Source organism: Halobacillus massiliensis, from assembly GCF_900166625.1.
In the GTDB taxonomy this organism is placed as follows: Bacteria; Bacillota; Bacilli; order Bacillales; family Halobacillaceae; genus Halobacillus_A; species Halobacillus_A massiliensis.
The window spans coordinates 1,508,987-1,566,657 of the sequence record NZ_LT800499.1; the positions used below are offsets into that span (position 1 = coordinate 1,508,987).

Here is a 57,671-nt window from a genome sequence, read left to right on the forward strand (position 1 = left end):
AATGGAAATGGTACCATACGCCAGGCCACAGCCCCGGACATATATCGCTTTTCAGGGAAAAAGATCACACGTTGATTGCCGGGGATGCATTTGTAACTGTAAGGCAGGACGTTTTGTATAAAGTCCTTGTACAAAAAAAAGAGGTTCACGGGCCGCCGCGATACTTTACAACAGACTGGGATCTGGCTTTTACGTCAGTTAAAAAGCTGGAATCCTTAAAGCCGAAGACGGCAGTTACGGGTCATGGCAGCCCGATGGCAGGTGAGGAACTTCAAAACGGATTAAAAGAGCTCGTCAATAAGTTTGAGCAGGTGGCAGTTCCTGATCATGGGAAATTCGTTAAAGGTGATCAAAATCGCTGAAATTTAATAGTGGACGGCTTCACAAATTTAACGCATAATTGTAATATAAAAAGGCATCGCACATTTACGTTGCGGTGTCTTTTTTGCTAGTATAGAGTCATCTACAGAAATTTTTTACAGAAGGGTGAATGCGATGAATCTCAAGCCGCGTTACGTGGCTATCATAGTCATGCTCGCTTTACTTATAGGGGCTGCCGGGTCGTACGTGGGAATCCAGTACTTTGGAGCCGGCGGTAATAGTTCCAATTCTGCTGCTGAAAGCACTAAGAATTTCGGAAGCCTTTCACAGGAAGATCAAAAGCAATTAATTGAAGGGATGACAGGTGGAGAGCAAGCGGACATAGAAAAAGTTGAACAAGCCTACAGCATAATCCAGGAGAGTTCCTTAGTTGAAGCTGATAAAACCCAGCTTGTCGAAGGAGCTATTAAGGGAATGCTCGATACATTAGAAGACCCATACAGTGTTTATATGGATAAAGAAACTATGGAGCAGTTTGACCAGTCTATTGAATCTTCTTTCCAGGGGATCGGGGCTGAGGTCAGTATGGTCAATGAAAAGGTGACTGTAGTTGCGCCAATTAAAGGGTCACCAGCTGAAAAAGCTGGATTAAAGCCAAATGACCAAATTCTTGAAGTAGACGGTAAAAGCGTAGAGGGCCTTGATCTTTATGAAGCTGTTTTAAAGATACGTGGTGAAAAAGGAACAGAGGTTACATTGACGGTTGAACGTCCGGGGGCCAGCGATCCCCTTGAAGTGAAAATGACACGTGATGAAATTCCACTGGAAACCGTTTATGAAGACGTGCAGGAAGTGAATGGCAAAAAAGCCGGGGTCATTGAGATTACTTCATTTTCTGAAGAAACGTCTAAGGAATTCGAACAAGCCTTAAAGGAACTTGAAAGTAAGAATATTGAGGGATTAGTTATAGATGTACGGGGGAACCCGGGCGGCCTATTTACTGATGTGCAAGATATCTTAAAACTGTTTATTCCAAAAGATAAACCTTACGTTCAAGTCGAAGATCGCAACGGGGAAACGTCCAAATATTTCTCGGAAATCAAGCAGCTGAAGGAGTATCCGATCACTGTGCTTCAGGATGAAGGAAGTGCCTCAGCCTCAGAGATCCTTTCCGCGGCTATGAAGGAAGCTGGCAATTATGAGATTGTAGGGACTCAAAGCTTTGGTAAGGGTACAGTGCAGCAGACTGTTCCAATGGGAGATGGAAGTACGATTAAGCTTACACTGTTTAAGTGGCTGACTCCTGAAGGAAACTGGATTCATGAAAAAGGAGTGGAACCGACAGTAGAGGTTAAGCAGCCGGATTATTTTTACAGTAACCCTGTCGAGGTAAAAGAAAAATTAAAGTTTGATGATAATAGTGAACAGGTGAAAAGTATTCAGGAAATGCTTAAAGGTTTAGGGTATGATCCTGGCCGTACTGATGGATATTTCAGTAAAGAGACAGAACAAGCTGTAGAAGATTTCCAGCAGGATGAAAAATTAGAAACGAACGGAGAAGTTTCTAAAGAAACAGCTGGTAAAATACAGGAGCTAATCGTTAATAAAGTTCGTGATGATAAAAATGACAAGCAGCTTGATAAGGCGTTAGAAGTATTATTTAAATAAAGAAAAAAGTATGTATGATTTATATCCGTAGTCTTTGACTGCGGATATTTTTGAGAATGAGGAGGTTGAAAGAATTGGAAAGCTGGCTGAATGAATTAGGGACAGGTGCATTGAAGTTTTTTATATCCCCTATCTTATACTGGGCGATTCTCCTTTTATTTATCGTTTCAATAAGGCGGATGAAACTAGAACGAAACAGTTTCGGAACGAGAATCTACGATATATTTACAGAAGGACGAAGTACATGGAAGGTTTCCTTAGCAGGGGGAAGTGTGATTTCACTGGTATGTATTGGAGCAGGATTAGTAGTATCTCAGGAATTCTTATGGCTGCTGGCAGCCATTACCATTCTGCTCAGTTTTCCCTTTAATTTAAAGGGACTTTCCCCGGTATATACGCTTGGTATAAGCATATTCGTCATTTCACTGCTGCCACTTTTAACAGACAGGCAGACCTTTTTAGACGTTTCAACAGCACACCTTGCCATATTGCTCGGTCTTTTGTTGATAATTGAAGGTGTTCTTCTGGTCCAAACTTCTTCACGAAGAACTTTTCCTGAGAGGACCCTTGGAAAACGAGGAAAAACCATTGGCCGGCACAGAGTGAAAAAGATGACCGTTCTTCCCCTAATCACCCTGTTTCCGGCTGGAATTATCGAACCAATAGCCTCATGGTGGCCAACCTTCGATGCTGCCGGTCATTCATTTGGTCTTATAGCTTTTCCATTTTTAATGGGATATGAATTTGTTGTAAAGGGGCAGTCACCTAAGCTTGCCTCTATTACAATGGGAAGACAAACCATTCTATTGGCTGTGGTCACTTTATTGGTTGCAGCAGGAGGACTATTTCTTCCTGTTCTCTCATTGGCTGCTGTTGGAATCAGTATATTGGGCCGTCTCGCTATTTACAGCCTATACAGAAGCCGGGATGGCGAGAAGGCATACTTCTCAGAGGACCATCGTGGACTCAGAGTGTTAGGGACGATTCCAGACAGCCCAGCGGATGAAATGAATCTTCTGCCAGGAGAACTGATTGTGCAAGTTAATGGTCTTCCAGTAACTACTGTAAGAGATTTTTATGAAGCTCTTCAGCGAAATCGCGCTTTAACGAAAATGGAAGTAAGAGACTTCCGAGGGGAAAATCGATTCCTGCAAAGGGCCGGTTATGAAGGTGACCATCATGAACTTGGTGTTATTTTCGTGCAGGAAGTAAACTATAATTTAATGGCTCAATAAGCAAAAAATTCATTCGAAAATACTGTAAAAGTTTTGTGAAAAGTCGGAAGACTGAATGAAAATGATTCTCAAAGTCATTGACATTAAGTCTTTTACCTTCTAAACTAAAAGAAGAATATTCAGTTCGATCTCTAGATAATTATAGATGAATAACGGTAATTTAATAAATACAGACAACCGGGATCGTTGTACAAAGGAGAGAATGACAGATGGAGTCACTGATGGCGAAAAATCTGACACTAGGCTACGGAGATACAGTAATCATTGATTCATTGGATATCGAAATTCCTAAAGGGGAAGTAACTGTCCTTATCGGCGGTAATGGCTGTGGAAAATCAACACTACTGCGTTCATTAGCCCGACTTCTTAGACCGAAGCAGGGAGAAGTAGTGCTGGACAGTGAAGATATCTCTAAAATGCGTACAAAAGATGTAGCCAAAAAGATGGCCATCCTGCCTCAAAGTCCGACAACTCCGGAAGGCTTGACTGTTTATCAGCTCGTAAAACAGGGGAGGTATCCTTATCAAAGCTGGGCAAAACGCTGGTCTAAAGAAGATGAAGAAGCGGTAAATCGTGCTTTAGCAGATACAAACCTGATTGAACTTAAAGATCGTACGGTTGACTCATTATCGGGTGGCCAAAGGCAGCGCGCCTGGATTGCTATGACACTGGCTCAGGATACGGAGCTTATTTTACTAGACGAACCAACAACATACTTAGATATGACCCACCAAATCGAAATTTTGGATTTGCTTTTTGATTTAAACCAGGACAATGGACGGACCGTCGTCATGGTTTTACACGATATCAACCTTGCCTGTCGTTATGCCGATCATATTATAGCTGTGAAAGATAAAGAAGTATATGCTCAGGGGAAACCGGAAGAAGTGGTTACTTGTGATTTAATGCGCCATGTCTTTGAAATGACATGTGATGTCCGCAAAGATCCTTTGTTCGGCACACCGATGTGTATCCCGCATGGGAAAGGGCGCTGCCTTATTAAGCAGGCACAAGCGGAAGCACAGACTCCGACAAAAGTTCCAACACAGACCGTGAGCTGAAAAAACAGCAGAGAATTTCTCTGCTGTTTTTTTTTATTGAGGAAGATCTGTTAAATTTTTTAAGATATGATCAGGTTTAATTCCGAGATTCGGCCAATCGGAAGATGAGCGATTGACCCATGCGGTTTGAAAGCCATAGCTCGCGGCACCGGCTATATCCCACGGATTACTGGAAAAGAATAGGATCTCTTCTTTTTTCTTATGAACTTGTTTTTTTGCATATTCATAGGCTTTTGGGTGCGGCTTGTAGACCTTTGGTTCATCTGCACTGATAAGAGAAAAGCTAGAGGTCAGCGCATTATGTTCCAGTAACGGCTCAAGCATAGAATGGGTACCATTTGAGAAAATCGTCAGTTCTTTGTCCTTATTTCTTTCCTTCATTTGTGAAACTTCTTCATATGGAGCTAACTTTTTATATTGCTGCATCAATTGTTCGATAACAGCGGGAGAGTCATCCACTTCGTTCTCCGATAATGCATCCTTTAATGACCAAAGAGTAATTTGATCAAAAGGAACATAATCATCGATCAGCTGGCGAATCATAAAATAATGGATTTGTTTCTGCCGCCAGTCCTGGCTGATGGATTCTGCTTTGCTGGAGTACTGTTCCTGCAGCAGCTCTTTTACAGAGTGGACATCGAATAACGTCCCATATGCGTCAAAAAGATAAGCTTGGTATTTCATTCCTAGTATCCCCTTTCTTCTTAACGATTTCCCCTATGCGGACTTTTGTAAACGAAGAGAGAGAAGCGCTTCCATTGACACGTTCACAAAAAATTCACCACCGTTCGCGTGTTTTTTAGCTTAAGAAACAGAAGTTTCGTGATATGATTTGATAGTAAGATTATTTATTTAATTGAGTTCTGATATAGAAAGGGTAAGACGATGAAGAAATTTTCAATCGTAACAACTGTCGTCACATTCGTTGCACTCATCCTTGGAAACCTCGTAGTAGCTACAAACTCAGGGGATGCATGTGGAACAACGTGGCCGGTTTGTAATGGAAAAATCATACCTGACATTACAGACTATCATGTAATTATTGAATATTCGCACCGGCTGATGGTGCCGCTGCTTGGATTACTAACTTTTATAAATGCTGTTGGTGCTATTAGAAAGCAGAGGAAAAATAAAGCGGTACTTATTCTGGCCATTGCCAGTTTGGGCATGCTCATTTTTCAATCAGGCATCGGAGGTCTTAATGTGCTCCTTGGCACACCTCCTGGGTTTACCACACTGGACGTTACCTTCAGTCAGGTTCTCCTGCTGATCTTAGTCCTGCTCAGCTACAGCCTCCATGAAACGAAAATAGAACTCGATCGAGTCAGCTGGTCAACGGTGAGCATGAGTTACCGGGCTTTTGTACTTGGATTTGCTGTTTATGTATTCCAGGTTATCCTCGGCGCATTCTTTAAGCATAGCCGGGCAAGTAACGTGTTGCTTGATATACCAGCTGCTGAGTATTTAATTCGCAGCGAAGGTTTGGCTAATGTTATTTACTCTCTGCACTGGGTAGCTACAGTCGTAATCTTTGTGGCCGCTCTCTGGTATGTTATCTATGCTACAAGATTTCAATATCATCGCTTTTTAGCATGGGCCTATTTAGTAACGATCCTGTTGAATGCAGCGGTCGGTTTTGTAATCGTCATAACAGGAAATGTTGTGCTTGCTTCTTCCATTCATATGATCATTTCTACGGTAACGATGGCCGTAGGCGGCATGATCCTTGGCGGTTACTGGTTTAAACTGCAAAAAAAATCAATAGCATAGAAAAAGCAGATCTTTTTAAAAGATCTGCTTTTTTGCATTAGAGAAAAGTTTCTTTTCCTTTATAAGAGTTTCTACTATCTACTGAAAAAGCTCGCGGATTTCATTTTCACTTAAGGATGTCAGCATTGATTCACCTGGCTGAATGATCTGGTCAACAAGGTCTCTTTTCTTCTGCTGCAGCTGGAAAATTCTCTCCTCAATCGTTCCTTCAGAAATTAACCGAATCACCTGCACAACTTTTTCCTGTCCGATTCTATGAGCTCGGCCTGCTGCCTGTTCTTCAATAGCAGGATTCCACCATAGGTCGTAAAGAATAACTGTGTCAGCACCTGTTAAGTTTAGACCAGTTCCTCCTGCTTTCAATGAGATAAGGAACGCTTCTTTTTCACCTTCATTAAAGCGTTCCACCATTTCAAGCCGCTTATCGCTTTTGGTGCCGCCATCCAGATAGAATAGATCTGTTCCTTCGTTTGTCAGCTCTCCTTCTAAAATTCGGAGCATGCTGGCAAATTGAGAGAAAATGAGCACACGGTGACCGCCTTGCTTTAATTCACTCATCAGTTCTTTCAACTGCTCAAGCTTTCCTGAATTACCTTCATAATTTTCCAAAAAGAGGCCGGGGTGGCAGCAGATTTGACGCAGACGAGTCAGGCCGGCGAGAATTTCAAGCTTTCCTCGCTGAAGACCTTTCGTTGCAATTGTCTCCTGGACGTCAGATTGAATTTTTTCTAAATACCCTAGATAGACTTCCTTCTGTGGACGAGTGAGCTCCGAATATTGGACGGTTTCAATTTTATCTGGCAGTTCTTCAAGCACTTCTGTTTTCATTCTTCTTAAAATAAACGGACGCGTCATGCGCGCGATTTTTTCCGGCTTCATCTGCAGAAATTTCTTTTTACTTGAATAAAAGCCGGGCATAATCGTGCGGAATAGCGACCATAATTCTTGGAGTGAGTTTTCAATAGGAGTTCCGCTTAGCGCAAAGCGGTGCACAGCTTTAATGCCTCTCACAGCCTGAGATGTCTTCGTTGATTCATTTTTAATCGCCTGTGCTTCATCTAGAATCATGGCATGAAACGTACGGGTTGAATAAAATTCCGTATCCTGTCGCAGCAGAGGATAAGATGTAATTAGAATCTCTGCCTGATTCGAATTAATCAGTTCTCTTCTTGTTGACGGGTCTCCAGTTATCACCTGGGCCGTTAACGACGGAGCAAATTTCTCAATCTCTTTTTTCCAGTTATACACAAGAGATGCAGGTGTCACAATAAGGACCGGCTCGTTTAACAGCTTTGCTTCCTTTTCATATAAAATAAAAGCAATGCTCTGCAACGTTTTTCCAAGTCCCATATCATCTGCAAGCACACCGCCAAGACCATAAGTTGAAAGAGTCTTTAACCAGCGGAAACCGGTCAGCTGGTAAGATCTCATATCTGCCTGCAAATCTTTAGGTGGGTTAATGTTAAATGTTTCTGGAGACTTCAGTCTTTTAACAAGCTGTTTAAACCGATCATTTCGTTCACTGTCCCCAAGCTTAAGCGTATCATCTACTTGAAGGCTTCTAACTTTAGCTACTTGGAGCTCAGAGTCTTGAATGTCTCTTGAAGACAATTCAAGCTCATCAGCAAGAGAACGGAAGCGGCTGAAAGAATCTGAAGTTAAAGACATTAAAGCCCCGTTGGACAGCCGGAAATAACGCTTTTTCTCAATAGCCGCTCTTAAAGCGTTCGTAATATCGTCGTTAGATATACCCTCAATTTCAAATCGAATATCGAGCCAGCTGCCTTCTGTATCCACTTGAACGGAAGGAATCAATTCATGATCCTGATCGTTAACCAGTGAGCGGACTGATGCAGACGTAAACACTTCGGCCTGTTCATTTAATCGTGGGAGATACATTGTTAAAAATTGATCCAGCGCCTCATCATCTTCGATATAGACAATTTCTCCATCAAATTTAAATTCAGCCTGTTCTAAAATGTGAATAATCGACTGTTCCGCCTGTCTATCGCGCTTGATAATTTGAGATTGACCAGGCGGATAATGAAACGGTCTGATCATATGATCTCCGTAATGGAATTGGACATCGATCGTAAGAGTCCACTGGTTGAAATCCAGATATATTTTTGTCTTTAAGTCTTCCTGTACTATTTTCTGCTGGGCTTTCTCATCGAGAGTTACATCAGCAATCGACTCCAATTCAGGAAGAACGTAAGAGACAATGCCTTCCATATCTGTATGTCCTACAGTGTGGCTGCCATTAGAATTATATGGAAGCAGCGTGTGAAGTGAACGGACGATTTCCTCTTTTTCGGGATCCAGCTGATAAAAAGTTCCTTCTTTATAAAGGAAATGATAATCCTTCATATAATCGAGTTCTTTCAGCTGATTCATACGTATATGATACATTCCTCTTTCTTCAGAGATATAAAAATCAAATTTCGGCATTTCTTCAAAGAACTGCAGCCCCCCAACTGACTTTCCTTTCTCGAAGACTTCGCAGAATCCTTTAGAAAGCTCATTCAGAAGTTTGGGAGCCATAGAAGGAGATATGGTCAGCTGCCGGTGTTCGCCTGTATGCCAGTGGCGGTCATAAAACAGTTCCTGCTCATAGCTGCTGTAGAGTCTGTTTAAAATCATAGCATCCCGTTCATCCAGAACGTGAACAGACGGGTCATAAGTGAATTTTTTAGATATTTGGTATGGTTTCTGCTGGTGATAATGAGTTAAAAGCTCGCGGATATCTTTAATCACATACGGATAATCCTCGCCCAGCTTAATTTCCATGTTTAAGCTCTTCGTTCCTAATATATTTTGAACATGCAAAAAATACTGGATCATCAAAGGCTTTTTCTGTTCATTGCTGTATCTTCTTTCCTGCCGGTCGCGAAATGTTTCGAAAAGCCTCGTGGCAAATACCCGATCTACCTGACGGCTGGCCGGTTCTTTTTCTATTTCTGTTTTTGAAGTAAGCTGAGGTGCCGCTTCTACAATTGCCTGTTCACGTATCGCACAAAGTACAGCCGCTATATGCTTACACTTGTAGTAAGTGTCATAGGCGGGGCATTCGCATCTGGCTTCCAGATCCTCATTTTCAAAAAAGAAAACACGCACCTCATAATCATGAGTGCCTGTTACAACAGCGCGCCAGGAGCGGATGGTACTATTATAAGTAAGACCGTATACCTTTCCTTGCCTGAAATATCTTTCCCCTCGTTTGTAAAAGGTTGATCCTGTTATTTTAATAATGTCTTTAGGTTGTAATAGGTATGACTGCATAGAATTGCATCCTAACTAGATTATTTTCTTTAATTATAACAGGTTAAAAGGCAAATAACTTTCCTTTCAACTCGTTAAAGAAGAACTGTCAAAACATTTTATGGTGATTACAGGTGAGGTATAACCTCAGTGGGATTTTATCGTTCCCGGGTATCAAGTTGATATTTGAACTTCCCACTTATTGATTTTAGCTAACGGTTATGCTAAGTTTCAAGATAGAGATTTTCAAAACTTTTGAAGCCGCTTCTGAAATCAGCGGCTTTTAATAATGGAGTGGAGTTGCCAATGTAAAACGTATATCCTGCCCAATCAGTATTTAAATTAAATTTTTTAGTGGAGGATATGACGATGAGTATACAAGATGAAATGAAAAAACGGCGAACATTTGCTATTATTTCCCACCCGGATGCCGGTAAAACCACAATGACAGAGAAAATGCTGTTGTTCGGTAATTTAATCCGTTCGGCCGGAACAGTTAAAGGGAAAAAATCAGGAAAGTTTGCTACATCTGACTGGATGGAAATTGAGAAACAGCGTGGAATATCTGTTACATCAAGTGTTATGAACTTTTCCTATGAAGGCTACCAGGTGAACATTTTAGATACGCCTGGACACGAAGACTTCAGTGAAGATACGTATCGTACATTAACTGCCGTGGACAGTGTAGTGATGATTATTGATGGAACAAAAGGAATAGAAGCCCAGACGCTAAAACTGTTCAAGGTCTGTAAGATGCGCGGAATTCCGATTTTTACTTTTATTAATAAGATGGACCGGGAAGGCCGTGAACCGCTGGATCTGCTCGAAGAAATTGAGTCTACGCTTGATATAGAAACATACCCAATGACATGGCCTGCTGGAATGGGAAAAAGATTTCTGGGTGTATTTGATCGTCACAATGATCAATTCGTTAAGTTTACCGGTAATGAAAGGGAGGAATATATTCCTTATTCTGAATTAGGCCAGCATCAGGAGCTTACGGAAGACATAACTTATCAGGAAGCGAAGGATGAAATGGAACTTGTTGATGAAGCTGGAGACGGATTTGACCTCGAAAAAGTATTAAGGGGTGATCAGACTCCTGTATTCTTCGGAAGCGCATTGGCTCCATTTGGAGTAGAAACCTTTTTTAATACGTTCATAAAATATGCCCCTGAACCGGCTCCTAGAAGGTCAACGGAAGGAATAGTCTCTCCAGAGAGTGAGGAATTTTCAGGATTTATTTTCAAAATCCAGGCGAATATGAACCCACAGCACCGTGACCGTATTGCCTTTGTGCGAATATGTTCAGGAAAATTCGAACGCGGGATGAATGTAACCCTCTCTCGAACAGGGAAGACGATTAAGCTTTCCCAATCTCAGCAGTTTGTTGCATCTTCAAGAGGAACAGTTGAAGAGGGATATGCAGGTGATATAATTGGGATCTATGACCCAAACGTTTACCGTATTGGAGATACGATTTTAACAGGGAATCAGAAATATCAATATGATGAACTTCCTCAGTTTCCTCCAGAGCTTTTCAAAAAAGTAACGGCAAAGAACGTAATGAAATCCAAGCAGTTTAAGAAAGGGCTTGAACAGCTTGTTCAGGAAGGCGCCATTCAGCTCTTTAAGCATTATCATTTTGAAGATTATATTATTGGGGCCGTCGGCGAGCTTCAATACCAGGTATTTGAGTATCGAATGAAAAATGAATACAATGTAGAAGTAGAGCTTATGCCAATGGGAGAAAGAATTCCTCGCTGGATTCCTTCAGACCAAGTGGATGAATCTATGTTTGATGAAAGAAATATGCTCGTCCTTGACCGTGAAGAAAACCCGGTCGTGCTGTTTAAGAATGATTTCTCTCTACGTTGGTTTAAAGATAAGCATAAAGATATTGAATTGGTTGATTTATTTGAGGTTAATCAATACGATCAGTCGTTTGAATAAAAATAGAAAAATTCTTATGAAATTATAAGGAATAGCTTGCAGGGGAACCACTTTTCTTCTGCAGGCTATTTTTGTATGGAGCCTGGTTTTCATAGGAAAGTCAAACGTTGGTAATTATTTTCAACACCGAATGTTTGTTCGTTGAAGGTTAGAATGGTAAACTTATGTGGTAAACTATCTTTGAATGAGTTAGGATCGGAGGATCGTATTATGAACAATCAATTTGAACTCGTGTCAGAATATTCACCTCAAGGAGATCAGCCCCAGGCGATTAAGGAGCTGGTCGAAGGCATAAATAATGGCCGAAAGCATCAAACGCTGCTCGGTGCGACAGGAACGGGTAAAACGTTTACGATGTCGAATGTCATCCAGCAGGTGAATAAACCGACACTGATTATCGCCCATAATAAAACTTTAGCAGGGCAGCTTTACAGCGAATTCAAGGAATTCTTCCCAAACAATGCGGTTGAATATTTCGTAAGCTTTTATGATTATTATCAGCCGGAAGCATACGTTCCTCAAACCGATACCTTCATTGAAAAAGATTCGAACATAAACGATGAAATAGACAAATTACGTCACTCGGCTACGACCTCACTATTTGAGCGGAATGACGTCATCATTGTAGCCAGTGTTTCTTGTATATATGGGCTGGGTTCACCAGAAGAATACCGAAGCCAAGTCGTTTCTATTCGTCCCGGTATGGAAAAAGAGCGGGATGAACTCCTACGTTCTTTAGTCGATATCCAGTATGCACGAAATGATATTGACTTTCAGCGCGGGACGTTCCGTGTGCGTGGAGATTCTGTAGAAATAATACCTGCTTCTAAAGAGGAACATGCGATTCGAGTAGAGTTTTTCGGTGATGAAATTGACCGTATTCGTGAAGTGGATGTATTAACAGGGGAAGTAGTAGGAGAACGGGAACACGTAGCGATATTTCCTGCTTCCCACTTCGTAACTCGTGAAAATAAACTAAAAAAAGCTATTCAGAATATTGATGCTGAAATGCAGGAACGTGTGAAAGAACTGAAAGACCAGAATAAGCTGCTTGAAGCACAGAGGATTGAACAAAGGACGCGCTACGATCTGGAAATGATGGATGAAATGGGATTCTGTTCGGGGATTGAGAACTACTCCCGTCACTTAACATTCCGTGAAAAAGGAGCGACTCCTTATACACTGCTGGATTTCTTTCCAGAGGACTCCTTAATTATAGTGGATGAATCTCACGTTACACTGCCGCAGATTCGTGGAATGTATAATGGGGACCAGGCTAGAAAACAGGTGCTGGTAGATCATGGTTTTCGCCTGCCGTCTGCACTTGATAACAGACCTTTGAGATTTGAAGAGTTTGAAAAGCATATTAATTTTATTACTTATGTATCAGCGACTCCGGGTCCATATGAACTGGAGCATACACCGAAGATGACTGAACAGATTATTCGTCCTACCGGGCTGCTTGATCCAGAGATTGATATTCGTCCGATCCATGGTCAGATAGACGACTTAATCGGTGAAATAAATCTGCGTAAGGATAGAAACGAGAGAGTACTCGTAACAACACTGACGAAAAAGATGTCAGAAGACTTAACCGATTATTTAAAAGAAATCGGATTGAAGGTCGCATATCTTCACTCAGAAATCGACACGTTTGAGCGAATTGAAATCATCCGTGATTTACGCTTAGGTAAATACGATGTCCTTGTAGGAATTAACCTGTTGAGAGAGGGAATTGATATTCCAGAGGTTTCACTTGTTACTATTCTTGATGCTGATAAGGAAGGTTTTCTACGATCAGACCGTTCACTCATCCAAACGATTGGACGAGCAGCTAGAAACGAAAATGGGCGAGTGATTATGTATGCTGATAAGATAACGAAATCGATGCAGTACGCTATTGATGAAACGTATCGACGTCGTGAGAAACAGATTGCCTATAACGAAAAACATGGCGTAACACCTAAAACAATCAAAAAGCAAATTCGAGATCTTATTTCCGTATCCTCAGTTGCTGAAGATGAAGAGAGCTATATTGCGGATAAGAAGCCGTCCAAGATGACGAAAAAAGAACGTATGGAACTGGTAGATAATTTAGAAACTGAAATGAAGCAGGCAGCTAAAGATCTTGACTTTGAACGGGCAGCAGAGCTGCGTGATGTAATTTTGGAACTAAAAGCGGAAGGATGAAAAGCTTATGGTTAGTAAGAATATCAGCATAAGAGGAGCCAGGGCTCATAATCTGAAAAATATCAATATCGATATTCCTAAAAACAAATTAGTAGTTATGACCGGGCTCTCAGGTTCAGGGAAGTCTTCCTTAGCCTTTGATACAATTTATGCAGAAGGTCAGAGACGCTATGTAGAATCACTTAGTGCATATGCCAGACAGTTTCTCGGCCAGATGGATAAGCCGGATGTCGATTCTATCGAAGGTTTATCTCCGGCTATTTCCATAGATCAGAAGACAACAAGTAAGAACCCGCGTTCTACAGTAGGGACTGTGACAGAAGTCTATGATTATTTGCGCCTGTTATATGCGAGGGTAGGAAGACCGACATGTCCAAATCACGGCATAGAAATTTCCTCTCAGACGGTTCAGCAGATGGTAGATCAGCTGATGGAGCATCCGGAGAGAACAAAGATGCAAATTCTGGCTCCTGTAGTTTCCGGCAGAAAAGGTGAGCATGTCAAGGTGTTCGAACAACTGCAGAAGGAAGGATATATCCGCCTCAGAGTAGACGGTGAAATGCGGGAGATTTCCGAGGAAATAAAACTGGAAAAGAATAAAAAGCATTCCATTGAAGTGGTGGTTGACCGAATTGTCATAAAAGAAGGAGTGGAGGGCCGGCTTTCTGATTCTATTGAAACAGCGTTAGGTCTTGGTGGAGGACACCTGATTGTCGATGTGATGGATGGGGAAGAACTTGTATTCAGCGAGCATCATGCCTGTCCAATCTGTGGTTTTTCTGTCAGTGAACTTGAGCCGCGCATGTTTTCCTTTAACAGTCCTTATGGAGCTTGCAGCCGTTGCGACGGACTGGGCACACAGCTTGAAGTGGATTTGGATCTCGTAATTCCTGACTGGGATAAAACTTTAAATGAACATGCGATTGCCGCTTGGGAACCTACAAGCTCCCAATACTATCCCCAGCTTCTTCAAAGTGTTGCCAGACACTATAAGATCGATATGAATAAGCCTGTTAAAAAGCTTCCGAAAGACAAAATGGACAAAATTTTATATGGAAGTGGAAATGAAAAAGTTCACTTTCGTTATGAAAATGACTTTGGGAAAATACGGGAAAGCGAAATTTATTACGAAGGAGTCATCCCTAACATTTCCAGGCGCTATCGGGAGACAAGTTCTGATTTTATTCGTGAGCAGATGGAAAAATATATGGCGCAGAAGCCTTGCCCTAAATGTAAAGGGAATCGTCTGAATGACGAAGCGCTGGCTGTCCTCATCGGTGGTAAACATATCGGAGAAACAACCGAGTATTCTGTAGTAGAGGCCAAACGGTTTTTTGAGGGGCTGGATCTGACTGAAAAAGAAGAAACAATTGCCCGGATGATTTTAAAAGAAATTTGCGAGCGTCTCAGCTTTCTGGCAAATGTAGGGCTGGATTATCTGACTCTTTCCCGTTCGGCAGGTACGCTCTCGGGAGGGGAAGCCCAGAGGATCCGGCTGGCAACCCAGATCGGCTCAGCATTAACAGGTGTTCTATACGTACTTGATGAGCCTTCAATCGGCCTTCACCAGCGTGATAATGACCGTTTAATTGACACACTTAAACGGATGAGGGATTTAGACAATACGCTGATCGTCGTAGAACACGATGAAGATACGATGCTGGCGGCCGACTATTTAATTGATATCGGGCCGGGAGCAGGTGCACACGGCGGTGAAATTGTTACACAGGGAACACCAAAGCAAGTTATGAGAAGCAGTCATTCCTTGACAGGCCAATACCTCTCGGGGAAAAAGTTTATTCCGCTTCCTGCTCAGCGCAGAAAGCCGGACGGACGGTATATTACGATTAAGGGTGCTGAAGAAAATAACCTGAAAAAAGTAAATGCAAAGATTCCGCTTGGTCTTCTTACAGCTGTTACAGGAGTATCAGGCTCTGGGAAGAGTACACTGATTAACGATATTTTATATAAATCCTTGTCCATGCGTCTGCATAGAGGCAAGCAAAAGCCAGGAAAACACAAACAGATTGATGGAATTGAACAGCTTGAAAAAGTCATTGATATTGATCAGTCTCCGATTGGACGAACGCCTCGTTCAAATCCAGCAACCTATACAGGTGTTTTTGATGATATTCGGGATGTATTTGCGCAAACCAGCGAGGCAAAAATCCGGGGCTATAAAAAAGGCCGGTTTAGTTTTAATGTGAAAGGCGGCCGATGTGAGGCCTGCCGCGGGGATGGAATTATTAAAATTGAAATGCACTTTCTTCCGGATGTTTATGTTCCTTGCGAAGTTTGTAACGGGAAGAGATATAACCGGGAAACGCTCGAAGTGAAATACAAAGGAAAAAACATCTCTGATGTGCTTGGTATGACTATTGAGGAAGCACTTGAATTTTTCTCGAATATTCCTAAAATCAAGCGTAAGATTCAAACCGTTGCTGATGTAGGGCTGGACTATATTAAATTAGGACAGCCGGCCACCACCCTTTCAGGAGGGGAAGCTCAGCGTGTGAAATTAGCGAGTGAACTGCACCGCCGATCAACAGGAAAATCTTTTTACATTCTCGATGAACCTACGACGGGTCTCCATGTCGATGATATTTCCCGTCTGCTGAAAGTTCTCCAGCGTCTCGTCGATAATGGCGATACCGTTCTAATCATTGAACACAGTCTTGATGTAATTAAGGAGGCTGATCATATTATTGATCTTGGCCCTGAAGGTGGAGAAAAAGGCGGACAGATTATTGCATCAGGTACTCCGGAAAAAGTAGCTAAGGACAGCAAATCCTATACCGGTAAGTACTTAAAGCCAATTCTGGAAAGAGACAAAAAGCGTATGGAAGACAGGCTGAATACTAAAGAGAAAGTTTCCAGCAAGTAGATACTTTGACGACTTAGGAAGAATTAAGTATCGTTAAAGGTGAGATGCTTAGCGGGAGGAATGCAGGAAATGAAACCAATTGAACAGGATAAAGTGCAGGCTGTAATTGATCAGTTTGCCAATAAAGATGTATATATTCATTTAGAAACGACTAATGGAGCTTACGCCAGTCATTTTGATGAGAATGCATACAATGTCGGTGCATTTATTCGTAATGCACATGTAAACTATCAGCATGGAAAGCTGGTTAGCACCGGCGGTTCTTTTCGTGTCGGTCTTAAGCTCGAACTCGGATGGGTGTACGCTGAAGGAGTCAGCGACTACGAAGTCGATGAACAGGGCCGGCTGCTGATGGCTGGACACGATCGGGAAGGACGTCTAATGGTCGCTCTTGAAATCAGCGAAAAACCATTTACACATGAGGCTGACACTGATGAACAATAAACACGCGTTAGTGATCTTCCCGCATCCGGATGATGAATCCTTTGGAGCATCCGGCATTATAAGTAAATTCCGTTCCGAAGGTGTACCGGTTACCTATTTATGCGGAACACTTGGGGAAATGGGACGCAATATGGGGAATCCCGTTTTTGCTAATAGAGAAACACTTTCAACATTTCGAAAAAGAGAGCTGGAAGAAGCAGCACGACAGCTTGATATAAATGTGGAACTGCTTGGCTATCGGGACAAAACATTAGAATTTGAACCGATTGAAAGCCTTGCTGCTGATTTGAAGAAGAGAATTCAATCTCATCGTGCTTCAGTTGTAATCACTCATTATCCGGGTTATGCGGTCCACCCAGATCATGATGCTTTGGCTGCTGCAGTAATAAAAGCTGTAGAACAGATAGATCCAGGGGAGCGTCCGGAAGTATGGATGCATGCGATCAGTAATGGCCATGAAGAGAAACTCGGTGAGCCGGACCTTATCTTTGATATTGCCCCCTACTGGGATAAAAAAGAAGCAGCGATTCGAGCACATCTTTCCCAGGCGGATGGAATGATGCAGCTGATTGAAAATCACGACCAGCGAAATGAACAGCTTCAGAGACTCAAACGAGAGAGTTTTTACCGCTGGACTCTTTCTACAACATGATGATAAGACACCTTGCAGAGTCACTTCTTCAAGGTGTCTTTTTTTATCTTGTTTGTTCTGTCTTAAGGTAGGGAAAAGAATTAGTTGAAGGAGAGATGCATTTATGAATGAGGAACGTATGAAAATACTTAAAATGATCGAAGAAGGTACAATTACGGCTGAAGAGGGAGCAGAGCTTTTAAAAGCAGTAGAAACTACAAAAGAAATGAATAAAACTTCCTCAAATAAAAAGTACGGGTTTAAGGATTTCATTGATGAAGCGGTTGAAAAGATAAAGAATGTGGATTTCGATTTGTCATTTGGTGAAGCGGTCGAATTTCATCATGAATTAAAAGCTGATCCAGTGGATTTTCACGACCTGGATATATCGATTGCTAATGGTTCTCTTCACCTTGAACCATGGGATAAAGACTTTGCCAAGGCTGATTGCCGGGTAAAGGTCTACCAGACTTCAGATGAAACAGAAGCAAAAGAACAGTTTCTGGCGGATTCAGAATTAGATATAACATCAGGAATTCTTCGCCTTTCAAATCCTTCAAAAAAGATTAAAATCTTTGTTAAACTTTACCTTCCGAAAAAGCGCTACGACTTTATCAAATTAAAGCTTTCAAATGGTGCTATTACATCCAATCATTTAGAAGCTGCTCATTTTCAGTTAAAGACCTCCAATGGTTCTCTCCGTTTGAAAGATGCTCAGGGAGAAACTTGTAAGCTGGAAACTGGAAATGGCTCTATTACCGTTGCAGAAAGTGCTTTTGATCATTGTGAAGCTGATACTATTAATGGTTCAGTTAAACTGGACGGACAGTTTGGAAAGTCTGATGTATCGGCGATAGCAGGCGGTATTACTGTCTATAATTATGGAGATCGGGCCCATACGGGTTTTTTCAAAACAACGACCGGTCAAATTTCTGTTCTTCTGCCGGAGAACAAAAGGATTGACGGCACGTTAAAGTCCAGTATAGGCAGCTTAACGTGTGAATTAGAAAACTATAAAATCCTGAAAAATAAAAAAGAGGTAATGAGCAAGGAACTTGTATTTGAAGCACGCGAAGAGTTAGAAAAGATTTATCATATAGAAGCAGAAACAAAGACAGGCTCTGTAACGATCAAAGATCCTGTGATATAAAGCAGGGAGGATAGTTTATGAAAAATTGGCTTCTTCACATTCTAGTTAATGCTATTGCTATATTTATTGTTGGGTTTGCGTTTCAATCAGTAGAAATTGATGGTTTTATGGCAGCCGTTCTCGCTGCATTAATTCTTTCGATCTTAAATACGATTGTAAGGCCGATTCTTGTCTTATTAACCCTTCCCATTACAATCGTAACACTTGGTTTATTTTTACTTGTAGTGAACGCCATTACATTAGCGATAACGGACGGACTGCTCGGTGACATGTTTGAAATTGCCGGTTTTGGCATGACGATCATTGCCGCTCTTGTCATTTCCTTGATTAATCTCATCCTAAATAGTGTAATCAAAGAATAATGGGGAAAACTGCCGGCATTCAGCCGGCAGTAATTTTGTTTGTAAACAAGAGAAAGCCCCTATCTAGGGAACCACTCGCTTTCCGTAGACGAACGTTGAGCTTCATCAGATTAAAACCTTCCAGGATCTCCCCCTGTTCTTCTCTCCCATAGGAGCCTCGCCGTTTCCCCTGGCACTTTATGTTTTTTAGAGTAACGGAACATTGAGTAAAGGAAGATCATTTCTTTTAGAGCGCTTACTGAAACTACAGCGTTCCGTTTATACCACCAATAGTAAAAGAGGCTGGGAAATGACGAGACTCCTGCAGGGAGATAGAGCCAGGATGAGATCCGCGAGTGCAACGAGCTAGCTCATCGGCTCCCCGCGGAAAGCGAGTCATTTCCCAGCCGCTTTTCTCTTATTCCAGTAAACGGAACCGTCTTTCCACTTCCTAAAAAAGGGAGATGGCGAGACTCCTGCAGGGAGATAGAGCCGTGGTGAGATCCGCGAGTGTAACGAGCTAGCTCACCGGCTCCCCGCTAAAAAGCGAGCTATTTCCCAGCCGCGTTTCTCTTTATACAGTAAATGGAACAGACTTTTCTCTAGCTAAAGTAAACGCCTTTTACCTTCTCAAGCCTCTTACATACACGGAATGATTTCTCTCCCCCAAAAACCCTGAAAGCAAGACACGTAACTCGAGTAACAGAACCCTTTCTCAATAACCTGACTGCCGGCATCAAGCGGGCTGTATTTTTTTATCCAGGCGATTCGTAAAAATATGCTACAATAAGGGACAGTGAGTGATGATTTTGAAGGAGGAAACACCAATGAGTAAAGTCCGTACAGAAGATTTGCTGGAGCGATTTGATCTTGAGCTGTTAGCGGGAGAAGACGGTATCCACCGTGAAATACATATGAGCGATATTTCCCGTCCTGGAGTTGAGATCACCGGGTATTTTAAATTTTATCCTAAGGATCGCCTTCAGTTGTTAGGAAAGACGGAGCTGTCTTATTTTAATGAACTGACACATGAGCAGAGAAAGCATAGAGCAGAACAGCTATGTACTGATATAACACCAGGGATTGTTATCACCCGGGGGATGGACATTCCAGAAGAGCTGGTGACAGCTGCGAATGAAGGAGCGGTCCCTCTCATGAGGTCGCCTTATAAGACGACTCGTGTCATCAGCCGGCTGACGAACTACCTCGAATCTAAGTTTGCCCCTTTTACCGCGATTCATGGTGTATTAGTCGATATATACGGGATCGGTGTCCTAATCACTGGACAGAGCGGGGTAGGGAAAAGCGAAACAGCACTTGAGCTTGTTAAGAGAGGTCACCGCTTAGTGGCTGATGACAGCGTAGAAATTCGCCAGGAGGATTATGACACATTGATTGGTAATAGTCCTCCTTTAATTGAACATCTTCTTGAAATCCGCGGGCTTGGCATTATTAATGTAATGACATTGTTCGGGGCGGGAGCCGTTCGAAGTTATAAACGGATTACGCTAGTAATTAACCTTGAAATTTGGGATAAAACCAAACAGTATGATCGTCTTGGACTAGAAGAGGAAACGATGAAAATTATGGACGTTCAAATTCCGAAAGCGACCATTCCTGTCCGACCTGGCCGTAACTTAGCCGTAATTATTGAAGTAGCAGCCATGAACTTCCGCTTGAAGCGTATGGGAGTAAACGCGGCTGAAGAGTTTTCTGAGCGTTTAACGAAAGTGATTGACGAGGATAATAGTGAACAATAAAGGAGCGAAAGGTTTTGTCTTGTACACCAGAACAGCTTGACCGAGTGCTAATTCAGTTTGGCCCTTTATCCATTTATTGGTATGGGGTAATTATTGCAACAGGAGCCTTTTTAGGTCTTTTGATTGCAACAAGAGAATCTGAACGGCTCGGTTTAAAAAAAGATTATCTTGTTGATATTGTCGTTTATGCGATTCCAATTGCGATTTTATGTGCTCGTATATACTATGTTATTTTTGAATGGGATCGATATGTAGGTGAACCCTGGTGGAAGATTTTTGCTGTGTGGGAGGGCGGAATCGCCATCCATGGAGCCTTAATTGGTTCGTTTGTAACTGCATATGTGTACACGAAGCTAAAAGGTTTATCTTTCTGGATGATTGCGGATATTGCTGCACCTAGTATTATTTTGGGTCAGGCGATCGGCCGCTGGGGTAATTTTATGAATCAGGAAGCCCATGGCGGACCTGTCTCTGAAACCTTTTATAATAATTACATGCAGTATCTCCCTAATTTTATTAATCAGCAGATGTGTATTGATGGTACAATTTATCATCCGACATTTCTTTATGAATCTCTCTGGAGTATGCTTGGATTTATATTACTGTTGGTGCTTCGCTATAAGGTCAATCCTCGTCGCGGGGAGATATTCCTTAGCTACTTAATTTGGTATTCTGTGGGAAGATTTTTTGTAGAAGGGCTTCGCACGGACAGTCTTTATTTATTTGGGGACATCAGAACTGCTCAGTTCATTTCCATCCTGCTTATAGCAGGGGCGGTTATTGCGATGATTTACCGTAGGAAAGCCGGGCTTGCAAATAAAAGATATAACGGGAAGAAAGTAAAATAGGGAGAGACGTTCTATGAGTTCTATACTGAAAGAAGGATCTAAAAAAGGCCTTCAGCTTACTTGGGCATTAGGAAAGATTATCTTTCCGGTCACTTTAATTGTTACGATCCTTCAATTTACCCCTATTTTACCATGGGTGATTAATCAGCTGTCTCCCCTGATGAGTATCCTCGGGCTCTCTGGAGACGCAGCAGTGCCGCTCGTGCTTGGGAACTTTCTCAATCTGTACGCGGGGATCGCGGCGATTATATCCTTTGATTTTACAGTGAAAGAAGTGTTTATTCTAGCTGTTATGCTGTCTTTTTCACATAACCTGATCATAGAGTCGGCAGTGGCAAAAAAAGTCGGAATCAGCTGGTGGCTGGTGGTAGGTATTCGTTTAATACTTGCTGTTGGTTCAGCTATACTGATTAATTTGACTTGGAATGGCGGGCAGGAACAGGCAAAATATGGCCTGGCGCCTGACCGCCAGACTATGCCGGAGGGCTGGGGAGAAATAATTTTACAAGGACTGCAGACAGCTTTTATGGGAATCGTCCAGCTTGCACTAATTGTCCTTCCTCTAATGATTGTTATGCAGTATTTAAGAGAGAAGGGCTGGCTTGATCGTATGTCCGATTGGCTCGCTCCGACAACTAAGTTTCTCGGCATGGAACGCAATACGTCAATGACACTTGCAGCCGGGCTGACGATTGGTCTTGCCTATGGGGCAGGTCTTATGATTCAGGCGGTAGAAGAAGATGGAGTATCCAAAAAAGACATGTTTCTCGCTATGATCTTTCTTGTTTCCTGTCACGCCGTGGTTGAAGATACCCTGATCTTCATTCCATTAGGTATTCCTGTCTGGCCTCTGCTGCTCATTCGTTTAACCACCGCAGTAGTCTTAACAGCAGGAATAGGGTTTGTCTGGAATAAGTTAGAACGAGAAAGGCGGAGGGATTTAAGCCATGAGTATTAACACGATTTTATTTGATTTAGACGGTACATTAATTGATACGAATGAACTTATCATTTCATCTTTTACCCATACTTTAAAAAATCATGCGGACCGTCCATATACAAGGGAAGAAATTATACAGTTTATAGGAGAGCCGCTAAAAGACAGTCTTGCTTCTGTAAATGAAAACGAAGTTGAAGAGATGATTGAAACATACCGGAAACATAATATAGCTAATCATGAAAATTATGTAAAGGCCTACGATGGAGTGCTGGAAACCATTCGAACATTAAAGGAGCAAAACTACCAGCTGGGTATAGTAACAACAAAGATGCGACAAACTGTAGAAATAGGAATGAAAATGACAGAACTCGAAGGACTGTTTGATACCATCGTAACTCTTGATGACGTTGTACATGCCAAACCTCATCCGGAACCTGTTATGAAAGCCCTGCGTTCACTTAATGCTCCTGCTTCAAAAGCACTAATGGTAGGAGATAATACGCACGATATTGAATCGGGAAAAAATGCCGGTACGAAAACTGCGGGTGTTGCTTGGACATTAAAAGGCCGGAATGTACTAGATGAACTTAAGCCTGATTACATGCTGACTAATATGAGAGAGTTACTTCAAATTACAGGAGGCTAACCTTATGCGTCGTACACAACGCTTTCCGGTTCAAGGAGCCAACTCCCTCTGGCATATTTATAAAACAGTTCCTTTTATAAAAGTAATGAAGAACTTTGTCGTAATTCAAGTGGCACGGTATACCCCATTTTTAAATGTGAAAAATGGGATGTACCGCCGCTTTTTAAACATGAGGGTGGGGGATGAAACATCTTTTGCCCTCATGGTAATGGTAGATATTATGTTTCCGGAAAAGATTTCCGTTGGACGAAATTCTGTAATAGGTTATAATACCACAATATTAGCCCATGAATATTTAATTAACGAGTATCGGCTTGGAGAAGTAGAAATTGGTGATGAAGTTTTAATTGGTGCCAATACTACGATACTGCCTGGTGTGAAGATCGGCAGTGGGTCTGTAATATCAGCTGGTACGCTCGTTAATAAAGATGTTCCTGCCGGCGCGTTCGTCGGCGGCAACCCGATGCAATTGATCTACACAAAGGAACAAATGGAGCAGCGGAGAAATAAGGAGAGTTAAGATGGAGCTTAAGCAGACGGTACTTCCAGCAGTAAAAAAGATGAAAGACTTTGAAAGGCTCCTCGAGATGGATACTGAATATATTATTATTCTGGAAAGCCGGCTCAGTATGCTGCCTAACGTTGTGAAAGCAGGACAGAAAGCTGGAAAGAAAGTATGGGTACATGTGGATCTAATTCAAGGGCTTAAAGCAGATGATTATGGGATGGAGTTTTTAGGAAGAGCGATAAAGCCGGATGGCGTCATAACGACTAGATCACATGTTATTCAGCTGGCTAAAAAATATAAGCTCATTTCCGTACAGCGTTTGTTTTTAATTGATAGCCAGGCTGTAGAGCATAACGTAAATATCATCAATAAAGTAAAGCCCGATTTCGTCGAAGTTTTGCCGGGGATCGTTCCGGGAATGATAAAAGAGATGAAAGAGCGATTAGGAGTGCAGGTCATTGCCGGAGGGTTAATACGAACAGAGGAAGAAGCAGCCGAAGCTATCCGCGCAGGGGCATCTGCAGTGTCAACATCACGTTCAGAACTTTGGAGGTTTTAAGGGATAAGATCTACATATATCTTGATCGTGATCAGCACAAATGGGGCAGCTCCAGCTGCTTAACCTGTGCTTTTTTTATTGCTCATTTTACATACCGGGAAGGAGAACATATATGACAGAGTTCATGGGAGAACTTATCGGAACGATGATTCTCATTATACTAGGCGGTGGCGTTATAGCCGGGGCTAACCTTAAAGGAACGAAAGCTGAAGGGAATTGGGTATTAATTACAATTGCCTGGGGGCTTGCGGTTGCGATGGGAGTATATGCTGTGGGGAATTTAACTGGAGCTCATATCAATCCTGCTGTTACGCTGGGGCTGGCTTCTGTAGGTGATTTTCCATGGGATAAAGTTCCGGTTTATATTTTGGCACAAATGATAGGTGCCTTTATTGGTGCGGTTATCGTCTTTTTTCATTACCTGCCTCACTGGGAGGGAACAGAAGATCCTATGGCCAAGCTATCGATTTTTTCAACAGATCCGGCGATCTACAGTCCGGTCTCCAACTTGGTTAGTGAAATTATCGGAACGTTCGTCCTTGTGATGGGGATTTTGTTTATAGGAGCCAATGAATTTACCGACGGTCTTAATCCGTTAATTGTCGGTCTTTTGATCGTAGCGATTGGAATGTCCCTTGGATCGACTACCGGCTATGCCATTAATCCGGCAAGAGACTTAGGACCGAGAATTGCCCACGCTGTCCTCCCGATTCCGGGAAAAGGCGGTTCGAACTGGGGATATGCATGGGTCCCAGTCGCAGGGCCGGCCATTGGGGGAATTTATGGAGGGCTATTTTATCAGGCTGTTTTTGAAGGCACACCGAATGGGTGGTTTTGGCTAACTTCAATAATTATTGTCGGCATTTTGCTGTCGTCTATGAAAATAGAGCTGCAAAAAAATCAGAGAGTTCATTCTTAATAGGAGGAGAGAGATGAAGAAATATATACTATCAATTGACCAGGGAACCACAAGCTCAAGAGCCATCTTATTTGATCATGAGGGAGCGATCGTTGAAACAGCACAAAAGGAATTTGAACAATACTTCCCTAAACCAGGCTGGGTCGAACACGATGCCAATGAGATTTGGACATCCGTACTCAGCTGTATTTCAGATTTATTAATCCGTGCTGACGTAGAAAGTGAACAAATCGCCGGAATCGGAATTACAAACCAGAGGGAAACGACTGTAGTATGGGATAAACATACAGGAAAACCTATTCATAAAGCAATTGTATGGCAGTCCAGACAGACGCAGGGCATCTGCAATGAACTGCGTGAACAGGGCTACAATGATACTTTCCGTGATAAAACAGGCTTGCTGCTCGATCCATACTTTTCAGGAACGAAAGTGAAGTGGATTTTGGACAATGTGGAAGGAGCACGTGAAAAAGCTGAAAATGGTGACTTGATGTTTGGGACAATTGATACATGGCTTGTGTATAAAATGTCTGGAAGAAAAGCACATGTAACTGATTATTCAAATGCTTCACGTACACTGATGTATAATATTTACGATTTAAAATGGGATGACGAACTTCTTGATATCCTTGGCGTGCCTAAGAGCATGCTGCCTGAAGTAAAGCCTTCCTCGGAAGTTTATGCTCATACCGTTGATTACCATTTCTTTGGCAGCGAAGTGCCGATTGCAGGCATAGCAGGCGATCAACAGGCTGCTCTATTTGGGCAGGCTTGCTTTGAAAAAGGAATGGGTAAAAACACATATGGGACAGGCGGATTTATGTTGATGAATACAGGTGAAGAAGCTGTGAAATCCAATAACGGGCTGCTTACTACGTTAGCCTGGGGAGTAGATGGCAAAGTTGAATACGCTCTAGAGGGGAGTATTTTCGTTTCAGGTTCGGCCATCCAGTGGCTAAGAGATGGGTTAAAATTAATCCAGGATTCTTCTGAAAGTGAAAGCATTGCGGCAGAAGTGGAGACGACAGATGGAGTTTACGTCGTTCCTGCTTTTGTCGGACTTGGGACCCCGTACTGGGACAGCGAAGCTCGTGGAGCTGTTTTTGGTCTAACGCGGGGGACAAAGAAATCCCACTTTGTCAGAGCTACACTTGAATCGCTCGCTTATCAGACGAAAGATGTTGTAGATACGATGGTTCAGGATGCCGGAATTGAACTTAAAAAGCTCCGAGTGGACGGTGGAGCAGTTAAAAACAACTTATTGATGCAGTTTCAGAGCGACCTGCTTCAATCCTCGGTGGAACGCCCTAAAATTAATGAAACTACAGCTCTTGGAGCTGCTTATCTTGCTGGCTTAGCTGTAGGGTATTGGGACAACCGGGAAGAGATCGCTAAACAGTGGAAGAAGGAAAAGCAGTTTGATCCACAAATTAAAGAAGGCAAGATAGATGAGTTGTATAACGGATGGAAAAAAGCGGTCAAAGCGACACGCATATTTAAGATGTAAGATTTGCTAGTGGATTTTCAGAATGATTTTTGTTATACTTTGGATAAGTTAATAGACATTAGGTCGGAGAAGCGGAGAGACCACGAAACTCTACAGGCAGTATCTGTAGATGAGTTCGTGGTCTCTTTTTTTCGATTATCAAGGGTTTGCCATTCATGTGAGAGGGTATGCGATGTAAGGCAGAGTGCTCAATTTTACACATATTCCATACGGATTTAGGGAATAAAGGATAACAGACGACCTAATGAAACCGACAGATATAAAAGGAGAGATCGACATGAAGACTTTTTCTAACTATGACCGCCAGGATAAATTTAAAGAACTAAACCAGGTTGAATGGGACCTGCTGGTTGTTGGAGGAGGAATTACTGGAGCAGGGATTGCTCTAGATGCAGCGAGCCGCGGAATGAAAACGGCCGTTGTTGAAATGCAGGATTATGCAGCAGGCACATCAAGCCGTTCCACAAAACTGGTACACGGTGGACTTCGTTATTTAAAACAGTTTGAAATTAAGATGGTCGCAGAAGTAGGAAAAGAACGTGAAATCGTATATGAAAACGGACCTCACGTAACTACTCCTGAATGGATGATGCTTCCGTTCCATGAAGGCGGAAACTTTGGACCATATTCTACAAGCCTCGGCCTGCGGGTGTATGACTATTTGGCTGGTGTTAAAAAAGCAGAGCGCCGATTGATGTTTAAGCCTGACGAAACCCTAAAACGCGAGCCGCTTGTTAAAAAAGAAGGTCTTAAAGGTGCCGGCTATTATGTTGAATATAAAACAGACGATGCCAGATTGACACTTGAAGTTATGAAGAAAGCTGTTGAGTTTGGTGCGCAATCCGTAAACTATGCGAAAGTGGTGGATTTTGTTTATAATAACAGCGGCAAGATTGAAGGAGCAATTGTCGAAGATACAATCAGCGGAGAAACTTATCAGGTGAAAGCCAAACGGGTAGTTAATGCCGGTGGCCCATGGGTGGATGAACTCCGTGAAATCGATGGATCGAAAAAAGGCAAATCTCTTCATCATACAAAAGGAGTCCACCTAGTATTTGATCAGTCCGATTTCCCGCTTCAACAGGCTATTTATTTTGATACACCGGATGGTCGTATGATTTTCGCTATTCCGCGTGATGGCAAGACGTATGTTGGAACAACGGATACGACTTTTACGGAAGATCTGGCTGTTCCCCAAGTAACAACAACAGATCGAGATTACATTTTAAATGCGATTCATATGATGTTTCCATCCGTGAAAGTAGGACCGCAGAATATTGAGTCAAGCTGGGCTGGTGTACGTCCTCTTATTCACGAAGATGGAAAAGATCCTTCTGAGATTTCCAGGAAGGATGAAATCTTCGTTTCAGATTCTGGGTTAATCTCTATGGCTGGCGGTAAATTAACAGGTTACCGTAAGATGGCAGAGACTTCAGTAAACCTTGTAAGAGATCAGATCGCCGAGGAGTACGGTATCCGTTATTCTGATTCTGAAACGAAGCGTATGCCTATTTCAGGTGGCGAAGTTAATGGATCGAAAGGTTTTAAAGTCTTCAAGGAAGAGCGCGTGAAGATTGGAGAATCTCTGGGGCTAACAACTAAGAAAGCTGGAGAGCTTGTCAACTTGTACGGAGCCAATATAGACACATTGTATAGTTTATTTAAAAAGCATAAAGAAGATGCTGTAGCTGCCGGTATTGACCCGCTTGTTTTTGCACAGCTGAGGATGGCCCTTGAGTATGAAATGATCTTTAAGCCTGTCGACTTCTTTGTACGTCGTACAGCTGCCCTCTTCTTTAACATTAAATGGGTTCACGAACACAAAGAGCCTGTGATTGATTATATGGCGAAAGAATTAAAATGGACAGATAAACACAAGCAGCAGTATACTGAGGAATTAGAACGTCTTCTTAATGAAGCGGTCAACCCGGTGAAAGCTGAAGGAGTATCATAATAATTTTAACCCCCTTTGGAGAAAAATCTTCAAAGGGGTTTTTTATTGCATCGTGTAAAATCTTTCTTTAAATATTCTGGAAATCTACGTATACTTTTTAAGTAAGGAGGGATGAAATGCCAACGGTTCAACAATTTATTCGTCAGGACGGTGTACGCCAGATCGTCACAGGAAGCATACTGATTCTATTCATGGCGTTTTTTGTAATCAGCATGATTTTTATTAGACAAGCAGGGTTACTAATAAATGCTATTTACAGTCTTGCTTTTGGGCTGGCAGGGTTTGCAGTTTTTCGAAGCGGATGGGAAGACTACATTTCTGCGAAAAACTATGAAGATTTTACAGAAGATACTACATATGAAACAGTCCCGGTTTTTCCTCAGAGAATGTATATCGGTCACGAGCATTCAGCTACATATCAAGCGACTTTATATGATATGGGTGGGCAAAGCTATAGTGAGATTAAAAAAAATACTTCATTTGATATAAAGCTATTCCGCCCTTTTGTCGCACTTTTTTCCGGGGACTCTCTACTCCCTGCTTCTTATAATTTAAATATAGGAGACAAACAAGTATATAAGATTGATAAAAAAGGCGGTTTTAAGTGGCGCGGTTATGTCCACCAGCCTGAACGCGGGGTAGTCGCTTATACTTCTCAGGAAAAGGAATCAGGGAAGATGATCTTCCGTTATCTTCAAGGTGATCAGTGCCGCTGGCAGGCAGAGGGAGATTCTCTCATTGGCCATTTTGAAGTGAAAGATGATAAAGGAAAGCTGTGGGCGGTTGCCAAAAGGAATGCGATTCCTATGGAAGCAGCTGACCGGTTCTCCAATATGTCGGGATATTTAGTGGAGTGGAAGGTACGAAAAGAAGTTCCATATTCCCTCCTTGCTTTTTTATTTTTAATCCAGACCCAGACAAACGTTTAAGAATTCTGCTATAAATGCAAAGAGGAGAGGCTTGTGAACTTTTGTAAATCATACGAATGAGGTGAAAAGCCAGGAGCCCTTCCTGGCTTTTTTGTATTTTATAAGAACAAGTAAAACGTTTGATCATGCCGGCTTTTTGTTATGATAGTAATAATAAGTAAAAAAATCTCGAATATTGACGACCCTATCTTTATCATGTTAGCATATTAGCAGACTAAAGGATTTAGTGTTGGAAAGGACGGATATGAATGGTGAAGCGGCTTATGTTTGAAAAACCACTTGGAATGCGCGATACGCTTCCATTTTTTTATAATCAAAAAGCTAAAACGAGAGACCGTTTAAAATCAGCAATTCTCTCTTATGGATATTCCTTTATGGATACACCCTTTCTCGAGTATCATGAAACGATTGGACAAGTAAGCGCCACGAAAGAGCAGAGCTTATTCAAATTGCTGGATCAGCAGGGACATACATTAGTTTTGCGTCCTGATATGACGGCACCGATTGCACGGGTAGCGGCTTCACAGCTGCGAGATTTGGAGCTTCCGCTGCGGCTGGCTTATGATGGTCCCGTCTTTCGAGCCCAGCAGGCCGAGGGGGGGAAGCCGGCACAGTTTGAGCAAGTTGGAACTGAATTAATCGGTGACCATTCTTCTTATGGAGATGCTGAAGTTATTGCTTTATTGGTAGAGGCTTTAAGGAAGTCCGGCCTCGACGATTTCGTAATTACAATAGGACACATAGGTTATGTAAAAGCTTTTTTCAATGATGTTTTAGGTCAGGATGAAGAAACAAAAGACATTTTGTTAGAGCATTTATATAGAAAAAATTACGTGGGCTACCGGGAATCCGTGAAAGCTGCCAAGCTGTCTGAAGAGAAAAAGCTTGCTCTCCTTTCCCTTCTTGCCCTGCGCGGAGGAGAAGAAGTATTTTCTTCCAGTAAATCGCTGGCGCGCAATCAGGTATGCATGCAGGCGGTCAATGAGTTAAAACAGCTCTATGAGTTACTGGAAAATTACGGGGTAGCTGATTATGTAAGCTTTGATTTAAATTTAGTGAGCCATATGAATTACTATACGGGTATTTTATTCGAGGGATACGCTCCTCATTTAGGCTCCCTGTTATGTAATGGCGGACGTTATGATACCCTGCTTCCATCTTTTCAGCTGAATGCTTCGGCTACGGGATTTGCTATCCATTTAGAAAGACTGATTGAAGCAGTCAATGGAAATAGTGATAATGATGAAAGAATCGGTGTCATTGTTGATCAAAACAGCCATGTAAAAGGCATCCAAAAAGCCTCAGAGCTTCGTAATCAAGGGCATCAGGTACTCCTTCAGCATATTGATCAAATCCCGGACTATGAGCAGTTCAGCAGTCAGCTGCTGGAATGCATTGATTTAACATGCAAAGGAGGGGAAGGGAATGAATAAACCTTTAACAATCGCCATGCCTAAAGGCCGGATCTATAAAGAAGCTGCGGCTTTATTGAAGCAGGCGGGTTATCATCTGACGCTGGATGATGAAGACACAAGAAAGCTTATTCTGGAATTTCCCGAACAAAATATACAAATCATGATGGCAAAGCCGATGGATGTCGTAACATATGTAGAATATGGAGCAGCCGATATTGGTATTGCAGGTAAAGATGTCCTTCTTGAACAGGACCGTGATGTTTATGAAGTACTGGATTTAAAAATCAGCCCATGCTATGTGGCGGTAGCCGGCCTTCCCGATCAGCCGTTAAGTAAAATTGCGCCGAAAATTGCCACTAAATATCCGAAAATTGCTTCCGACTATTTTAGAGAGCAGGGAGAGCAGATCGAAATTATTCCTTTAAATGGATCAATTGAACTTGCACCGATCATCGGATTAACCGATCGTATTGTTGATATCGTATCAACAGGCAGAACATTAAAGGAAAATGGGCTTGTAGAATATGAAAAAATAGCCGATATTACTTCACGCCTGATCGTAAATCCAGTCAGCTATAGATTAAAAAGCCGTGAAATTGATGAAATGGTTCAAAAGCTAAGTGAAGTAGTGGAGGTGGAAATGTCTTGAGAATCCTGCAAAACTCCGACCTCTCTTCATTAAAAAGAAGGGTCGATCAGGGCACGGAGCAGCAAAGAAAGTCAGTTCTTGAAATTATTCAGCAAGTGAAACAGTCAGGGGATCAAGCGGTACGTCAATTCACTGAAAAATTTGATGGAGTCTCCATTGATGATTGGCGTGTCACCTCAGAAGAAATGGAAGAGGCTTATCAATCTATTGGGCAGGAATATATCGAAATCATGGAAGAAGCCGCTGACAACATCCGCGCTTTTCATGAAAAACAGCAGGTGAACTCCTGGTTTGATACTTCCAAAGATGGAACAATCTTAGGGCAGCGAATTACGCCGATTGATGCTGCAGGAGTTTATGTGCCAGGCGGGACAGCTGCTTATCCTTCCTCTTTATTTATGAATGTTATACCTGCTCAAGTAGCGGGTGTAGAAAGAATTGTAGTCGTAACGCCCCCTGGTAAGGACGGTAAAATCTCTATTGGAACACTTGCGGCTGCTAAGATTCTTGGTGTAGAGGAAATTTATAAAGTCGGTGGAGCTCAGGCGATCGCTGCTTTGGCTTATGGTACAGAAAGCCTGGCTTCTGTAGATAAAATTACTGGTCCAGGAAATATCTTCGTAGCGTTGGCCAAGCGGGAAGTTTTTGGAGATGTCGATATCGATATGATCGCAGGCCCGAGCGAAATTGCCGTATTAGCCGATGACACGGCCAAAGCAAACGAGGTTGCTGCTGATTTGATATCACAGGCGGAGCATGATGCGCGATCATCGAGTGTGTTAGTCACAACAAGTGAACAACTGGCAAATGATGTGGCGGAAGAGGTGAAGCTTCAGCTGGCATCCCTGCCGCGAACGGAAATAGCTTCTGACAGCATTAGAGATTATGGCGCTATAATTCTCTGTCGTTCAATGGCAGAAGCAATTGACACGGTTAATGAAATAGCCGCAGAACACTTAGAAATAGTAACCGCAGAACCATTTGAAGATATGGCGAAAATTAAGCATGCCGGTGCTATTTTTCTTGGCCCTTACAGCAGCGAGCCGGTGGGTGACTATTTTGCAGGACCAAACCATGTACTGCCGACCAGCGGTACTGCAAGGTTTTCCAGTCCATTAAGTGTCGCTGACTTTGTTAAAAAATCTAGTATCATTTCATACAGCCGCCAGGCACTCCAAAGCCATGTAGACAAAATAGCTCAATTTGCAAGGCTTGAAGGCTTGGAAGGTCATGCCCGCGCGGTGGAAGCACGGAAGGAGCGCTTTAAATGAGTGAACGTTATGCAAAGATCAACCGTAAAACAAGAGAAACAGACATCAGTTTGGAATTTTCAATAGACGGAGAGGGCAAATCTCAGCTTGATGTACAGGTTCCTTTTATGTCCCACATGCTTGAGCTTTTTACAAAGCATGGGCTGTTTAATTTACAAGTGACAGGACGCGGAGATGTAGAAGTTGATGACCATCATTTAACAGAAGATTTAGGGATTGTGCTTGGCCAGGCTTTACGGGAAGCTCTTGGTGATAAATATGGGATTAAACGATATGGTTCTATGACTCTTCCGATGGATGAAACCTTAGTTACTGTAGCTGTCGACTTAAGTGATCGGCCTCACCTTGAGTGGAAGGCAGAGCTTCCAAAAGATCGTGTAGGTACTTTTGATACGGAAAATGTTCATGAATTTTTCTGGAAACTGGCGGTAGAAGCCCGGATGAATTTACATATCGTGCTTCACCACGGCCACAATACCCATCATATTATTGAAGCAATGTTTAAAGCTTTAGCACGTGCCCTTGATGAAGCGACTGAGGTAGATCCTAGAATTAAAGGGGTACCAAGCACGAAAGGAAGCTTATAATGATCGGAATTATTGACTATGGAATGGGAAATCTGTTCAGCGTATCTAAAGCATTGGAACGAATGGAGATTCCCTATGTCATTGGGGAACGGCCGGATCAGCTTCATGATTGCAAGGGCTATATCCTGCCGGGAGTGGGAGCCTTTCCTGACGCTATGAAGGCTCTAAAAGAGCATGGATTTATAGATTTTATTAAAGAAAAAGTAGAACAGGGTGTACCACTATATGGAATTTGTTTAGGGATGCAGCTACTTTTTGAAGAGAGTGAAGAAGGCGGCGGCCTGACACAAGGTCTTGGTTTGTTTCCCGGACGGATTGTCAGATTTTCAGGAAAAGCGGAGGACGGTAATCATTATAAAGTCCCTCATATGGGATGGAATAAGCTGGAGATTCATCAACCGGAAAAGCCGCTTCTTGAAAACGTACGTAATGAATATGTGTATTTTGTTCACTCTTATGTAGTATCTACGAAGAATCCAGACATTCTATATGCTACTGCCGATTATCATGGCACAGTACCTGCAATTGTAGGAAAGGACAACCTTGTGGCCAGTCAGTTTCACCCGGAGAAAAGCGGGAGGGCTGGCGTTCAATTATTAGAAAATTTTTGTAAACGAATGGTCAAACAGTGAGGAGCATCTAAATGACTTTTACCATATTTCCAGCAATAGATATGCAGAACGGGCAATGTGTCCGGTTAGAACAGGGAGATTTTAATAAGCAGACCGTTTATGGAGATAATCCTTTTGAAGTAGCTAAAGAATTTGCAGAAGCCGGGGCTTCATGGATTCACATGGTTGATTTAGACGGAGCAAAAGAAGGAGCTAAACAAAACGCAGAGCATGTTGTAAAAGTAGCTAATGAAATAGATGTAAAGGTTCAAATTGGCGGAGGTATTCGTTCAGAAACCGATGTGGAGTATTATTTAAGCCGGGGCATCGACCGTGTAATCATTGGTTCACTTGCCGTAAGGGATCTTCCGCTTACAAAGGAACTTTTAAGAAAGTATGGTCCTCAAATTGTTATCGGCCTTGATGCGCGTGATGGCTATGTGGCCACAGAAGGCTGGCTTGAAAAATCAGAAGTTCTTGCTGTCGATCTAGGCAAAGAGCTGGCAGAAGCCGGTGCTCAAACATTCGTTTATACGGATATTGCCAAAGACGGAATGCTTCAAGGCCCTAATACGAAAGAAATTGTCCGCCTTGGTGAGCAGACGGGTGTCGATGTAATTGCTTCTGGAGGAATAAAAGGCATTGAAGATTTACAGGAATTAAAGAAATACCAGGAACAGTCTGTGATCGGTTCTATTGTCGGTAAAGCATTGTACACTAACCGGTTCTCTCTTGCTGAGGCATTGAAAGAGGAGGTTCGCTAATGCTTTCTAAACGGATTATTCCCTGTCTTGACGTAAAAGAAGGAAGAGTAGTTAAAGGGATTCAGTTTGTGGACATCCGCGATGCCGGCGATCCAGTAGAGCTCGCGAAAGTATATGATGAGCAGGGGGCAGATGAGCTCGTTTTTCTAGACATTTCCGCAACGCATGAAGGAAAGAAAACGATGATTGATGTTGTTCGGGCGGTCGCAGCTGAACTGGCGATTCCTTTTACGGTTGGAGGCGGTATCCGCACACTGGAAGATATGAAAGAAACTTTACGAAACGGGGCCGATAAAGTATCGCTTAATTCTGCAGCCGTTAAGAGGCCTGAGCTTATTCGTGAAGGAGCCGATTACTTCGGAGCTCAGTGTATTGTCGTAGCGATTGACGCCAGGTATGATGAAGAAGCTGGTACTTGGAGAGTTTATACACATGGAGGACGTACGCCGACAGAATGGCTTGTGACAGACTGGGCTCGGGAAGCCGTTCGCCTTGGTGCAGGAGAAATTCTATTAACATCTATGAATCAGGATGGTGAAAAGACGGGGTTTGACCTGCCGCTGCTTCAGGCTGTTCAGGAGGTTGTTACAGTCCCTGTCATTGCTTCAGGAGGCGCCGGCTCAGCCGAGCATTTTTATGAAGTTTTCAAAGAAGTAAATGCAGATGCTGCGCTTGCTGCTTCTATCTTTCATTATAAAGAGACATCTATTAAAAACGTAAAACAATATTTAGAGAAAAAAGGAGTCGTTGTACGATGAATATCGGGGAGATTAAGTTTGACGAAAAAGGTTTAGTGCCGGCAATCGTACAGGATGCTCGCTCTAAAGCAGTCTTAACCTTAGCATACATGAACAAAGAATCCTTGGAACTGACACTTCAGAAAAAAGAAACTGTTTTTTTCAGCCGTTCCCGCCAGAAACTTTGGCATAAAGGAGAAACTTCAGGAAACACCCAGGCAGTTGAAAGTATTTCCTATGATTGTGACCAGGATGCCCTGCTTGTTCAAGTCATTCCTTCAGGTCCTGCCTGTCATAAAGGGGACTATAGCTGCTTCAATGACATGCTGTTTAAAGGTACGAAAGTAAAAGAAGAACCATATGCTATTTTAGAACAGTTAAAACAAGTACTCACAGAGCGTAAAACTACCCTTCCTGAGAACTCATATACTTCGAAACTATTCCAGGAAGGTGTCGACCGTATAGCTAAAAAGATCGGTGAAGAGGCAGGGGAAGTTATTATTGCGGCTAAAAATGATGATAAGCAGGAATTATCCATGGAATCTGCTGACCTGCTTTTCCACTTGCTTGTTCTGCTTACTGACCGCGGGGTAAGTCTGGATGATGTTTTATCTGTTCTGGAAGAAAGACATCAATAGATTTATTGTAGAATTAGTAAAATCTCCTATTTCAAAACGCTATTCTATGTTATACTGCATAATTAGTGAGTATGGAACGAAGTAGGGGGACAGTCATGACGACATCACTGAAACCAACTATCCATAATAAGCCGTCAAATGTAATTCCTTTTTTACCGACAGGGAACTTTTATTTCTCATATGGAATTCAGGCGTTTAAAAAGAGACGCTTTAATGCGGCGGAGAAATGGTTAAAAAAAGCTATAGATATATCACCAGAAGAACCGCTTTATTCTTGCCAGCTTTCTGTTGTTTATACGGAAGTTGGCTCTTATCATGCAGCGAACCAGGTATTGACGGACGTAGTAAAAAGATACGGTGATGATTACATCGATGCCTACTATTTAATGGCCAATAACTATGCACACCTTGGTTTATTAAATGACGCTAAAAAATATGCGGAAAAATACATGGATAAAACGTCAGAAGGAGATTTTGATGAGGCTGCCGGCCAGCTTCTTCAAATGTTGAATTCTCTGGAAGACGAAGAAGAATACGAAGATGATTATATGTTTGATGATGAAGACGAATTGATCATTTATCAGGAAACTGCTTTCTACCATTTAGAAAATGAAGAATGGGAAGAAGCAGTGCCGGTTTTACATGAAATGATGCAGCTTTTCCCTGAGTACACTCTGGCTAAGCATAAATATGCGTATGCTCTGTTTAATATTGGTGAACAAGAAGAAGCGATTCAACTTGAAGAAAAGTGGCTGGAAAAAGATCCGGATAATATTCATAGTCACGTGAATTTAGCTGCTTTCTTTATGCAGAAGAGGGAGAAACAGAGAGCGGAATATCATATTGATCTCCTCCGCAATGTTTATCCTATGCATGAACAGCAGAAGCTTGCGATTGCCGTTATTCTAGCTAAGGCCGGATACTATCATGAAGCAGTGGATCGTTTCCGCCGACTAAAAAATAAGCTGGTTGTAGGAAGACAAGGCTACTATAAATGGTACAGCATAGCATCATACCAGACAGGGAAGCCATCCCGTGCCCTTAAGCTTTGGGAAAAAGGGTGCAAAAGATTCCCTCATCTCAGTAAAGAAGGCGGGCCATGGAATTATCAATAAGCACATTGATGGACGTCTTATCTACGATTTATTATTATGATGATATCAGGTAACAGCAAGAGGAAATAAGGAGTGATTGACCAATGACAGAGGATCGCATTTATGATGTCATTATTGCAGGTGCAGGGCCGGCTGGTATGACAGCTGCTGTTTATACTTCCCGTGCCAATCTGGATACTCTAATGATTGAGAGAGGAATTCCAGGGGGGCAGATGGCTAACACAGAAGATGTTGAAAACTATCCAGGGTTTGAAAGTATTCTAGGTCCTGACCTTTCTAATAAAATGTTCGAACACGCAAAGAAATTCGGTGCGGAATACGCGTACGGAGACATTAAAGAGATTAAAGATGGAAAAGAATATAAAACAGTTCTAGCCGGAACAAAAGAATATAAAGCGAGAACTGTCATTATTACTACCGGAGCCCAGTATAAAGAGCTTGGTGTTCCAGGAGAGAAAGAACTTGGAGGCCGTGGTGTTTCCTATTGTGCTGTATGTGACGGTGCCTTTTTCCGCGACAAAGAACTTGTAGTCGTCGGAGGCGGGGATTCTGCAGTAGAAGAAGGAGTTTATCTGACACGCTTTGCCAGCAAGGTAACCATTGTTCACCGACGCGATTCACTGCGTGCACAAAAAATCCTTCAGGATCGCGCATTTGATAATAAAAAGATTGACTTTATCTGGAACACAGAAGTTAAGACAATCAACGATCAAAATGGAAAAGTGGGCAGCGTGACACTTGTGAACAATAAGACAGGTAAAGAGTATGATTTCAACACAGACGGAACGTTTATCTATATCGGCATGAACCCATTGAGCGGACCGTTTCAATCTCTTGGTATTACAAATGACCAGGGATATATTGAAACAGACGAACGAATGGAAACAAAAGTTCCCGGTATTTTTGCAGCTGGAGATATCCGCGAGAAAGAACTCCGACAGATTGTTACAGCTACAGGGGATGGAAGTATCGCGGCTCAGGCTGCGCAGCACTATATTGAGAACCTGTTAGAAGAATTGAAAGTAATTAATTAAAGAAAAGTGAAAAGAAACCGGAAGATTTTCGGGAGCTCTTTTCATCTATAAAAGGGTCAAAACTAAAAAGTAACCCCATTTTAACTCTGTTGTAACATGTACGAAACAAATGTGAGTTACAATTAGTAATGATTAATTGACCCCCTTTTAATAGATAGATCTCTAATTCGGCACAGGTGATCCCACCTGTGCACTTTTTTTGTGCATGATTCTATTGGTCATAACATTGTAGCGATTTACGTATTCATTGTATAATAGAAAAAGATGTGCCTGGATTGATAAATGAGGTGAGAAAGCATGCAGCGAGTAGCAAATTGTGTTTTAAGAGTTAATAATCAAATTTTAATGCTGAAAAAGCCGAGAAGAGGCTGGTATGTAGTCCCAGGTGGTAAAATGGAAGCGGGAGAGAATATTAAAGACTCAGTGATTCGAGAGTTCCGTGAAGAAACAGGCTTGCATATTCAGGAACCTGAACTAAAGGGTTCTTTTACTTTTATTATGAAAGATGAAGACACCCAAACAACTGTTCAGGAATGGATGATGTTTACCTTCCAGTCCACTAAGTATGAAGGTGAACTGCTTGAGCAAAGCGAAGAAGGCGAATTGGAATGGGTGGATGTTGATAAGGTCCTGGAAAAGCCTATGGCTGAAGGAGACCGTCATATCTTTAGTCACATCCTTAACCGGGAAGACCAATTGTATGGCACTTTTGTATATACAACAGACTTTAAACTGATTGATAAGGAGATGGATCCATCTCGACTGAAGTAAATGAGGGAGCGATAAGGCAAATGGCAGAAAAAGATACGCAAACACAATTAGTAATCATTACAGGAATGTCTGGTGCAGGTAAAACGGTGGCAATTCAAAGCTTTGAAGATCTCGGATATTTTTGTGTAGATAACTTACCGCCGGCGCTTCTGCCTAAGTTTTTGGAACTAATGAAAGATTCCGCAAACAATATATCCAATGTGGCACTCGTTATGGATTTAAGAGGGCGGGAATTTTTCGATGCATTATTTGAAGCGCTCGACCAGGTCGGAAAGGAAGATTGGCTGGAGGCTCATATCCTGTTTCTTGATGCAGAGGACCAGTCCCTTGTTTCCCGCTATAAAGAGACGCGAAGGTCCCACCCTCTCGCACAGGATGGTCTCCCACTTGAAGGTATTAGACAGGAACGGGAACTGCTTGATGAATTAAGAGGGCGTGCCCAGACCATTATTCATACGACAACTTTAAAGCCCCGTGAACTTCGTGATCGGATTATCGGCCAGTTTAAAGAGAAAGAGCAGCATGTTTTTTCCGTCCAGATGGTATCTTTTGGCTTTAAATATGGAGTACCTATAGATGCTGATTTAGTATTTGATGTCAGATTTCTGCCAAATCCCCATTATGTTGAACAGATGCGGCCGCTGACGGGGTTAAATCCCGAAGTAGCCTCTTATGTGTTTAAATGGTCAGATGCTCAGAAGTTTTTAGAAAAGCTTAAAGATCTGCTGCAGTTTATTCTTCCTCAATATCGCAGGGAAGGAAAAAGCCAGCTTGTTATAGCTATAGGGTGCACGGGAGGCCAGCATCGATCTGTAGCAATAGCTGAACATCTTGCCGGCTATTTCTCCACAGACTTTACTACCCATGTTACACACCGGGATATTGATAAAAGAAAGGGACTGTAATTCATGAATCGATCGACAAAACCTCGCGTAGTCGTTATCGGCGGAGGGACAGGAATGCCTGTATTATTAAGAGGCTTAAAATATTTTCCAATTGAATTGTCAGCAATTGTTACAGTTGCCGATGACGGGGGAAGTTCAGGCAGGCTTCGCAATGAATTGGAAATACCGGCACCCGGCGATATTAGGAATGTGTTAGCAGCCCTATCCGATGCAGAGCCTATGCTTCTCGATTTATTTCAACATCGTTTCACAAATGGAAACGGTCTTTCCGGCCACTCTATGGGTAATTTGCTGCTTGCAGCAATGACTTCAATGACAGGGGATTTCTATCGAGGGATTAAAGAAATCTCCAGAGTTTTAAATGTTCGGGGGAATATTTACCCCACCGCTAATCATTCAATGAATCTCCATGCTGAGATGGAAGATGGATCGATTGTTTCCGGGGAATCGAATATCCCAAAGCAGAACAAAAAAATTAAGCGTGTTTTCGTAAGTCCTACACCCATACAGCCATTGCCTGAAGCCATGGCAGCTATCAAAGAGGCTGATTTAATAGTCATTGCCCCCGGCAGTTTATATACGAGCATAATGCCGAATATCATCGTCCCGGAAATTAGAGAAGCTCTGCAGCAGACAAAAGCAAAAGTCACGTATGTATGTAATGTAATGACACAGTATGGAGAAACTTCCGGTTACACAGCCGCTGACCATATTCAGGCTCTTCATGATCATGTCGGCAAAGGAAGTATTCATTCCATTATTGTGCATAATAAACCTATAGCACCAAGCGTTAAGAAGATTTACGCTGAAGAAAATGCAGAGCCTGTTGTATACGATATTGACCGAATAAAAAAGATGGGGGTACATGTAGTGGAAGAGGATATTTTAGACCACACGAAGCCAACCATCAGGCACGATACAAACAAGCTGGCTCACTTACTATACTCATTGCTTTAAGCTTTTAAAAAGGGGGTGGCGGTCTTGTCATTTGCTTCAGAGATAAAAAAAGAACTGACGAATGTTGATGCGGAAGAATGCTGTAAAGAAGCGGAGCTCGCTGCAATAGTAAGGATGAACGGTACATTTTCTCTATCAAATAAAAGTTATTTGCTGGATGTACAGACAGAGAATGCAGCAATTGCAAGGCGGATCTATACACTTATAAAAAGGCTGTATCCTTATCCGGTAGAATTACTTGTCCGGAAAAAGATGCGTCTTAAGAAAAATAATGTGTATATCGTTCGAATGAAGGATAACGCTAAGAAAGTACTGGAAGACTTAGAAATATTAGTAGGTCCGTTATCCATTAACCCGGACATACCACAGAAGTACTTAAAGACTACCTGTTGTAAGCGGGGGTATTTACGCGGAGCATTTTTAGCGGGGGGATCTGTTAACAATCCGGAAACATCTTCCTACCACCTGGAAATCTACTCCTCAGATCAGGAGCATAATGAAGCTCTTTGTAAGCTGATGAACAGCTTTGGACTTCGGGCCAGGACACTTGATCGTAAGAAGGGTTTTATTACTTATTTAAAAGAAGCGGATAAGATCACTGAACTAATCAGTAATATTGGTGCCCATCAGGCTTTATTTAAATTTGAAGATGTACGGATAGTAAGAGATATGAGAAATTCAGTCAACCGCCTCGTGAACTGCGAAACCGCAAATTTAAATAAAACAATCGGTGCCGCTTTCCGCCAGGTAGAAAACATTAAGTTTATTAAAAAGACGGTGGGATTAGAAGCTCTTCCAGATAAGCTCCGGGAAATTGCTGTACTCCGTTATGAAAATCAGGAAGTATCATTAAAAGAACTGGGAGAACTAGTTACAGGTACTCCGATCAGTAAATCGGGGATTAACCACCGCTTAAGAAAAATAGATGAGTTCGCTGAGAAAGTACGCCGGGGTGAAATTCAAGAAAGTAATCAAAAATAATGTCATGAGATTAGATTCATGCTATAATGAGTTTTATAAAGAACGCTCTCATAAGGAGAGGCGTTCTTTATTTAAAGGCTATGAATGCGCTTTCTTTAATTGTGGAACCGTTATGAAAGGAGAAGAATAGATGAAAGAACAACAACTTACAATCGATTTGGATACCGGCTTACAAGCAAGACCTGCTGCACAGTTCGTTCAGCTAGCCAACCGCTTTAGTGCTGATGTGTTCATTGAAAAGGACAACAAGAAAGTCAACGCCAAGAGCATTATGGGGCTGATGAGTCTGGCGATTGGCCATGGGGAAAATGTAAACTTAATCGTTGATGGCAATGATGAAGAGCAAGCCATCAAGGAGCTAACCAAGTTTGTCAGAAAGTCATAATAGTTTATGTGAATGTATGAGCAGATACAGTAAGGGAACGTTCTCATACTTTACATAATAAAAACCGCTGGAACCCAGCGGTTTTTATATTTATTATTCGTTTGGCTTTTCCATTACTTTATCAATTAAACCATATTCCACAGCTTCGTGTGCGGACATAAAGTTATCACGGTCAGTGTCACGCTCGATAACTTCAATTGGCTGGCCGGTTCTTTCAGCAAGAATCTCGTTCAGCTTCTCACGCATTTTAATAATACGGCGAGCATGAATCTCGATATCAGCAGCCTGTCCTTGAGTTCCTCCAAGAGGCTGGTGAATCATAACTTCACTGTTAGGAAGGGCATAGCGTTTACCTTTTGTACCTGCGTTTAATAGGAAAGCCCCCATGGAAGCAGCCATCCCTGTACAAATAGTAGAAACATCTGGCTTAATAAACTGCATTGTATCGTAAATCGCCATTCCGGCTGTTATGGATCCGCCTGGTGAGTTAATATACACAGAAATATCTTTATCCGGATCGTCTGCAGCTAAGAATAAAAGCTGCGCTACGACGGAATTTGAAATATTGTCATCGATCGGGCTGCCTAACATAATAATGCGGTCTTTTAATAGGCGGGAATAAATATCATAGGCCCGCTCACCTCTGTTTGTTTGTTCAATAACTGTTGGCACTAAGTTCATTAGTGATTCCTCCTTTTTATTGCCTTTATGTTGAAATGTATTCTTATCATACAATTAAGGTCAGAAAAGGTCAAACAAAAACGTTCGACTAATTCTCCTACCATTTTTCCCTAAATAATGGTGAATAAACGTACAAATATAATATTTAAGATTTTAATAATCCCTTGCTTTTATGAATACAAATAGATATAATAGATTCTGCGCTTCTAAATGCGCCTGTAGCTCAGTTGGATAGAGCGGTAGATTCCGGTTCTACGTCTGTCGGGGGTTCGAATCCTCTCAGGCGCGCTAAAAATTAAGGAAGTTTCAGATTCTTTCTGAAACTTCTTTTTTTAAGATTAATCATTATATTTATATAATTTTTTAGTTTGTACAAATGATGTACAAAAGTGGTACAACCGCTGTATTGGCTTTGGAAGGGTAATTATTCCGCTTATTTAGTTTTAAAAGATATGTTTTCGTGTTATAGTGGATATTATAAAGTTGTAGAAGCTGTTGCTCGCTTTTAATAGAAAAGGAGTTTTTATGACAAACATTCTTCGATTTAAAATCATTTCAACTGAACAGATTCCAGAAGACCGGAGAATTCATGTATTTGATATGCTGCATCAGAGAACACTGTCTTTTAATATGGAGTCGATGAAACGATCACCTGAAAGACTTAGCAGAGAAGAAGAACTCTCACAATTTCTTATAACCCAAAAGAATAAAATAGAATTTGGATACTATGATCAAAGGGGGCACGTTTCGTAAACGTGCTCTTTTTGTTATTTTAGACTAGAAACTTTAGATTCAGTTATACTAATTATAGCTGAAAGGTGGACAGGCAATGACAAACGAAGCTTTGCTTTATCGTAAAAATGGATGTGGTCTTTGTGACGAAGTGAGAGAGCTTCTAGAGATTTTACAAGAAGAATTCCAAATTCATGTTAGAGAAGTTAATATTGAGGGTAATAGGCTATTAGAAGAAAAATATTTATATGAAATACCTGTTCTTCATTTAAATGGAGAAGAACTGGATTATCGGTCGATCGATCTGTTCACGATCAGAGAGCGTTTACATGAGTACTAGTAAATTTTATAACTTGCGCACGGTATGACTCACTGTTATCATATAGGGTGAAAAGAATATTTTTTTGCTCCTAGTGGGACAGAATATGACGACCTGGGACAATTTTATCCCACAAGCGTATATCGTATAAAAAAGGAGCTTGTCCATGAGAGCACTAGTTGATCTGCAGAAAAGATTGTTCCCGGACGTGCTTGAAATTATGCAGCGTCGCTATCAACTGCTTCATTATATTCATCTCATGCAGCCGGTTGGAAGGAGAACTCTCTCTGATAATATCGAGCTTGCAGAACGGACAGTTCGAAGTGAGGTTGAATTCCTAAGTAAGGTTGGTGCTGTCGCTGTTACTTCAAGAGGAATGCATCTTACTTATGAAGGCCAGAATATATTGGAACAGCTGGCGGAATTCATTAAGGATGTAACGGGAATTAAAGTTTTAGAAGAACGACTGAAGGATACATTAAGGTTAGATCATGCAGTGGTTGTCCCCGGAGACAGTGATGAGCTGGACTGGGTTAAACATGAAATGGGACGGGCCTGCGTTGAATATATGCGCAGTGTTCTAAAACCTAGAGATACTATTGCCATTACAGGTGGAACAACTATGGCAGCTGTAGCAGAAATGATGACACCTCTCCAGGAAGCAGATCATTGCATGTTCGTTCCGGCTCGCGGTGGATTAGGCGAGCGGGTAGAAAATCAGGCGAACACGATCTGTGCCGAAATGGCTAAGAAAGCAAGAGGAGATTATCGTCTGCTCTATGTGCCGGATCCGCTAAGCGAAGATTCCTATCAAACAATAATAGAAGAGCCTTCTATAAAGGAAATCTTGTATATGATCCGCAATGCTTCTATCGTAGTGCATGGGGTAGGAGATGCCGTAATGATGGCCAAGCGGCGGAAGACGTCACCACAGCAAATGAAGAATATTCAGGAAAGACAAGCTGTTGGGGAAGCCTTCGGGTACTACTTTAACCGTAAAGGCGAAGTGGTCCATAAAGTTCGTACAGTAGGCCTCCAGCTTGAAGATTTGAAATTTGCAGAGCATGTTATCGCAGTCGCAGGTGGACGCTCGAAGGCGCAGGCTATTGCTTCTTATTTTCAGCCTGGTCAAAGCAATGTTTTGATCACTGACGAAGGAGCAGCACAGGAGTTAATAAGGGATAATTCCCTTTAAATAAATATTGTTTATACAATTCAAGGAGGAATTTTTAATGACTGTAAAAGTAGGAATTAATGGCTTTGGACGTATTGGACGTAACGTTTTCCGTGCTTCACTAAAAAATGATGATGTAGAAGTGGTAGCAGTTAACGATCTTACTGACGCTAACATGCTTGCTCACCTGCTTCAGTATGACACTGTACACGGTACTCTTGAGGATGAAGTAACTGTAAATGGTGAAAACCTTGTAGTAGGCGGAAAAGAAATCAAAGTTATTTCTGAAAAAGATCCGGCTCAGCTTGGATGGGGAGATCTTGGCGTAGAAGTTGTTATTGAATCTACAGGCCGCTTTACTAATGGTGAAGATGCTAGAAAACACCTTGAAGCAGGCGCGAAGAAAGTTGTTATTTCAGCTCCGGCTAAAGGCGAAGACTTTACGGTAGTTATGGGTGTTAATGAAAAAGATTACAACAAAGACGAGCACGATGTAATTTCTAACGCATCTTGTACTACAAACTGCTTAGCACCATACGCAAAAGTTCTTAATGACAAGTTCGGTCTTAAGCGCGGTATGATGACTACGGTTCACTCTTATACGAATGACCAGCAGATTCTTGATCTTCCGCACAAAGACTACCGTCGTGCGCGTGCGGCTGCTGAAAACATCATTCCTACAACAACAGGTGCTGCTCAGGCAGTTGCAAAAGTTCTTCCGGAACTTGAAGGAAAACTTAACGGAATGGCTATGCGTGTACCAACTAAGAACGTTTCTATCGTTGACCTTGTAGCTGAACTTGATCAAAATGTTACAGCAGAAGAAGTTAACGAAGCTCTTAAAGCGGAAGCTGAAGGGGAACTTAAAGGAATTCTTGGGTACAGCGATGAGCCGTTAGTATCTTCTGATTATAACGGAAGCACTTACTCTTCTGTAATTGACGGACTTTCTACAATTACTCTTGAAGATAACATGGTTAAAGTTGTTTCCTGGTATGACAATGAGTTTGGTTACTCCAACCGCTGTGTAGATCTTGCTGCATTTCTTAAAAAGCAAGGCCTATAAGAACCAGCTGGTAGGTTATAATAGAATTTAGGACAAAAGGAAAAGGAGGGGGGTCTCATATCCTCCTCCTTTATCCATGTCTTAAGCAATATCCTTGTCTTTTCGCGTTTCTATATACAGAGATTGTGGAAATGTACATAGGGCAGGGGCGAGAAACGAATGATACTGAAGGAGGCAGGGCTTTCATGAATAAAAAGACAATTCGTGATGTTGAAGTAAGTGGAAAAACTGTATTCTGTCGTGTGGATTTTAACGTTCCCATGAACGATGGGAACGTTACAGATGACACAAGAATCAAGGCTGCATTGCCAACGATTAAACACTTAGCAGGAAATGGTGCAAAAGTTATTCTAGCGAGTCACCTCGGCCGTCCAAAAGGAGAAGCTGTAGAAGAGCTTCGTCTTGATCCTGTCGCAGAGCGTTTAAGCAATCTTCTGGGACAGACAGTAACAAAGACGGATGAGGTTGCTGGTGAGGAAGTTACAAAAGCCATCTCAGAACTGGAAGATGGAGAAATTCTACTTATTGAAAACGTCCGCTTCCATCCTGGTGAAGAAAAGAATGATGACGAGTTAGCTAAAGCTTTTGCTAAGATGGCTGATCTGTACGTAAACGACGCTTTTGGTGCTGCACACAGAGCACACGCTTCTACTGCAGGTGTAGCCGAGTATATTCCAGCTGTTGCCGGCTTCCTGATGGAAAAAGAAATTAATGTACTCAGTCAGGCACTTTCTAATCCAGAACGCCCATTCACTGCCATTATCGGTGGTGCAAAAGTTAAAGATAAAATTGGCGTAATTGATAATCTTATCGACAAAGTAGATCACTTGATTATCGGCGGAGGTTTAGCCTATACGTTCGTGAAAGCACAAGGGCACGAAATTGGTAAATCCCTGCTGGAGGAAGACAAAATTGATCTTGCCAAAGAATATATGAAAAAAGCTGAAGAAAAAGGTATAGATTTCGTTATGCCTGAAGATGTTATCGTTGCTGATGACTTTTCAGATTCAGCAAATACAAAAGAAGTTGCCATTGACAGCATTCCATCTGATTGGGAAGCTCTAGATATCGGTCCGAAAACTCGTGAAAAATATGCAAATATTATTAAAGAGTCTAAGCTGATTATTTGGAACGGACCAATGGGAGTTTTTGAATTAGAAACATTTGCTAATGGTACAAAAGAAGTCGCAAAGGCTTTGTCTGAAACGAATGGCTATAGCGTCATCGGCGGAGGCGACTCTGCAGCAGCTGTAGAGAAGTTCGGCTACGCTGATGCTATGGATCACGTTTCAACTGGAGGCGGAGCTTCCTTGGAATTTATGGAAGGTAAAGAACTTCCAGGCGTTGCCTTATTAAATGATAAATAATAGGAAAGGTGAGGATACGATGCGTAAACAAGTAATTGCAGGTAACTGGAAAATGAACAAAACACACACTGAGGCTGAGGATTTTATTCAAACGGTAAAGAATGAAGTTCCTTCTTCTGAGCAAGTAGAATCCGTAGTATGTGTACCTTTTCCTTTTCTTCAAAAGCTCGTAGAGGAAACAAAAGGCACTTCAGTTGAGATTGGCGCACAAAACATGCACTTTGAAGAAAGCGGAGCGTTCACCGGTGAAGTGAGCCCTGTTATGCTTAAGGAGCTTGGAGTTACGTATGTCGTCATCGGCCACTCAGAACGCCGCGAAATTTTCCACGAAACAGATGAAGATGTCAATAAAAAAGTGCACGCTGCATTCAAGCATGGACTGACTCCAATTATTTGTGTAGGTGAGTCTCTTGAACAGCGTGAAGCTGACCAAACAATGGATCACGTAGAATCCCAAGTGAAAAAAGCAATGGAAGGCTTAAATGATGAACAGGCCTCTCAAGTGATTATTGCTTATGAGCCGATCTGGGCAATTGGTACTGGGCGTACGGCTACTTCAGAGCAGGCAAATGAAGTGTGTACTCATATCCGCCGTGTCATTATTGACTTCTACGGTTCTGACGTTGCAGAAGCTGTCCGTATTCAGTACGGTGGAAGCGTAAAACCTGCAAATGCTGATGAATTGTTGTCAAAGTCTGACATTGATGGAGCCCTCGTAGGAGGAGCCAGCTTAGAAGCCGATTCATTCTTAAAACTCGTGGAGGCAGGTAAGCATGAGTAATAACAATTTAGCAGCACTCATTATCCTTGACGGCTATGCATGCCGTCAGGAAGAAATGGGGAATGCTGTTAAGCAGGCAAACACCCCAAACTTTGACAGATACTGGAGTCAATTCCCACACAGCCAGTTAACAGCAAGTGGTGAAGCTGTTGGATTGCCTGAAGGGCAGATGGGAAATTCCGAAGTGGGCCACCTTAATATTGGGGCCGGCCGTGTAGTATATCAAAGTTTGACGCGAATTAATTTATCAATTCGGGAAAAAGAATTTCTGAAAAATGATGAATTAGTAAAAGCTATCAAGCATGCCAGCGATAATAAGCAAGCCTTTCATATTTTTGGCTTGCTTTCTGATGGCGGCATTCACAGCCACATTAATCACATGTATGCTCTGCTTGAACTAGCTAAAGAGTATGGTGTAGAGAAAGTGTATGTTCACGGCTTCCTGGACGGACGGGATGTAGATCAGCAGTCTGCTGAGAAATATATTACAGAAGCCCAGGAGAAAATGGACGAGCTTGGCATCGGGGAATTTGCATCACTTGCCGGACGCTATTATGCAATGGATAGAGATAACCGTTGGGATCGAGTTAAGAAATCCTATGATGCTATAGCTCAAGGTAAAGGTCCAGCATACAGAGACCCCTTGGAAGCAGTGCGTGAATCATATGAAAAAGGTATATACGATGAATTTGTAGAACCTTTTGTGTTGACCAAAGATAACGGCGAGCCGGTTGGAAAGATGGAAGATGGAGATACTGTTGTTTTTTACAATTTCCGTCCGGACCGTGCGATTCAACTTTCCAGATCCTTTGCGAATGAGGATTTTACCAACTTCGACCGCGGCGAAAATGCTCCGAAAAACCTGTACTTTGTCGGTATGACCCAGTACAGTGATACAGTTGACAGTAAGGTGGCATTTGCTCCAAATGACCTAAAAAACACGGTCGGAGAAGTTTTGGCAGACAATGGACTGAAACAGCTGCGGATTGCTGAAACGGAGAAGTATCCTCACGTTACGTTCTTTATGAGCGGGGGACGTGAAGAAAAGTTTGATGGTGAAGAAAGAATCCTAATCGATTCTCCGAAAGTAGCGACATATGACCTTAAACCTGAAATGAGTGCTTACGAGGTGACAGATGCGCTTCTGGCTGAGCTTGATGCCGAGAAGCATAATGCCATTATTCTAAACTTCGCCAACCCTGATATGGTTGGACACTCAGGTAAACTGGAACCGACGATTAAAGCTATTGAAGCAGTAGATGAATGTCTCGGCAAAGTTGTGGACAAAATCCACGAAAAAGGCGGTAAAGCCATAATTACCGCAGACCACGGAAACTCTGATGAAGTGACGACTTTAGAAGGGAATCCTATGACTGCTCATACGACTAACCCGGTTCCTGTCATTGTTACAGATGAGGGAATTGAGTTAAGAGAAGGCGGCGTGCTTGGTGATTTATCGCCAACCTTGCTGCAGCTGCTCGGTGTCGAACAGCCTGAAGAAATGACTGGAAAATCATTAATTAAATAAAGAGGAGAGATTATTAATGCCATATATTACTGATGTATACGCTCGCGAAGTACTAGACTCACGCGGTAACCCAACAATTGAAGTTGAAGTTTATACAGAATCCGGCGCTTTCGGTAGCGCTCTAGTTCCAAGTGGTGCTTCTACAGGTGAATACGAAGCAGTAGAACTTCGTGATGGAGACAAGGACCGTTATCTTGGAAAAGGTGTCCAAAAAGCAGTAGATAATGTAAATGAAAAAATTGCTCCTAACCTTCTTGGCATGGACGTTACTCAACAGGTTATTATTGACCAGGCCATGATTGAGCTGGACGGTACAGAAAACAAAGGAGAACTTGGAGCTAACGCAATTCTTGGTGTTTCTATGGCTGTAGCTCATGCAGCAGCAGATGTTGTAGGACTTCCGCTTTACAAATACCTTGGAGGCTTCACAGCCGCTACACTTCCTACACCTATGATGAATATCCTTAATGGCGGAGAGCATGCGGACAACAACGTGGATATTCAGGAATTCATGGTAATGCCTGTCGGTGCGCCAACATTCAAAGAGGCTGTACGTATGGGTGCTGAAATTTTCCATTCCCTGAAAAAAGTTCTTAAGTCTAAAGGCTATAATACGGGTGTTGGTGACGAAGGCGGATTTGCACCTAACCTGGGTTCTAACGAAGAAGCTCTTTCTACGATTATTGAAGCGATCGAAGAAGCAGGGTACAAGCCGGATGAAGAAGTTAAACTTGCGATGGATGTTGCTTCTTCTGAAATTTTTGAAGACGGTAAATATAACTTGAAAGGTGAAGGCGTTGTACGTACTTCAGAAGAAATGGTTGACTGGTACGAAGAGCTTATCAACAAGTATCCAATTGTTTCAATTGAAGACGGCCTTGACGAAAATGACTGGGAAGGCACGAAGCTTCTGACGGATCGTATCGGCGACCGTGTACAGCTTGTAGGTGATGATTTATTCGTTACAAATACGAAAAAGCTGAGCCGTGCGATTAAAGAAGGTATCGGCAACTCGATCCTTATTAAAGTTAACCAAATCGGTACACTTACAGAAACTTTTGAAGCAATCGAAATGGCGAAAAAAGCCGGCTATACAGCGGTTATTTCTCACCGTTCTGGTGAAACAGAAGATGCTACCATTGCTGACATTGCTGTCGCGACTAACGCTGGGCAAATTAAGACAGGGGCACCTTCCCGTACAGACCGTGTAGCTAAATACAACCAGCTTCTTCGCATCGAAGATCAGCTTTTAGGCACAGCTGTCTACGCTGGCGGACAAGCTTTCTACAACTTAAACAAATAATTTCCTAATTAGAAAAAGCTTCTCTCAACATTGAGAGAGGCTTTTTTCATGTTATTTTTTTAGGAGGCTTATTAATTTTTCTTTCTACTAGAACCCTGGCTTTGATATTATGGAGCAGTCAGTTCACTTTGCTTAGAAAGTCGGTCATAGTGAAACTAAGTCTGTTCTTTTCTACCCAAAGTGACTGCTTTCATCCTCAGGATTTCGTTTAGTTATTTAGAAAATCATAATCTATTCTAATGCTCCCTAGGAGGCTACTTTGATTCTCACTTAAGAGAGAAAAGTTCCGGTTATATTCATATAGAAAAACGGGCCTGGGAAACAACTCGCTTTCCATGGGCGAACGGTGAGCTTCCTAAGGCTAAAGCCTTCCGGGATCTCACCCTGTTCTTCTCTCCCATAGGAGTCTCGCCGTTTCCCCTGGCCCTTTATGAAAATTAGTATAGCCGTATCATGGAGAGCTTATTTCCGTTGGCTCCCTATAAAGGCATGGTGTTTCGTTTAGAATAATACCGTTGAAGAGGCTGGGAAATGGCGAGACTCCTGCAGGGAGATAGAGCCATGGTGAGATCCGCGATTGTAACGAGCTAGCTCACCGGCTCCCCGCGGAAAGCGAGCTAATTCCCAGCCGATTTTCTCTTACTACATTAAACGAAACAGCCTTTTCTCTTTCCTAAATAAGAAGTTCATGGAAATGCCTAAACCTCCTGCAGGGAGATAAAGTCAAAGAGCAGATTCGCGATTATTTCGAGCTAGCTTACCGGTTACTTGAGAAAAGTCATTGATATTCCAGTTCAGAAAGATTATGGGAATATTTCCTCAACATTGAGAGAGGTTTTTTTTCTTGTTATCTTGTATGATAGACAGAGAAACAAATTGTAGGAGAAATTATTATGAAAATTATAATACGATTAGCTCTATTTGGGCTTTTATTTTACGTGATTTTCACCGGCTATTCGATCTGGACATATGGGGAGGAAGGAAGAACAGAAGAAGCTGACGCGGCTGTTGTGTTAGGAGCTGCTCAGTGGAACGGTTCACCAAGCCCGGTCTTTGAAGGAAGACTTAAACAAGCAGTCGAATTATATGAAAATGGACAAGTTGACAAAATTATTATGACAGGAGGAGCCGGCAAAGGCTCTTCACTTTCAGAAGCAGAAGTAGGCAAGAACTTTGCGGTAGAGCAGGGGGTTCCGCCTGAAAGGATTCTTGTAGAAGACCAATCCCTGCAGACAAAAGATAACATCAGAAATACACGAAAGCTTATCCAAAGCCATAATATCCAATCCATTTTAATCGTAAGCGACTCTTTTCATTTAAAAAGAGCAGTGAGCATAGCGAGGGAAAACGGAATATCAGCAGAAGGGGTATCTACTAAATATTCAGCTTATCAGTCGATTGAAAAAAAGCTGCCTTTTTTCTTTGGGGAATGGGCCTATTACATGGGGTATCAAGTGAAAAATCTGTTTAAAATATAACTCATCTATTTGAGTAAAAAGGCAGGACAGCCACCTGATTTTTACAGTGAGGTCATGCTGTTAAATTAAGGCGGCCTCCCTTAATAAGTTTTTAGGACGTTACTAGCATAAAAACATACATGGAGAAATGGAGGAAGAGGCTTGGAACTTGTGGAAGCTATAAAAAGCAGACGTTCGATTCACGATTTTAAAAAAGAAGAAGTTTACCAGAATGTACTTCAGGATATTTTTAATGCTGCGGCCTGGGCGCCAAACCACCGGATGAAACAGCCTTGGTCGGTGATCCTGTTTCAAGAGGAAGGAAAAGCTGAATATGCGGACCTTGTTATTGAATCTTATGTACGACTTGGATTGGCTGATGGCTATGGAGAAGAAAAAACAAGAAGTATGATGGAAGGGATTAAGAAATTTTTAATAAATATTCCTCATCATGCTTTAATCTATTTAGATAAAGATAAGGACACACACAAATATGAAGAGGATTATGCTGCGGTTTGTGCCTATATCCAAAACGTACAGCTTCTTGGCTGGGCGCAGGGGATAGGGATGCTGTGGACGACCAGTCCTTATATTAATGATGAAAAGTTCATTCAGGGCATTGGATTAGCTCCTGCTCAACATAAAATAGCGGCTGTCCTGCAAATAGGTTATCCTAATTTAATACCAAAGGAAAAGCAAAGGGAGAAAGTTCACTTGCAAATTAGGGATGCCAGGCTTACATAGACAAACAGAAAAAAGACCCTGACCGGGTTGTATTATAATCGGTCAGGGTCTTTTTTATCGCTTTCGCCTGCTTCTTCAGGATGCGGATCAATCGTGTGTTTATAGGCATACCCTTTTGAAATAGCGGCCCAGAATGCTCCAGCGATCCCTAGAACAATCGCCACACATAAAATCATTACAATCGTAAAGGTCACGGTAACACTTCTTTCTTCAAATAATTAAAAGAAGGAGGGAAACCCTCCTTCTTTAGTGTACCACGTGATTTAATTTGTATTAAACAAGATCAGTTTTCTTTTTAACAAATTCAACCACTTCTTCGGCTGTACCCAGTGATAGAATGTCATCTTTATAAGAAGCCATTCCCTGCTTGGAAAGATTCTTAAGCTGTGTACGGGCAGGCAGGATGGATGTAGCACTCATGCTGAATTCATCTAATCCTAAACCTAAGAGAATAGGAATAGCAATTTCATCTCCGGCCATTTCTCCACACATTCCTGCCCATTTTCCTTCTGCATGGGCGGCTTCAATCACATTATTGATTAAATTAAGGATTGCCGGGTTGTATGGCTGATAGAGGTAAGAAACTCGTTCATTCATTCGGTCAGCTGCCATTGTATACTGAATCAAGTCATTTGTTCCGATACTGAAGAAATCGACTTCTTTAGCAAACTGACGAGCAATGACTGCAGTCGAAGGAATTTCTACCATCATGCCCACTTCAATAGAGCTGGCTACTTCGCGGCCTTCCTCAACGAGCTTGTTCTTCTCTTCATCTAAGATCGCTTTAGCCTGACGGAATTCATCAAGTGTGGCAATCATCGGAAACATTATCTTTAGGTTTCCATGAACGCTTGCACGCAGAAGAGCTCTTAGCTGTACGCGAAAAATATCATCACGTTCAAGGCATAGACGAATGGCACGGAAACCAAGGAATGGATTCATTTCTTTAGGAAGATCAAGGTAATCAAGTTCTTTATCCCCACCGATATCAAGGGTACGGACGACCACTGGTTTATCTCCCATTTGTTTTAGGACTGATGAGTAGGAATCGTATTGCTCTTCTTCAGTAGGAAGCTGGCTTTTACCCATGTAAAGAAATTCTGTACGGTAAAGCCCGACACCTTCACCGCCGTTATTTAAAACACCTTCAACATCTTCAGGTGTTCCAATATTCGCGGCTAGTTCTACGTGAACATCATCAGATGTGACTGTAGCTTCATCTTTAAGCTTCGCCCACTCTTGTTTTTTCTCTTCAAAATCCGCCTGTTTTTTCTCATAACGCTGGATTTCTTCTGATGAAGGATCAATAATAACATCTCCATCAATACCGTCCACAATGATTAATACATCTTTATCGGCCTTCTTCGTGATGTCTTTCGTACCAACAACTGCTGGAATCTCAAGTGAACGGGCCATGATTGCAGAATGAGACGTACGGCCTCCAATGTCCGTTGTAAACCCTTTAACGAACTGTTTATTTAGCTGTGCTGTATCAGAAGGAGTTAAATCATCAGCAACAATGACCACTTCTTCATTAATTAAGGCTGGATCAGGGAAAGTTACATTAAGAAGGTGTGCCATAACACGCTTCGTAACGTCCTGGATATCAGCAGCACGCTCACGCATATATTCGTTATCCATGCTTTTGAACATGTCAATAAACATGTTTGCTGTTTCATCCAGAGCAGCTTCTGCGTTTACATTTTCGCTTTTAATTTTATCTTCAATCGGCTTAATGAGCTCAGGATCGCTGAGTACAAGCAGATGGGCAGAGAAAATCTCTGCATGCTCATCACCAAGCGATTTTTTTGTATGTTCTTTAATCTTTTCTAATTCCTGCTTGGAAATATCTAAAGCATCGTGAAGACGCTTTACTTCCGGTTCAGGCTGGTCTACTTTTGTCTTGCTGTAAGAAAGGTCTGGTGCTTCCAGACGGTAAACTTTAGCAATCGCAATACCGCTGGAAGCCGCAATTCCTTGAAGATGTGTCATTAAATTACTCCCCCAAACCTTCATTCTTTAGAGTACTGGAAAGATGATCAAGAGCTTCCTGCTCATCATTTCCTTCAGCTGTAATTTTAACCTCGGCGCCTGCTGGAATACCCAGGCTCATAATCCCCATAATGGACTTTAAGTTTACAGCCTTCTCTTTATAGTGAAGGTTAATATCTGATTCGTATTTTCCTGCGTTTTGTACAAGCACGGTTGCCGGACGAGCATGTACTCCGTCTGCTGAAGTAATTGTAAAAGTTTTTTCTACCACATTAATTCCTCCTCAATTAGTCTCTTTCAGTATATAGACCTAACTATACTATTTTAAGCTTTTCTTAGGTCCTTTTTCAAGAATCCTACCATAATTGCTGCAACTATGGAACCGATTAATATAGCAAGGATGTAAAGGAGGGCTTTTGTCAGGCCGCCTTCAACGAGTCCAATGACGATAATTCCTCCGTGCGGGGCAGTAAGACCTATACTAAACAGCATTGTCAAGGCGCCAGTAAGGGCTGATCCCACCACCATAGATGGGATAACACGAGCAGGGTCAGCCGCTGCAAACGGAATCGCCCCTTCCGTAATAAAGAAAGCACCCAGTGCATAAGCTGTCTTTCCTGATTCTCGCTCCTGTGGCGTAAATTTGTTCTTGAAAATTGTCGATGCAAACGCCATCGCAAGTGGTGGAACCATTCCGCCGGCCATTGCAGCAGCGATGATGGAATAGTTTCCTGCATCCAGAGTGGCAAGCCCGAAAGTATAAGCAGCTTTATTAATCGGACCGCCCATATCAACGGCCATCATACCACCAATAATTATTCCTAACAGTGCGATATTTGCGCCGCTTAATCCTTCAAGCCAGCTGAGCAGCCCTGTATAGATACTAGTAAGAGGCGGGTTAATTAACAGCATAATCATCCCTGTTCCAAAGATAGAGAGAACAGGATAAAAGAGTACAGTTTTTAATCCATCCATTACTTGCGGAAGTCCAGAAAGCATTTTCTTAATACCTAGAGTCAAATAACCAGCAAGAAAACCGGCAATCAAACCGCCGAGGAAGCCTGATCCACCATCTGCACCTTCTACACCTGAAGTTACAGCGATTAATCCACCGACCATACCAGGTGCAAAACCAGGACGGTCAGCAATACTTGAAGCAATAAACCCTGCGAGGACCGGTACAAGAAGGAAAAATGCATTTCCTCCGCCGATCGTACTAAGCATTTCAGCGAAGCGGTTATATTCAGGACTGGTCGGGTCGGCTGAATTTATACCAAAGAAGAAAGAAATCGCAATTAGAATCCCGCCGCCGACTACAAATGGAAGCATGTTTGAAACACCATTCATCAGGTGCTTATAAATACCGCTTCGTTTGTTTCCGTCTCCCTCAGAATCAGAACGGCCGCCTTCATGACGGTAGATCGGGGCATCCTGGCTTGTCGCTTTATTAATTAAATTTTTAGGTTCATGAATCGCTTTTGCTACCGGAACTTCAATGACATGTTTACCGTCAAATACGCTCATATCTACTTTTGTATCAGCAGCCACAATAATCGCAGCCGCCTGCTCAATATCTTCGGTAGTTAGTCTGTTTTTCACACCACTTGATCCATTGGTCTGGACTTTAATGTCTACTCCCAATTCTTTAGCTGTTTCTTTAAGCTTATCTGCTGCCATGTAAGTGTGTGCGATTCCTGTTGGACACGCTGTAACAGCGAGAATTTTTCCTTCAGAAGAACTTTCCTGTGTTTCTTCTTCATCGTCCTCAGCTTCTTTAGCATTAATCGCTTCAATGACATCTGCATCTGTTTTAGCCGTTTCCAGCTGCTGGCGAAAATTCTTATCCATAAGGAACTGTGACAAACGGGATAAAGTTTCAAGGTGTGTCTGATTTGCTCCTTCGGATGCAGCTATCATAAAAAACAGGTTAGTAGGCTGACCATCGAGTGATTCATAATCCAGCCCCTCCTGTGAGCGGCCAAACGCAATCGCTGGATCTTTAACGGCAACTGTTTTTGCGTGGGGAATGGCGATGCCTTCGCCAATACCTGTCGTACTTTGCTCTTCGCGTGCTTCGATAGCTTTTTTAAATTCATCACGGTCATTTAACTTTCCGGCCTGATCAAGCTTGCCAATAAGCTCATCAATAGCTTCTGGCTTTGAACTGGATGTCATGTTTAACAGTATCGTATCCATTGTCAGTAAATCTGTTATTTTCATGAAAAACCCTC

At 42.1% G+C, this 57,671-nt stretch carries 54 protein-coding genes and 1 tRNA gene (1 of these 55 cut by a window edge); 48 read left to right on the forward strand and 7 right to left on the reverse strand.

The window, feature by feature from the left end:
* The 4 genes from B7E06_RS07450 to B7E06_RS07465 form a co-directional block, all read left to right on the forward strand.
* Positions 1–362, forward strand: partial view of an MBL fold metallo-hydrolase gene (locus B7E06_RS07450; RefSeq protein ID WP_245807698.1) — the end only. It extends 502 nt beyond the left edge of the window; 362 of the gene's 864 nt are visible here — the last part of the coding sequence; the start codon falls outside the window, past its left edge; the stop codon is at positions 360–362.
* Between the two features lie 133 nt (positions 363–495).
* Positions 496–1,989: a S41 family peptidase gene (locus tag B7E06_RS07455; RefSeq protein WP_082233379.1), complete on the forward strand. Its 1,494-nt coding sequence runs from the start codon at positions 496–498 to the stop codon at positions 1,987–1,989.
* Positions 1,990–2,063: 74 nt separating this feature from the next.
* Positions 2,064–3,224 (forward strand): PDZ domain-containing protein, encoded by a 1,161-nt coding sequence (locus tag B7E06_RS07460; RefSeq protein WP_082233380.1) that lies wholly within the window; start codon positions 2,064–2,066, stop codon positions 3,222–3,224.
* Positions 3,225–3,433: 209 nt separating this feature from the next.
* Positions 3,434–4,285 (forward strand): ABC transporter ATP-binding protein, encoded by an 852-nt coding sequence (locus B7E06_RS07465; RefSeq protein WP_082233381.1) that lies wholly within the window; start codon positions 3,434–3,436, stop codon positions 4,283–4,285.
* A 33-nt stretch (positions 4,286–4,318) separates the two neighbouring features.
* Here the strand turns inward: B7E06_RS07465 and B7E06_RS07470 are convergent, their stop codons facing one another.
* On the reverse strand, positions 4,319–4,969 hold the full coding sequence (locus B7E06_RS07470; RefSeq protein WP_082233382.1) for a haloacid dehalogenase type II: 651 nt from the start codon (positions 4,967–4,969) through the stop codon (positions 4,319–4,321).
* A 201-nt stretch (positions 4,970–5,170) separates the two neighbouring features.
* On the opposite strand from B7E06_RS07470, the gene B7E06_RS07475 reads away from it, so the two are divergent.
* Positions 5,171–6,055, forward strand: coding sequence for a COX15/CtaA family protein (locus B7E06_RS07475; RefSeq protein WP_082233383.1), 885 nt, complete (start codon positions 5,171–5,173; stop codon positions 6,053–6,055).
* A 78-nt stretch (positions 6,056–6,133) separates the two neighbouring features.
* On the opposite strand, the gene B7E06_RS07480 is transcribed toward B7E06_RS07475, so the two are convergent.
* The gene (locus tag B7E06_RS07480) at positions 6,134–9,334 is read right to left on the reverse strand and encodes a DEAD/DEAH box helicase (protein WP_082233384.1); all 3,201 of its coding nucleotides are present in this window, start codon (positions 9,332–9,334) and stop codon (positions 6,134–6,136) included.
* A 348-nt stretch (positions 9,335–9,682) separates the two neighbouring features.
* On the opposite strand from B7E06_RS07480, the gene B7E06_RS07485 reads away from it, so the two are divergent.
* The 32 genes from B7E06_RS07485 to B7E06_RS07640 all read left to right on the forward strand — a co-directional run bounded on the left by B7E06_RS07485 (position 9,683) and on the right by B7E06_RS07640 (position 42,296).
* Entirely contained in the window at positions 9,683–11,266 is a 1,584-nt protein-coding gene (locus B7E06_RS07485) for a peptide chain release factor 3 (RefSeq protein WP_082233385.1), read from the forward strand.
* 210 nt (positions 11,267–11,476) lie between these two features.
* Entirely contained in the window at positions 11,477–13,456 is a 1,980-nt protein-coding gene (uvrB, locus tag B7E06_RS07490; RefSeq protein ID WP_082233386.1) for an excinuclease ABC subunit UvrB, read from the forward strand.
* A gap of 7 nt (positions 13,457–13,463) precedes the next feature.
* Positions 13,464–16,340, forward strand: a complete 2,877-nt coding sequence (uvrA, locus tag B7E06_RS07495) for an excinuclease ABC subunit UvrA (protein ID WP_082233387.1) — start codon at positions 13,464–13,466, stop codon at positions 16,338–16,340.
* 69 nt (positions 16,341–16,409) lie between these two features.
* Entirely contained in the window at positions 16,410–16,784 is a 375-nt protein-coding gene (locus B7E06_RS07500; RefSeq protein ID WP_082233388.1) for a YojF family protein, read from the forward strand.
* The gene (gene bshB2 / locus B7E06_RS07505) at positions 16,774–17,436 is read left to right on the forward strand and encodes a bacillithiol biosynthesis deacetylase BshB2 (protein WP_082233389.1); all 663 of its coding nucleotides are present in this window, start codon (positions 16,774–16,776) and stop codon (positions 17,434–17,436) included. The genes B7E06_RS07500 and bshB2 overlap by 11 nt, the downstream gene beginning before the upstream one ends.
* Before the next feature lie 103 nt (positions 17,437–17,539).
* A complete protein-coding gene (locus B7E06_RS07510; RefSeq protein ID WP_082233390.1) occupies positions 17,540–18,565 on the forward strand; it encodes a DUF4097 family beta strand repeat-containing protein in 1,026 nt (341 codons plus the stop codon).
* 17 nt (positions 18,566–18,582) lie between these two features.
* A complete protein-coding gene (locus tag B7E06_RS07515) occupies positions 18,583–18,927 on the forward strand; it encodes a phage holin family protein (protein ID WP_082233391.1) in 345 nt (114 codons plus the stop codon).
* An 806-nt stretch (positions 18,928–19,733) separates the two neighbouring features.
* Complete coding sequence (gene hprK / locus B7E06_RS07520) at positions 19,734–20,666, forward strand: HPr(Ser) kinase/phosphatase (RefSeq protein ID WP_082233392.1); 933 nt, start codon at positions 19,734–19,736, stop codon at positions 20,664–20,666.
* Positions 20,667–20,680: 14 nt separating this feature from the next.
* The gene (gene lgt, locus B7E06_RS07525; protein ID WP_082233393.1) at positions 20,681–21,514 is read left to right on the forward strand and encodes a prolipoprotein diacylglyceryl transferase; all 834 of its coding nucleotides are present in this window, start codon (positions 20,681–20,683) and stop codon (positions 21,512–21,514) included.
* 13 nt (positions 21,515–21,527) lie between these two features.
* Entirely contained in the window at positions 21,528–22,472 is a 945-nt protein-coding gene (locus B7E06_RS07530; protein ID WP_082233394.1) for a nucleoside recognition domain-containing protein, read from the forward strand.
* Complete coding sequence (gene ppaX, locus B7E06_RS07535; protein ID WP_082233395.1) at positions 22,462–23,100, forward strand: pyrophosphatase PpaX; 639 nt, start codon at positions 22,462–22,464, stop codon at positions 23,098–23,100. The genes B7E06_RS07530 and ppaX overlap by 11 nt, the downstream gene beginning before the upstream one ends.
* 4 nt (positions 23,101–23,104) lie before the next feature.
* Positions 23,105–23,620 carry an acyltransferase gene (locus tag B7E06_RS07540; RefSeq protein ID WP_082233396.1) on the forward strand — a complete coding sequence of 172 codons (516 nt, stop codon included), beginning with the start codon at positions 23,105–23,107 and terminating at the stop codon, positions 23,618–23,620.
* Position 23,621: 1 nt separating this feature from the next.
* Entirely contained in the window at positions 23,622–24,167 is a 546-nt protein-coding gene (locus tag B7E06_RS07545) for a glycerol-3-phosphate responsive antiterminator (protein WP_082233397.1), read from the forward strand.
* A gap of 112 nt (positions 24,168–24,279) precedes the next feature.
* A complete protein-coding gene (locus B7E06_RS07550) occupies positions 24,280–25,086 on the forward strand; it encodes an MIP/aquaporin family protein (RefSeq protein ID WP_082233398.1) in 807 nt (268 codons plus the stop codon).
* 13 nt (positions 25,087–25,099) lie between these two features.
* The gene (gene glpK / locus B7E06_RS07555) at positions 25,100–26,593 is read left to right on the forward strand and encodes a glycerol kinase GlpK (protein ID WP_082233399.1); all 1,494 of its coding nucleotides are present in this window, start codon (positions 25,100–25,102) and stop codon (positions 26,591–26,593) included.
* A 277-nt stretch (positions 26,594–26,870) separates the two neighbouring features.
* The gene (locus B7E06_RS07560; RefSeq protein WP_082233400.1) at positions 26,871–28,547 is read left to right on the forward strand and encodes a glycerol-3-phosphate dehydrogenase/oxidase; all 1,677 of its coding nucleotides are present in this window, start codon (positions 26,871–26,873) and stop codon (positions 28,545–28,547) included.
* 116 nt (positions 28,548–28,663) lie between these two features.
* Complete coding sequence (locus B7E06_RS07565) at positions 28,664–29,476, forward strand: hypothetical protein (protein WP_082233401.1); 813 nt, start codon at positions 28,664–28,666, stop codon at positions 29,474–29,476.
* A gap of 248 nt (positions 29,477–29,724) precedes the next feature.
* Entirely contained in the window at positions 29,725–30,909 is a 1,185-nt protein-coding gene (locus B7E06_RS07570) for an ATP phosphoribosyltransferase regulatory subunit (protein WP_082233402.1), read from the forward strand.
* Positions 30,902–31,540, forward strand: coding sequence for an ATP phosphoribosyltransferase (gene hisG / locus B7E06_RS07575; protein WP_082233403.1), 639 nt, complete (start codon positions 30,902–30,904; stop codon positions 31,538–31,540). Before B7E06_RS07570 ends, hisG begins: the two co-directional genes overlap by 8 nt.
* Complete coding sequence (hisD, locus tag B7E06_RS07580) at positions 31,537–32,811, forward strand: histidinol dehydrogenase (RefSeq protein ID WP_082233404.1); 1,275 nt, start codon at positions 31,537–31,539, stop codon at positions 32,809–32,811. Before hisG ends, hisD begins: the two co-directional genes overlap by 4 nt.
* Complete coding sequence (gene hisB / locus B7E06_RS07585; protein ID WP_082233405.1) at positions 32,808–33,398, forward strand: imidazoleglycerol-phosphate dehydratase HisB; 591 nt, start codon at positions 32,808–32,810, stop codon at positions 33,396–33,398. The genes hisD and hisB overlap by 4 nt, the downstream gene beginning before the upstream one ends.
* Positions 33,398–34,030, forward strand: coding sequence for an imidazole glycerol phosphate synthase subunit HisH (hisH, locus tag B7E06_RS07590; protein ID WP_082233406.1), 633 nt, complete (start codon positions 33,398–33,400; stop codon positions 34,028–34,030). The genes hisB and hisH overlap by 1 nt, the downstream gene beginning before the upstream one ends.
* A gap of 11 nt (positions 34,031–34,041) precedes the next feature.
* Entirely contained in the window at positions 34,042–34,773 is a 732-nt protein-coding gene (gene hisA / locus B7E06_RS07595) for a 1-(5-phosphoribosyl)-5-[(5-phosphoribosylamino)methylideneamino]imidazole-4-carboxamide isomerase (RefSeq protein WP_082233407.1), read from the forward strand.
* Positions 34,773–35,531 (forward strand): imidazole glycerol phosphate synthase subunit HisF, encoded by a 759-nt coding sequence (gene hisF, locus B7E06_RS07600; RefSeq protein ID WP_082233408.1) that lies wholly within the window; start codon positions 34,773–34,775, stop codon positions 35,529–35,531. Before hisA ends, hisF begins: the two co-directional genes overlap by 1 nt.
* Positions 35,528–36,148, forward strand: coding sequence for a bifunctional phosphoribosyl-AMP cyclohydrolase/phosphoribosyl-ATP diphosphatase HisIE (hisIE, locus tag B7E06_RS07605; RefSeq protein ID WP_082233409.1), 621 nt, complete (start codon positions 35,528–35,530; stop codon positions 36,146–36,148). The genes hisF and hisIE overlap by 4 nt, the downstream gene beginning before the upstream one ends.
* A gap of 95 nt (positions 36,149–36,243) precedes the next feature.
* Entirely contained in the window at positions 36,244–37,263 is a 1,020-nt protein-coding gene (locus tag B7E06_RS07610; protein WP_082233410.1) for a tetratricopeptide repeat protein, read from the forward strand.
* Between the two features lie 83 nt (positions 37,264–37,346).
* A complete protein-coding gene (trxB, locus tag B7E06_RS07615) occupies positions 37,347–38,297 on the forward strand; it encodes a thioredoxin-disulfide reductase (protein ID WP_082233411.1) in 951 nt (316 codons plus the stop codon).
* Positions 38,298–38,594: 297 nt separating this feature from the next.
* A complete protein-coding gene (locus B7E06_RS07620; RefSeq protein ID WP_082233412.1) occupies positions 38,595–39,068 on the forward strand; it encodes an 8-oxo-dGTP diphosphatase in 474 nt (157 codons plus the stop codon).
* A 20-nt stretch (positions 39,069–39,088) separates the two neighbouring features.
* Positions 39,089–39,973 carry an RNase adapter RapZ gene (rapZ, locus tag B7E06_RS07625; protein ID WP_082233413.1) on the forward strand — a complete coding sequence of 295 codons (885 nt, stop codon included), beginning with the start codon at positions 39,089–39,091 and terminating at the stop codon, positions 39,971–39,973.
* A gap of 3 nt (positions 39,974–39,976) precedes the next feature.
* Positions 39,977–40,930: a gluconeogenesis factor YvcK family protein gene (locus tag B7E06_RS07630; protein WP_082233414.1), complete on the forward strand. Its 954-nt coding sequence runs from the start codon at positions 39,977–39,979 to the stop codon at positions 40,928–40,930.
* A 24-nt stretch (positions 40,931–40,954) separates the two neighbouring features.
* The gene (whiA, locus tag B7E06_RS07635) at positions 40,955–41,911 is read left to right on the forward strand and encodes a DNA-binding protein WhiA (protein ID WP_082233415.1); all 957 of its coding nucleotides are present in this window, start codon (positions 40,955–40,957) and stop codon (positions 41,909–41,911) included.
* Between the two features lie 130 nt (positions 41,912–42,041).
* The gene (locus B7E06_RS07640; protein WP_082233416.1) at positions 42,042–42,296 is read left to right on the forward strand and encodes an HPr family phosphocarrier protein; all 255 of its coding nucleotides are present in this window, start codon (positions 42,042–42,044) and stop codon (positions 42,294–42,296) included.
* Between the two features lie 93 nt (positions 42,297–42,389).
* On the opposite strand, the gene clpP is transcribed toward B7E06_RS07640, so the two are convergent.
* Positions 42,390–43,031 (reverse strand): ATP-dependent Clp endopeptidase proteolytic subunit ClpP, encoded by a 642-nt coding sequence (clpP, locus tag B7E06_RS07645; RefSeq protein ID WP_281249046.1) that lies wholly within the window; start codon positions 43,029–43,031, stop codon positions 42,390–42,392.
* 158 nt (positions 43,032–43,189) lie between these two features.
* Here clpP and B7E06_RS07650 point away from each other — a divergent pair.
* The 11 genes from B7E06_RS07650 (at position 43,190) to B7E06_RS07700 (ending at position 53,448) form a co-directional block, all read left to right on the forward strand.
* A tRNA-Arg gene (locus B7E06_RS07650) sits at positions 43,190–43,265 on the forward strand.
* Between the two features lie 237 nt (positions 43,266–43,502).
* Positions 43,503–43,730: a hypothetical protein gene (locus tag B7E06_RS07655; protein ID WP_082233418.1), complete on the forward strand. Its 228-nt coding sequence runs from the start codon at positions 43,503–43,505 to the stop codon at positions 43,728–43,730.
* A gap of 76 nt (positions 43,731–43,806) precedes the next feature.
* Entirely contained in the window at positions 43,807–44,049 is a 243-nt protein-coding gene (locus B7E06_RS07660; RefSeq protein WP_082233419.1) for a glutaredoxin family protein, read from the forward strand.
* Positions 44,050–44,194: 145 nt separating this feature from the next.
* Positions 44,195–45,223 carry a sugar-binding transcriptional regulator gene (locus B7E06_RS07665; RefSeq protein ID WP_082233420.1) on the forward strand — a complete coding sequence of 343 codons (1,029 nt, stop codon included), beginning with the start codon at positions 44,195–44,197 and terminating at the stop codon, positions 45,221–45,223.
* 37 nt (positions 45,224–45,260) lie between these two features.
* The gene (gap, locus tag B7E06_RS07670; RefSeq protein ID WP_082233421.1) at positions 45,261–46,268 is read left to right on the forward strand and encodes a type I glyceraldehyde-3-phosphate dehydrogenase; all 1,008 of its coding nucleotides are present in this window, start codon (positions 45,261–45,263) and stop codon (positions 46,266–46,268) included.
* Positions 46,269–46,453: 185 nt separating this feature from the next.
* A complete protein-coding gene (locus tag B7E06_RS07675; protein ID WP_082233422.1) occupies positions 46,454–47,635 on the forward strand; it encodes a phosphoglycerate kinase in 1,182 nt (393 codons plus the stop codon).
* A gap of 19 nt (positions 47,636–47,654) precedes the next feature.
* Positions 47,655–48,416, forward strand: coding sequence for a triose-phosphate isomerase (gene tpiA / locus B7E06_RS07680; RefSeq protein ID WP_082233423.1), 762 nt, complete (start codon positions 47,655–47,657; stop codon positions 48,414–48,416).
* On the forward strand, positions 48,409–49,944 hold the full coding sequence (gpmI, locus tag B7E06_RS07685; RefSeq protein WP_082233424.1) for a 2,3-bisphosphoglycerate-independent phosphoglycerate mutase: 1,536 nt from the start codon (positions 48,409–48,411) through the stop codon (positions 49,942–49,944). The genes tpiA and gpmI overlap by 8 nt, the downstream gene beginning before the upstream one ends.
* Positions 49,945–49,960: 16 nt before the next feature.
* The gene (gene eno, locus B7E06_RS07690; RefSeq protein ID WP_082233425.1) at positions 49,961–51,247 is read left to right on the forward strand and encodes a phosphopyruvate hydratase; all 1,287 of its coding nucleotides are present in this window, start codon (positions 49,961–49,963) and stop codon (positions 51,245–51,247) included.
* Between the two features lie 893 nt (positions 51,248–52,140).
* A complete protein-coding gene (locus tag B7E06_RS07695) occupies positions 52,141–52,725 on the forward strand; it encodes a YdcF family protein (RefSeq protein WP_082233426.1) in 585 nt (194 codons plus the stop codon).
* 150 nt (positions 52,726–52,875) lie between these two features.
* Positions 52,876–53,448, forward strand: coding sequence for a nitroreductase family protein (locus B7E06_RS07700; RefSeq protein WP_245807803.1), 573 nt, complete (start codon positions 52,876–52,878; stop codon positions 53,446–53,448).
* Between the two features lie 32 nt (positions 53,449–53,480).
* Here the strand turns inward: B7E06_RS07700 and ytzI are convergent, their stop codons facing one another.
* From ytzI to B7E06_RS07720, 4 genes are all read right to left on the reverse strand, one after another.
* Positions 53,481–53,642, reverse strand: coding sequence for a YtzI protein (gene ytzI, locus B7E06_RS07705; protein ID WP_245807699.1), 162 nt, complete (start codon positions 53,640–53,642; stop codon positions 53,481–53,483).
* A gap of 79 nt (positions 53,643–53,721) precedes the next feature.
* Positions 53,722–55,440 (reverse strand): phosphoenolpyruvate--protein phosphotransferase, encoded by a 1,719-nt coding sequence (gene ptsP, locus B7E06_RS07710; protein WP_082233428.1) that lies wholly within the window; start codon positions 55,438–55,440, stop codon positions 53,722–53,724.
* A gap of 4 nt (positions 55,441–55,444) precedes the next feature.
* Positions 55,445–55,711, reverse strand: a complete 267-nt coding sequence (locus tag B7E06_RS07715; protein WP_082233429.1) for a phosphocarrier protein HPr — start codon at positions 55,709–55,711, stop codon at positions 55,445–55,447.
* 53 nt (positions 55,712–55,764) lie between these two features.
* Positions 55,765–57,660: a PTS fructose transporter subunit IIABC gene (locus tag B7E06_RS07720; protein ID WP_082233430.1), complete on the reverse strand. Its 1,896-nt coding sequence runs from the start codon at positions 57,658–57,660 to the stop codon at positions 55,765–55,767.
* Between the last annotated feature and the right edge of the window lie 11 nt (positions 57,661–57,671).

What these genes read in the sequence shown, in the direction of transcription:
- B7E06_RS07540 (WP_082233396.1), top strand. Translation starts at nt 23,105, where the DNA reads ATGCGTCGTACACAACGCTTTCCGGTTCAAGGAGCCAACTCCCTCTGG.
- hprK (WP_082233392.1), top strand. Translation starts at nt 19,734, where the DNA reads ATGAGTAAAGTCCGTACAGAAGATTTGCTGGAGCGATTTGATCTTGAG.
- B7E06_RS07545 (WP_082233397.1), top strand. Translation starts at nt 23,622, where the DNA reads ATGGAGCTTAAGCAGACGGTACTTCCAGCAGTAAAAAAGATGAAAGAC.
- hisA (WP_082233407.1), top strand. Translation starts at nt 34,042, where the DNA reads ATGACTTTTACCATATTTCCAGCAATAGATATGCAGAACGGGCAATGT.
- hisIE (WP_082233409.1), top strand. Translation starts at nt 35,528, where the DNA reads ATGAATATCGGGGAGATTAAGTTTGACGAAAAAGGTTTAGTGCCGGCA.
- glpK (WP_082233399.1), top strand. Translation starts at nt 25,100, where the DNA reads ATGAAGAAATATATACTATCAATTGACCAGGGAACCACAAGCTCAAGA.
- B7E06_RS07610 (WP_082233410.1), top strand. Translation starts at nt 36,244, where the DNA reads ATGACGACATCACTGAAACCAACTATCCATAATAAGCCGTCAAATGTA.
- B7E06_RS07665 (WP_082233420.1), top strand. Translation starts at nt 44,195, where the DNA reads ATGAGAGCACTAGTTGATCTGCAGAAAAGATTGTTCCCGGACGTGCTT.
- B7E06_RS07455 (WP_082233379.1), top strand. Translation starts at nt 496, where the DNA reads ATGAATCTCAAGCCGCGTTACGTGGCTATCATAGTCATGCTCGCTTTA.
- uvrB (WP_082233386.1), top strand. Translation starts at nt 11,477, where the DNA reads ATGAACAATCAATTTGAACTCGTGTCAGAATATTCACCTCAAGGAGAT.
- bshB2 (WP_082233389.1), top strand. Translation starts at nt 16,774, where the DNA reads ATGAACAATAAACACGCGTTAGTGATCTTCCCGCATCCGGATGATGAA.
- B7E06_RS07565 (WP_082233401.1), top strand. Translation starts at nt 28,664, where the DNA reads ATGCCAACGGTTCAACAATTTATTCGTCAGGACGGTGTACGCCAGATC.
- B7E06_RS07550 (WP_082233398.1), top strand. Translation starts at nt 24,280, where the DNA reads ATGACAGAGTTCATGGGAGAACTTATCGGAACGATGATTCTCATTATA.
- hisH (WP_082233406.1), top strand. Translation starts at nt 33,398, where the DNA reads ATGATCGGAATTATTGACTATGGAATGGGAAATCTGTTCAGCGTATCT.
- B7E06_RS07475 (WP_082233383.1), top strand. Translation starts at nt 5,171, where the DNA reads ATGAAGAAATTTTCAATCGTAACAACTGTCGTCACATTCGTTGCACTC.
- ppaX (WP_082233395.1), top strand. Translation starts at nt 22,462, where the DNA reads ATGAGTATTAACACGATTTTATTTGATTTAGACGGTACATTAATTGAT.
- B7E06_RS07480 (WP_082233384.1), bottom strand. Translation starts at nt 9,334, where the DNA reads ATGCAGTCATACCTATTACAACCTAAAGACATTATTAAAATAACAGGA.
- B7E06_RS07470 (WP_082233382.1), bottom strand. Translation starts at nt 4,969, where the DNA reads ATGAAATACCAAGCTTATCTTTTTGACGCATATGGGACGTTATTCGAT.
- gpmI (WP_082233424.1), top strand. Translation starts at nt 48,409, where the DNA reads ATGAGTAATAACAATTTAGCAGCACTCATTATCCTTGACGGCTATGCA.
- B7E06_RS07660 (WP_082233419.1), top strand. Translation starts at nt 43,807, where the DNA reads ATGACAAACGAAGCTTTGCTTTATCGTAAAAATGGATGTGGTCTTTGT.
- B7E06_RS07720 (WP_082233430.1), bottom strand. Translation starts at nt 57,660, where the DNA reads ATGAAAATAACAGATTTACTGACAATGGATACGATACTGTTAAACATG.
- hisG (WP_082233403.1), top strand. Translation starts at nt 30,902, where the DNA reads ATGAATAAACCTTTAACAATCGCCATGCCTAAAGGCCGGATCTATAAA.
- uvrA (WP_082233387.1), top strand. Translation starts at nt 13,464, where the DNA reads ATGGTTAGTAAGAATATCAGCATAAGAGGAGCCAGGGCTCATAATCTG.
- B7E06_RS07620 (WP_082233412.1), top strand. Translation starts at nt 38,595, where the DNA reads ATGCAGCGAGTAGCAAATTGTGTTTTAAGAGTTAATAATCAAATTTTA.
- gap (WP_082233421.1), top strand. Translation starts at nt 45,261, where the DNA reads ATGACTGTAAAAGTAGGAATTAATGGCTTTGGACGTATTGGACGTAAC.
- B7E06_RS07640 (WP_082233416.1), top strand. Translation starts at nt 42,042, where the DNA reads ATGAAAGAACAACAACTTACAATCGATTTGGATACCGGCTTACAAGCA.
- B7E06_RS07465 (WP_082233381.1), top strand. Translation starts at nt 3,434, where the DNA reads ATGGAGTCACTGATGGCGAAAAATCTGACACTAGGCTACGGAGATACA.
- B7E06_RS07675 (WP_082233422.1), top strand. Translation starts at nt 46,454, where the DNA reads ATGAATAAAAAGACAATTCGTGATGTTGAAGTAAGTGGAAAAACTGTA.
- trxB (WP_082233411.1), top strand. Translation starts at nt 37,347, where the DNA reads ATGACAGAGGATCGCATTTATGATGTCATTATTGCAGGTGCAGGGCCG.
- B7E06_RS07695 (WP_082233426.1), top strand. Translation starts at nt 52,141, where the DNA reads ATGAAAATTATAATACGATTAGCTCTATTTGGGCTTTTATTTTACGTG.
- B7E06_RS07530 (WP_082233394.1), top strand. Translation starts at nt 21,528, where the DNA reads ATGAGTTCTATACTGAAAGAAGGATCTAAAAAAGGCCTTCAGCTTACT.
- hisB (WP_082233405.1), top strand. Translation starts at nt 32,808, where the DNA reads ATGAGTGAACGTTATGCAAAGATCAACCGTAAAACAAGAGAAACAGAC.
- B7E06_RS07500 (WP_082233388.1), top strand. Translation starts at nt 16,410, where the DNA reads ATGAAACCAATTGAACAGGATAAAGTGCAGGCTGTAATTGATCAGTTT.
- ptsP (WP_082233428.1), bottom strand. Translation starts at nt 55,440, where the DNA reads ATGACACATCTTCAAGGAATTGCGGCTTCCAGCGGTATTGCGATTGCT.
- B7E06_RS07630 (WP_082233414.1), top strand. Translation starts at nt 39,977, where the DNA reads ATGAATCGATCGACAAAACCTCGCGTAGTCGTTATCGGCGGAGGGACA.
- B7E06_RS07510 (WP_082233390.1), top strand. Translation starts at nt 17,540, where the DNA reads ATGAATGAGGAACGTATGAAAATACTTAAAATGATCGAAGAAGGTACA.
- B7E06_RS07515 (WP_082233391.1), top strand. Translation starts at nt 18,583, where the DNA reads ATGAAAAATTGGCTTCTTCACATTCTAGTTAATGCTATTGCTATATTT.
- hisF (WP_082233408.1), top strand. Translation starts at nt 34,773, where the DNA reads ATGCTTTCTAAACGGATTATTCCCTGTCTTGACGTAAAAGAAGGAAGA.
- B7E06_RS07560 (WP_082233400.1), top strand. Translation starts at nt 26,871, where the DNA reads ATGAAGACTTTTTCTAACTATGACCGCCAGGATAAATTTAAAGAACTA.
- rapZ (WP_082233413.1), top strand. Translation starts at nt 39,089, where the DNA reads ATGGCAGAAAAAGATACGCAAACACAATTAGTAATCATTACAGGAATG.
- tpiA (WP_082233423.1), top strand. Translation starts at nt 47,655, where the DNA reads ATGCGTAAACAAGTAATTGCAGGTAACTGGAAAATGAACAAAACACAC.
- B7E06_RS07570 (WP_082233402.1), top strand. Translation starts at nt 29,725, where the DNA reads ATGGTGAAGCGGCTTATGTTTGAAAAACCACTTGGAATGCGCGATACG.
- B7E06_RS07655 (WP_082233418.1), top strand. Translation starts at nt 43,503, where the DNA reads ATGACAAACATTCTTCGATTTAAAATCATTTCAACTGAACAGATTCCA.
- eno (WP_082233425.1), top strand. Translation starts at nt 49,961, where the DNA reads ATGCCATATATTACTGATGTATACGCTCGCGAAGTACTAGACTCACGC.
- B7E06_RS07485 (WP_082233385.1), top strand. Translation starts at nt 9,683, where the DNA reads ATGAGTATACAAGATGAAATGAAAAAACGGCGAACATTTGCTATTATT.